A 56,954-nucleotide genomic window follows, 5' to 3' on the forward strand; every position below is an offset into this window, starting at 1 on the left:
CCGCAGCCCCTCCCCGGTGAGGTCCTCGCGGCCTGCGACCCGCTGATCGTGAACGAGCACGAGGCGCGGGTGATCCTCGGCGAGGCGTGCGTGAGCGAGGAACCGGCCGACTGGGCGCGGCTGCTGCTCGCCAAGGGCCCGAGGTCGGTGGTGGTGACGCTGGGCGCGGAGGGTGCGCTGGTGGCCGACGGCGACGGGGTCTCGCACGTCCCCTCCGTGAAGGTGGACGCGGTGGACACGACCGGCGCCGGGGACGCGTTCACGGCGGCGCTCGCGGTACGGCTCGGGGCGGGCGCGTCGCTCGCCGAGGCGGCGGCGTACGCGGCACGGGTCGGGGCGGCGGCGGTGACGAAGCGGGGTGCGCAGGAGTCGTACCCGACGGCGGCGGAGGTCGGGGCGCTGTGAAGAAGGCCGGGATCCTCAATCGTCATCTCTCCCGTGCGCTCGCCGAGTTGGGGCACGGGCACGGGGTGCTGGTGTGCGACGCCGGGATGCCGATCCCGAAGGGGCCGCGGGTCGTGGACCTCGCCTTCCGGGCCGGGGTGCCGTCCTTCGCGGAGGTGCTGGAGGGGCTGCTGGCCGAGCTGGTCGTGGAGGGCGCGACGGCGGCGACGGAGATGCACGGGGCCAACCCGGCCGCCGCCGCACTCCTCGACGGCCACTTCCCCGACCTGGCCCTCGTCCCGCACGAGCGGCTGAAGGACCTGTCGGCGGACGCGCACCTGGTCGTACGCACCGGCGAGGCCCGGCCGTACGCGAACGTGCTGCTGCGGTGCGGGGTGTTCTTCTAGCGCGGCTACGGCTCCGGGCACACCAGCGGCACGCCGTACCGCTTCTCCTCGGCCGGAACCCCGTGTCCGGCACGCACCCGGACATGCTTCGAGGGGGCCCGGTCCGTCGACCGAACCCCCTCGGCTTTCCCCTCCGTATCAGAACCCCCGCGATCCCCCCGGATCCCCCTCCGAAAGCCCTGACGCCAAGTAGACCGGCGGGGTGGGGGGAGGGTTGTACGCCGGTTGAAGATTTTTTCGCGGCCGTCGTACCCAGGGGCATGCCCCCGGGAGCATGCGAGGAGGTGCGGGTGCGGGCGTCGGCGAGCAGGTGGTCGTGGTGGACATCTTCCGGGTCCGGGACGGCAAGGTCGTCGAGCACTGGGACGTCATCCAGCCGGTCCCGGAGACGTCGGCCAACGACAACACCGTGCTCTACGTTCTAGGCGAATTAACGACAATCTAAGAGAACCGCCAGGACAGGCCACCCATAGGATCCATAGGATTCGGCGAACGCGCAGGCGTCCCGACGACACCTGCCCCACCCCGGATCGGACGGGGTGGGGCAGGCTCTCGGGGAAGCCGGTCAGGGGAAACCGACTATTCAGCCGCGGCGCGCCGCGGGCGGATTCAGCGGACCGTGACGGACACGTTCTTGGAGACGGCGCTGCCGTCCTTGACGCGCAGGACCTCGACGCCCTTCTTGTCGAACTTGTCGGTCAGCTTGTAGGCCGCCTTGGAGACCTTCGCGGTCGCGGGCAGCGACACCCACTTCTTGCCGTCCTTGACCTGGAGGGTCACCTTGCTGCCCTCCTTGACGCCGTCGACCTTGCCGGTGAAGGTGACGACATCGCCCAGGCGGACGGTGCCGGCGCTCGCCTTGAGGGTGATGGAGGGAGCCGGGGCCGGGGCGGCGACAGCGGCGGTGGCACCGGCGGCGACGAGGGCGGCGGAGGCCACGGCGACGGTGGCGATACGCATGTTCACAGAGAACTCCTTGGTTATCAATTGCCTTTTCCAACCGCAATCCCGGGCCATTTGCTCGCCCTTGCGGCTGACTCGAATCCTATAGACACGAGCAGGCAGGGCGCGGTTCCAACCGAATGGAAAAAACCTGAACTGACAGGTGAAACACAGCAAATTGAAAAAGGCCGTAACCCGTGAACAGGGAATATAAAAAAGACCTGTGTGAAGAAGTCCTCACACAGGTGCCGTCAGCCCTCCAGCCGGACCGGCATCAGAAGCGAGAAGGCGCTCTCGTCGTCGGGTCGGCGGATCGTGATCGGCGCGGTGGGCGCGCCGAACTCCAGAACCAGTCGGTCGCGGGCCCCGGAGGCCAGCGCGGCAAGCGCGGCCAGCAGGAACTCGCGGTTGACGGCGACGCGGTTCGGGTCTTCACCGGCATCGGCCCCGTCGGCATCGGCGCAGAGGGTCACCGCGCCGTCGTCCGCCACCCCGAGCACGCTGAGATCGGGCGCCCCGGCCTCCCCGGAGCGGACGGGCCCCGTCTCCAGGGCCCGCCGGAAGGCCGCCACCTCGACGACCGCACGGCGGCCACCGGCCCGGGGCAGGAGACGGTGGTAGTCGGGGAACTCGTGGGCGAGACACCGGCCGGCCGTCTGCCGGTCCCCGGCCTCCAACGTCACACGGTCACCGTCGAGCGAGAGTCGCACCGGCCCCTCGCCGTCCGACAGTGCTCGCATCGCGTCGGCGAGCGGGCCGGGTACGACGACCTGCACCCGGCCCCCGTCATGCCCGGCGACGCCGACCCGTGCGAACGCCATTCGGTACCGGTCGGTGGCCACGACACGCAGGCTCTCGCCCTCGACGTCGAACAGCACACCGCCGAGCATCGGCAGTGCGGGGTCGGTGCTCACCGCGAAACGGACCGCGTCCAGCGCGGCTGCCAGTTCCGGCGCGGCGACGGACAGCCGGACGGCGGGGATACGGAGCGAGGTCATGACGTTCTCCCGGTGATCGAGTAGTGCGCGGAGCGCGGAGAACTCGCTGCGGGCGTCGGACAGCCCCAGTTCGAGACGGCGCAGGTGCGCCTTGAACAGTTCCCGGACCAGATCGGTGTCCGCACCGGACCAACTGGCCAGCACCAGCCGGATGTCCGCCAGCGGCATCCCGGCCCGGCGCAGACGGGCCAGCAGCCGGGCCTCCTCCAACTGCTCCGGCTCGTACCAGCGATAACCGCTCACCGGATCCACCCAGGTCGGGACCAGCACACCGGCCCGGTCGTAGAACCGCAGGGCACTCACGCCCAGGCCGCTGTCGCGGGCCAGCTCCCCGATGCTGCGCATGTCGTTCTCCACACCCGGCACTCTGGGCCCTGCACAAGGTCGAGGGTCAACCACGCGGCAGCCGCGCGCCCCTGCTCTCGGCGACACGCTTGACGTCCCGCAGCGATTCGCTCAGCCGCCGGGCCAGGTAACGGAGTTCCTCGGCGGTCAGCCGCTGCTCGGCGAGGAGTTCGGCCGCGTGGTCGAGCAGGTCGTCCGCCATAGCGAGGTGCACACTCTCGATCCGGTCGGCGAGCCGGGAGACGTATCCCGTCCCGTCGCCCACGAGATACCCCGGTTTGCCGTCCGCGCCGGTCCACGGAAGCAGACGCCCGTTCACGCGTAGATCTCCACGTGGTCGAGATAAGGCCGGACGAGCGGGCTGTCCTCGCCGCGCAAGGGGGCTTCACGGCCGACGTACGGGCACGAGTACGGGTATGTGTACGCGAGCGGCACGACCGCCCTGCGGCGCCGTCGCCCGCGAGCGGGCAGGAGGAACCGGAGCAACGGCTCGACCAGCCGGGCCAGGAGATGCGTCATGCCGACCTGCTTTCTCACCTGCGGTGACTTCACTGTGTGGCGATTCCCTCACAGAGTGGGGTCGGGAGTGGCTACGCTTCCAGGGGCGGGGACTTGACAGAGCCTTTGTCAGGAACGGGAGTTGGCCGCATGAGCGAGCGCCAGAAGCCTCGGACGCAACGGGAGAAGTACGGGGAGGAGCTGAGGCTGCGGCGGACGACCGCCGGTCTCACCCAGGAGGAACTGGGCGAGCTGGTCGTGTGCTCGCCCACGCTGATCAGCCACTTCGAGGCGGGAAGGCGGCTGCCGAAGCCGGATGACGCGCGCCGGATCGACCGGGCCATCAAGACGGACGGGTTCTTCGAACGGTGGCTGCAGGACCTGGACTCGAAGTACAACGACTATTTCGCGGCCGTGGCCGAGCTGGAGCAACAGGCGACGGTGATCCAGCAGTTCGCGCTGTCGTTGGTTCCCGGCGTGTTCCAGACCGAGGACTACGCAAGTGCACTCTTCCGCGCGTACCGGCCGACCTATGTGGCTGAGGAACTTGACGGGTTCCTCGTCAACCGAACAAAACGCCGCCGAATCCTCGACGGCCCCGACCAGCCGGTCATCTGGACGCTACTCGACGAGTCGGTGTTGCGGCGCCACGTCGGCGGCGCCCAGGTCATGGCCGTACAGTTGCACAAGATCGCGGACATGGCCGAGGCGGGGCGACTACGGCTTCATGTGCTTCCGTACGGTGTCGGAGCACACGCTCTCCTGCAGAGCTACCTCACGCTCATGAGCTTTGAGGACTCCGCCCCTGTGGCCTACGTCGAAGGCTTTCTCACCGGCAACTTGATGGACGATCCGGCGCTGGTGAGTGCCAGCCAGACGGCCTACGCTCTGGCCTTGAGCGACGCGTTGTCGCACCAGCAGTCACTTGCCGTCGTCAGAGCGGCAGCGGAGGAACACGCACATGGCCAGCAGTGAGCCCATCGCCACCGGGTGGTACAAGTCCAGCTACAGCGGTGGCACCAACGACGACTGCCTGGAGATCGCCCGCGGTCACGTCACCGTCCCCGTGCGCGACAGCAAGGCCGGTTCCACCGGCCCCGCGCTGGTGTTCTCGGCGGGCGGCTGGGCCGCGTTCGTAGGGGCCGTGCGGGACGGGCATCTCAGTAGCTGACGCCCCGGAAGTGCAGGAAAGCGGTGCGCAGTTCGGGGTCGCGGAGGAGGGCGAGGGTCTCCGCCTCCGCCACGAACAGGGCATCGGCCGCCGGGTGGCCGGACTGGTGGAACATGGCGACGAGCACATCGATGAGGGGGCGGTTCCAGGCGACCCGGACGATCTCCGTCGCCTTGTCGCGTTGCCCCTTGTCCATGGCTATGCGCCACAGCTCGATGGAGTGCCTGGCCGTGGCGTAGGCATCCACGCGCCCCTTGACCAGGACGGCTCGCGCGTTGAGGCCGAACACCTCGATGCAGGCCCGTCCCCGGTCGGTCAGGCCCCGGTACGTGCCGAGCGGGAGCACCAGCCGTAGATGGTCCAAGGGGTCCTCGGCTGTCGGGTCGACGAGCAGGGGGCTGCCGTCGGCCCCGGTGGGGAAGAGGTTCCGCTTCTGGTTGCTGTTGCAGAACGAACAGGCGAGCAGGTGGTTGAGCCAGTCGAAGGTACGCAGCGGGGCGAGGCTCTTCGGCTCGAAGTGGTCGATGTCGGTGCCCTGGCCGTCACCGCAGTACATGCAGCGTTCGTGGCCGGGTGCCATCTCCGCGAGCCCCATGAGAAGTGCGGGACGGACCCGCCGACGGCTCTCCCAGAGTTCCTTCGCCCTGTCCTTGCGTTCCTTCTCCGTGGCCTGCTGCCGGATGTCGTCGGTGTAGTCCCTGAGCCGTTCCGTCGTGGCCGCCGGCAGAACGGCACGCCGAAGCCGGATCACTCCGCTTCGTCCTTGATCTCCTCCGCGATCCGTTGGAGGTGCGCGCTCACCTCGTCCACCCGGGCCGACGGCGAGCTGGCGAGCCGTTCCTTGAGCTCCCGGTAGCGGGCGAGCGCCTCCGCCGACGGGACCCCGTCGTAGATCTCCGCCTCCAGCTCCACGAACTCGGCCCTCGCCTGCTCGGCCCGCTCGGAGTAGGGCGTGTCGAGACCGAAGAGGTCGGAGAGGACGGCGTCGTCGCCGCTGCCGTACACCACCCGGTCGTACAGCTCCTGGTCGATGACCTCGGGCGGGCGGGCCTCGTCCACGCCGGGCAGCCGGATCAGGCCGCCGGGGTCGGCCGCCTGGCAGATGTAGGGGCTGTGCGTGGTGACGATGAACTGGATACGCGGGAAGTGGGCGGTCAGCCAGGGGCCGATCCGGCGCTGCCAGGACACGTGCAGATGGGCGTCGATCTCGTCGATGATGACGACGCCGGGGGCCGTCACCGTAGCCGACCCGAATCCGCCCTCCCGGAAGTCGGGCTCCCACATGTGCTCACCGAACACGTCGTGCAGTTGCTTGAGGATGTCGACGACAAGCGCCGCCACCGTACGGAACCCGTCGCTCATCTCCCGCAGCGGGAAGCGGCTGTCCCGCCGCTCCACCCACAGCCCCTCCGAGTCGACGTCGTTGATCCGGTACCCGTCCGGCAGCAGCCCGTCTCCGAGCAGCAGCAGAGCGAACGCCTTCAGCTCCCGCGCACCCCATCTGCCCTCCAGCCCGCGCAGATGCTGCTCGATCAGCCAGGTGACCCCCTCGGCGAGTGAGGCGTCCTCATGGAAGAGGCTCGTGTGCCGGGCCACGGGCCCCGACGCCAGCATCAGCCGCTGTACCTCGCCCGAGCCGCCGGCCATCCGCCGGAACGGCCCGTAGGCCGCGGAGAACCAGCCCGCGGGATTGTCCGCCCACGGACCACGGCGGGCGATGCTCGTCTGCCCTCTGGTGTACTTGATCTCGTCGAGTCCGGGCAGGGGGGTACCCCGGCGGACCGGAACCCTGCCCGCGAAGCCGTCGCGGGGCGTTTTCCAACGCAACCCGGCCCGGAAGGGACCGGCGGGCGGGCGGCCCTGCGAGAAGCGGTCGTGCCCCGTGTCCCGGCTGATCTCGACCTCGACCTCACCCGCCGTGCTCTGCTCACTCACCCAGTTCTCGAACACCGGCACCAGACTGCGGGCCACCCCCGGCCCGCTGAGCGCCAGCGCCATCGCCCGCAGCAGCGTCGTCTTGCCCGAGCCGTTGCGCCCCGCGAGCACCGTCCATCCAGCGTGACTTCCGTCGGGGCGGGTCAGCGTGAGGTCGACTTCGCGGGGGCCGTGGAAGGACTTGATGTCCTTCACGATGATCCGGCTGACGTACATGGTCGTCGGCGTCCGTTCGCTCGGGTGTCACACCCGATCCTAGGGCCGTGGCCTGCCCGGCAGTGCGGGAAACGGGCAGGCCACCGACCCGTCAGTCCACCGTGTGCGCCTCGAATCGCTTCGCGGTCTCGGCGAGCACCTCCCGTCCGTCGCGCGCCCACAGGCCGTCGTTGAAGAGTTCGACCTCGATGGGGCCGGTGTAGCCGGCGGCCTCCACGTAGCCCTGCCATTCGCGCATGTCGATCGCGCCGTCGCCGATCTGGCCGCGGCCGTTGAGGACGCCCTCCGGCAGCGGGGTGGTCCAGTCGGCGAGCTGGAAGGTGTGGATGCGACCGCCCGCGCCGGCCCGGGCGATCTGTGCGGGTGCCTGGTCGTCCCACCAGATGTGGTACGTGTCGACGGTGACGCCGACCTGGTGGGCCGGAAAGCGTTCCGCGAGGTCCAGGGCCTGGGCGAGGGTGGAGACCACGCAGCGGTCCGAGGCGAACATGGGGTGCAGGGGCTCGATGGCGAGGCGGACGCCGTGCTGTTCGGCGTAGGGGCCGAGTTCGGCGAGGGCGTCGGCGATGCGTTCCCGGGCGCCGTGCAGGTCCTTCGAGCCCGCCGGCAGGCCGCCGGAGACCAGGACGAGGGTGTCCGTGCCGAGGGTCGCGGCCTCCTCGATCGCCCGCCGGTTGTCGGCGAGCGCGGCGGCCCGCTCGTCCGGGTCGATCGCCGTGAAGAAGCCGCCGCGGCACAGGGTGGTGACGGTCAGGCCCGCCTCGCGCAGCAGTTTGGCGGTCGCGTCGAGGCCGTAGGCCCGGACCGGCTCGCGCCACAGGCCGACGCCCGGCACGCCCAGGTCCAGGCAGGCGTCGGCCAGTTCGGGCAGCGAGAGCTGCTTGACGGTCATCTGGTTGATCGAGAAGCGGTCCAGGGACGTCATCGAGCGGCTCCGTACAGGGCGAGGAGGGTCTTCATCCGTTCCTCGGCCAGCTTGGGGTCCGGGAACAGGCCCAGGCCGTCGGCGAGTTCGTAGGCGCGCGCGAAGTGCGGCAGCGAGCGGGCCGACTGGAGGCCGCCGACCATCGTGAAGTGGGTCTGGTGGCCGGCCAGCCAGGCCAGGAGGACCACGCCCGTCTTGTAGAAGCGGGTGGGGGTCTGGAAGAGGTGCCGGGAGAGTTCGACGGTGGGGTCCAGGAGGGCACGGAAGCCCGCCGTGTCGCCCGTGTCCAGGATCCGGACCGCCTCGGCCGCCAGCGGCCCCAGCGGGTCGAAGATGCCGAGCAGGGCGTGGCTGAAGCCCTGCTCGTCGCCCGCGATCAGCTCGGGGTAGTTGAAGTCGTCGCCGGTGTAGCAGCGGACGCCCTGCGGCAGGCGGCGGCGGATGTCGATCTCGCGGCCGGCCTCCAGCAGCGACACCTTGATGCCGTCGACCTTGTCGGGGTGGGCGGCGATGACCTCCAGGAAGGTGTCGGTGGCCGTGTCGAGGTCGGCGGAGCCCCAGTAGCCGTCCAGCGCCGGGTCGAACATCGGGCCGAGCCAGTGCAGGACCACCGGCTCGGCGGCCTGGCGCAGCAGGTGGCCGTAGACGTCGAGGTAGTCCTCGGGGCCGGTGGCCGCCGCCGCGAGCGCCCGGGAGGCCATCAGGATGGCCTGGGCGCCCGTCTCCTCGACGAGGGCGAGCTGCTCCTCGTAGGCGGCGCGGACCTCGGCGAGGGTCGCCGGGCCGGTGAGCTGGTCGGTGCCGACGCCGCAGGCGATCCGGCCGCCGACGGCACGGGCCTCGGCGGCGCTGCGGCGGATCAGCTCGGCCGCGCCCGCCCAGTCCAGGCCCATGCCGCGCTGGGCGGTGTCCATCGCCTCGGCGACGCCCAGGCCGTGCGACCACAGGTGGCGGCGGAAGGCGAGGGTGGCGTCCCAGTCGACGGCGGCGGGCGCGTCGGGGTTGGTGTCGGCGAACGGGTCGGCGACGACGTGCGCCGCCGAGAAGACCGTACGGGAGGTGAGGGGGGTGCCGGGGGTGACGGCGAGCGGCTCGGTGCGCGGCTCGTAGACCCGGAACGACCCGTCGGGGGCGGGGAGGTGGATGGTCACAGCTCGATCTCCGGTACGTCGATGCGGCGGCCCTCCGCCGACGACCTCAGGCCCAGCTCGGCGAGCTGCACGCCGCGGGCGCCGGCCAGCAGGTCCCAGTGGTAGGGGGCGTCGGCGTAGACGTGCTTGAGGAACAGCTCCCACTGGGCCTTGAAGCCGTTGTCGAACTCGGTGTTGTCGGGGATCTCCTGCCACTGCTCGCGGAAGGCGTAGGTGGCGGGGATGTCCGGGTTCCAGACCGGCTTGGGGGTCGCGCTGCGGTGCTGGGCACGGCAGTTGCGCAGGCCGGCGACCGCTGAGCCTTCGGTGCCGTCCACCTGGAACTCGACCAGCTCGTCGCGGTTGACGCGGACCGCCCAGGAGGAGTTGATCTGGGCGACGGCGCCGCCGTCGAGCTCGAAGATGCCGTACGCGGCGTCGTCGGCCGTCGCGTCGTAGGGCTTGCCGTTCTCGTCCCAGCGCTGCGGGACGTGGGTGGCGGTGAGGGCCTGGACGGACTTCACCCGGCCGAACAGCTCGTGCAGCACGTACTCCCAGTGCGGGAACATGTCGACGACGATGCCGCCGCCGTCCTCCGCGCGGTAGTTCCAGGACGGGCGCTGGGCCTCCTGCCAGTCGCCCTCGAAGACCCAGTAGCCGAACTCGCCGCGGACCGAGAGGATCCGGCCGAAGAAGCCGCCGTCGATGAGCCGCTTCAGCTTCAGCAGGCCGGGCAGGAAGATCTTGTCCTGGACGACGCCGGACTTGACGCCCTTGGCGTGGGCGAGGCGGGCCAGCTCCAGGGCGCCCTCCAGGCCGGTGGCCGTGGGCTTCTCGGTGTAGATGTGCTTTCCGGCGGCGATGGCCTGCTGGAGGGCCTCCTCGCGGGCGGAGGTGACCTGCGCGTCGAAGTAGATGTCGATGGTGGGGTCGGCCAGGACGGCCGACAGGTCCGTGGAGATGTGCTCGTCCGACAGGCCGTGGCGGTCGGCGATCTCGCGGAGCGCGTGCTCGCGGCGGCCGACGAGGACCGGTTCGGGCCAGAGCACCGTGCCGTCGCCGAGGTCGAGTCCGCCCTGCTCACGCAGGGCGAGGATCGAGCGGACGAGGTGCTGGCGGTAGCCCATGCGCCCGGTGACGCCGTTCATGGCGATACGCACCGTCTTGCGGTTCACGTGTTTCCCTTCGTCCGCGTGCGTCCCAGTGACGCAGCAAGCGCTTTCTATATGGTCTGAAGCTAGCCTTTGACCCCTGGTCTGTACAAGAGCGTGATGGGGTCGAGTTGTTCGAGGGGGCGAACAACAGGAGTGAATGGCCTTATGGTCTGCACGGCAAGGGGGCTTCCTATGAACAAGCTGTCGATCGGGCCGCTGATCAGGTTGATCAGCCGGAGTACGACGACGTACGACGAGATGCGTGACCGGAGGACGACGAGATGACGGTGACCCTGGCGGACGTGGCGGCCCGCGCCCAGGTCTCGCCCGCGACGGTGTCGCGCGTACTGAACGGCAACTACCCCGTGGCGGCGTCCACGCGGGAGCGGGTGCTGCGGGCGGTGGACGAGCTGGACTACGTCCTCAACGGGCCGGCGAGCGCGCTCGCGGCGGCCACCTCCGACCTGGTCGGCATCCTGGTCAACGACATCGCGGACCCGTTCTTCGGGATCATGGCGAGCGCGATCCAGACCGAGATCGGCGGTCCCGGCGGGCGGGCGGGCGGCGAACGGCTGGCGGTGACCTGCAACACCGGGGGGTCGCCGGAGCGGGAGCTGACCTACCTGACCCTGCTGCAACGGCAGCGGGCGGCGGCGGTGATCCTGACCGGCGGTGCCGTGGAGAACGCGCCGCACGCGGCGGCGGTGGCGGCGAAGCTGCGCAAGCTGGCGGACGCCGGGACCCGGGTGGTGCTGTGCGGCCGGCCGCCGGCGCCGGACACCGACGCGGTGGCGCTGACCTTCGACAACCGCGGCGGCGGCAAGCAGCTGACCGAGCACCTCATCGGGCTCGGCCACCGGCGCCTCGGCTACATCGCGGGCCCCGAGGAGCGGACGACCACCCGGCACCGCCTGGAGGGCCACCGGGCCGCGCTGGCCGAGGCCGGCATCGAGGAGGATCCGCGCTGGACCGTGCACGGGCGGTACGACCGGAGGGCGGGGTACGAGGCGACGCTGGAGCTGCTGCGCCGGGACCCCTCGCTCACGGCGGTGGTGGCGGCGAACGACTCGGTCGCGCTGGGCGCGTGCGCCGCGCTGCGGGAGTCGGGGCTGCGGATCCCGGCGGACGTGTCCGTGGCCGGCTTCGACGACCTGCCGTTCAGCATCGACGCGGTGCCGTCGCTGACGACGGTGCGGTTGCCGCTGGCGGAGGCGGGGGCGCGGGCCGGCCGCATCGCCATGGGGCGCGAGGAGCCGCCGCCGGGCGGGATCGCGACGGTGCGGGGGGAGCTGATGGTGCGGGGGTCGTCGGGGGTGCCTCGCACGTGACGGGCGTTCCGCCCAAGCGCTCCGCTCAGGCGCTCCGCAGGGAGTAGCGATCCTGTCGGCCGCGGCGCCGTCGTGGCTGGTCGCGCAGTTCCCCGCGCCCCTTTCGGGGCGCTGACTCACCGGGGGCACGGCTCAGATGCCCCGGACGCCCCTTGGGGGCAAGAAGTTCCACGCACGGATCCGGGTGCCCGAAGGTCGGGCACCCGGATCCGTCCTTTTATGTCAGTGCGACGTCAGTCTCCCCAGCCGCCGTAGCCGCCGCCGTGACCGCCGTGGCCGCCCCAGCCGTAGTCGTCGTCCCAGCCGCCCCAGCCGCCATAGCCGCCGTGACCGCCGCGGTCGCCGTAGCCGTAGCCGCCGCCACCGTAGCCACCGTGACCGCCGCCGTAGCCGCCGCCACCGTAGCCTCCGCCACCGTGACCGCCGCCGCCGTAGCCTCCGCCGCCATGGCCGCCGCCACCGCCGCCGCCGTGGCCACCGCCACCGCCGCCGCCATGGCCGCCGCCGCCACCGCCACCGCCGTTGTCCTGGTAGGAGACGACGTGGTCGGGCGCCGCGTGGGTGGCCGCGCTGGCGATTCCGGCTCCGGCGCCGAGCGCCAGGATGGGTGCCGAAATCGCAGCGATGGCGACCCTCTTCATACGTGTGGTGTGCGCGCGCATGGTTTCGCCCCTCTCCGAGGGTGTGGTTGTGTGACGACGGCCGCCGTGTGTCGCAAGGGCCGGCCGCCCTGCGTGCACTCCAGAGCCTGCGCGCAGCCCTGAGCGCGTCCGCCGCCCGCGATGCCGGTTCTCCGCACCCTGTCCGGGCTCTCCGGCGGACCACGTCACGTCCTCGTTGAAACGGACATAAGTGACGTTCGTGTATAAACCTACGGCGCGGGCGCGACGAAGTCAAAAGCAGGACCAGGACCAAGCAAAAAAGAACAAGTAAAGCCTGCGGAGCCGCCGTTCGGGCTGACGCCTTCCGGCCGGGCGGGGTGGCGGGATAGCCTCGGAGACGCGATATCTCTGACTCAGTCAACGATCGGGATCCCGCCATGACCGTCCAGGACATCCGTGCCTTCAACCGCTTCTACACCAACCTCATCGGCGCCCTCGACTACGGCCGCCACCTCTACGCCCCGTACACCCTCACCGAGGCCCGGGTGCTCTACGAGCTCGCGCACGCCGCCGACACGGACGCGGCCGACCTGCGGTCCGATCTCGCGCTCGACGCCGGGTACTTGAGCCGGATCCTCAACAAGTTCGAGGAGGCCGGGCTGGTCGAGCGGGCTCCCTCGGAGAAGGACCCGCGGCGGCGGCGCGTCTCCCTCACGGCGGGCGGCCGGTCCGCCGCCGAGCTGCTGGACGAGCGGGCCCGCGCATCGGTCGGCTCGCTCCTGGGCGCCGTCGACCGGGGCGAGCGGGCCCGCCTCGCCGAGGCGATGCGCACCATCCGCACGATCCTCGGCGACGGGCACGCCCCCGAAGGCTCCGGCGAGGTCGTGCTGCGCGAGCCGCACCCCGGCGACCTGGGCTGGATCGTGCAGCGCAACGCCGCCGTGTACGCGGCCGAGTACGGCTTCAACGCCGACTACGAGGGGCTCGTCGCCCGGATCGTCGCCGACTACGCCGAGGACCACGACCCGCACCTGGAGCGGACCTGGATCGCCGAGTGGGCCGGGCGGCCGGTGGGCTGCGTGATGTGCGTACGGGACGACGCCCCGGGCACCGCGCGGCTGCGGCTGCTGCTCGTCGAGCCGGAGGCGCGCGGGCTCGGCGTCGGCGACCGGCTGGTCACCGCCGTGACCGACTTCGCGCGCGGGGTCGGCTACCGGGAGCTGGTCCTGTGGACCAACGACGTGCTGTCCGCCGCCCGCCGCATCTACCAGCGGCACGGCTTCGTCCTCACCGCCGAGAAGCCGCACCGCTCCTTCGGCAAGGACCTGGTCGGCCAGGACTGGCGACTGGACCTGCACGCGACCGGCGAGTGAGAAGTAGGTTGGTGGACATGAAGTTCGCCTTCTCCACCCTCGGGGTCCCCGGTCTGCCCGTGCCGGACGTGCTGGCCCTCGCCACGGCCCACGGCTACCACGGCGTCGAGCTGCGCGCCCACCCGGAGGAGCCGGTCAATCCCGGGCTCGGCCCGGCCGCGCGCTCCGACGTGGCCGCCGAGTTCAAGGCGACCGGGGTGGAGGTCCTGGGCGTCGCCGGGTACGCGCGCCTCGCGGCGCCCGGCGAGGACGCACCGGTCCTCGACGAGACGCGCCAACTCCTCCAGCTCGCCCACGACCTGGGCGCCTCCTACGTCCGCGTCTTCCCGGGCGCCGACCCGGCGCTGCCGGCCGCCGAGTCCGACGCGATCGCCGCCCGGCGGCTCGGCACGGTCGCCGAGGACGCCGCCGCGCTCGGCGTGCGGGTCCTGCTGGAGACCCACGACTCGCACCGCACCGGCGCCGCGGCGATCAGGATCCTCGGCCCGGTCGGCCACCGCATGGTCGGCTCGCTCTGGGACGTCATGCACACCTGGCTGGGCGGCGAGCAGCCCGCCGAGAGCTTCGCGGCGCTCGCCCCGCACCTCGGCTACGTCCAGGTCAAGGACATCGCCTCGGCCGACGACACCACCCCGCTGCCGCTCGGCGCCGGGGTGCTGCCCCTGTCCGAGTGCGTCGAGGTGCTCTCCCGGCACGGCTGGGACGGCTGGCTGTGCTGGGAGTACGAGAAGCGCTGGTACGAGGCCGCGGCCCCGCTGCCCGGCCTGCTGGCGGCGGGCCGCGACCACCTGGCCCGCCTGCTCAACGAATCGGCCTGACCCCCACGATCACGAGCCGCCCGCCGCGGTCACGAGCTGGCCCGCGGGCGCGCGCCGACCCCGCGGGCACGGGCTGACCCGCGGACACGAGCCGACCGCCGCGGTCACAGGCTGACCCGCGCTCACCCGCCGACTCCCACGGTCACGCGCTGCCCCGCGCGCTCACGCGCCGGCCGCCGGGATGCCCCACCCCGCGGCCAGTTCTCCGAACGCCTCGTGGAAGCCCGGGAAGGTCTTCTTCACGCACCCCGGGTCGTCGAAGGAGATCCCGGGCGTGCGGAGCCCGGTCACCGCGAAGGACATCACGACGCGGTGGTCGCCGTAGGTCTTGATCTCGGCCGGGGAGGGCGTGCCGGGCCGGATCTCGATCCAGTCCTCGCCCGTGGCGACCTCGATGCCCAGCCGGCGCAGGTTCTCCGCGCAGGCGTCGAGCCGGTCGCACTCCTTGACCCGGGTGTTGGCCACGTCCTCGATGCGGACCGGGCCGTCCGCGAAGGGGGCGATCGCCGCGAGCGTGGGCATGGTGTCGGAGATGTCCCGCATGGCGACGGTGAGGCCGCGGAGGGTGCCGGTGCCCCGCACGGTCGTGCCGCCCTCGGCGATCTCGACGTCCGCGCCCATCCGCCGCAGGACGTCCACGAACCCCAGGTCGCCCTGGAGCGCGCCCCGCCCGAGCCCCGGGACGGTGACCTCACGGCCCGTCACGGCCGCCGCGGCGAAGAAGTAACCGGCGGTGGAGGCGTCGGGCTCGACGGCGTAGGTGGTGGCCCGGTAGCCGCCGGCCGGAACGGCGTAGACCTCGCCCTCCCGGGCCACCTCCACGCCGAACGACCGCATCATCGCGATCGTGATCTCCACGTACGGCGCGGACACCAGGTCCGTCACCCGGATCCGCAGGCCCCTGCGGGTGAGCGGGCCGAGCAGCAGCAGGGCGCTGAGGTACTGCGAGGACTGCCCGGCGTCCAGCGTCACCTCGCCGCCCTCGACCCCGGCCGCCTCGATGCGCAGCGGGTGGTGGCCCTCGGCCGCCTCGTGGCGCAGGTCGACACCGAGGTCGCGCAGGGCGCGGGTGAGCGGGGCGAGGGGGCGGCGGCGCATCTGCGCGGAGGCGTCGAAGCGGTAGCTGCCGTGGCCGGCCGCGGCGAGGGTGGGCAGGAAGCGGGCGGTGGTGGCGCCGTCCCGGCAGTAGACCTCGGCCTCGGGCAGCGCGGGGCCCTGCGGGCGGCCGTCCACCTGCCAGGTGTCGCGGGTACGGCCGACGCGGTAGCCGAGCCGGGTCAGGCCCTCGGCGAAGCCTTCGGTGTCGTCGGAGCGGAGGGGGCGGACGAGGGTGGTGACTCCGTCGGCGGCGGCGGCGAGAAAGAGGGCGCGGGCGGTGACGGACTTGGAGCCGGGGATCGCGACGAGGGGCATGCCGCCCATGATCGCCGCTCGGGGGTTTCAGGTGCGGGGGGTTTCCACAAGGTGGAACGGGTCGTGCGTCGGGTGCGGGCCGGTGGGGGTTGTTCGCGCAGTTCCCCGCGCCCCTGACGGGGCGCTCCTGGCGGGCGGTGTCACATGCGTCCCGTCAGTCCTCCTGCTCCCGACTTCCGGGAATTCCCGGCCGTCCGGGAACCCGCCCCCCGCGCCGTCCGTCCAAAGCGCAGGCTGTCGGAAGAGTCTTCGTGGTGCGGTGTCGGCACTCGCTGCTGGCTGCGATCGCCGACCTACCCTCTCCGCCGCACCACGGCCGCCGGCCCGCCGCCATCGACGTGCCCCCCTCCAATGCGCCGATGGCGGCCCCTTTCTGGTTACTGTGCATGTCCCCACCGTAAGGAGTGCACGTGCCCTCCAGACGCACCGTTCTCGCCGCCACCGCGGGCGTCACCGCGGGACTGGCCGTCGGCACCCGTGCGAACGCCCTCGACTCCGACGACAAGAGGCTCCGCGCGCTGATCTCCCGGATGACGATCGAGGAGAAGGTCGGCCAGCTGTTCGTGATGCGGGTCTACGGGCATTCGGCCACCGACCCCGACCAGGCCGACATCGACGCCAACCTCCAGGAGATCGGCGTCCGCACCGCCGCCGAGCTGATCGGGAAGTACCGGGTCGGCGGGATCATCTACTTCACCTGGACGCACAACACCCGGAACCCGCGGCAGATCGCGGAGCTGTCGAACGGCATCCAGCGCGCCTCGCTGGAGCAGCCGCGCGGCCTGCCCGTGCTCATCGCCACCGACCAGGAGCACGGCGCCGTCTGCCGGATCGGGAAGCCCGCCACCCTCTTCCCGGGCGCCATGGCCCTGGGGGCGGGCGGCTCCACGGCCGACGCCCGCACCGTCGGCCGTGTCTCGGGGGCGGAGCTGCGGGCGATGGGTGTCCGGCAGGACTACTCCCCCGACGCCGACGTGAACGTGAACCCGGCCAACCCGATCATCGGCGTACGGTCCTTCGGGGCCGGCCCGGACGCGGTCGGGGCGCTGGTGGCCGCCGAGGCGCAGGGGTACCAGGACGCGGGCGTGGCGGCCACCGCCAAGCACTTCCCGGGGCACGGCGACACCGCCGTCGACAGCCACACCGGCTTCCCGGTGATCACGCACAGCCGGGAGCTGTGGGAGAAGCTGGACGCGGTCCCGTTCCGGGCGGCGATCGAGGCCGGCATCGACTCGGTCATGACCGCGCACATCCAGTTCCCGGCCCTGGACGGCTCCGGCGACCCGGCGACCCTCTCGCACCCCGTCCTCACCGGCATCCTGCGCGACGAACTCGGCTACGACGGGGTCGTGGTCACCGACTCCCTGGGCATGGAGGGGGTCCGCACCAAGTACGGCGACGACCGGGTGCCCGTCCTCGCCCTCAAGGCCGGCGTCGACCAGCTCCTGAACCCGCCCGCCCTGGACGTCGCCTGGAACGCCGTTCTGAAGGCCGTCGGGGACGGGGAGCTGACCGAGGCCCGGCTGGACGAGTCGGTCCTGCGGATCCTGCGGCTGAAGTCCCGGCTGGGGCTGCTCGACCGGCCGTACGTGAACGCGAAGGACGTCGGCCGGGTGGTCGGGGCGGCGAAGCACCTCGCCGCCGCCGACCGGATCGCCGAACGCACCACCACGCTGCTGGTCAACGAGGGCGGACTGCTCCCGCTCTCCCCCCGCACGCACGGCACGGTGCTGGTCGTCGGCGCCGACCCGGACGCACCGTCCGGTACGACGGGCCCGCCGACCGGGGTGCTCGCCGCCGCCCTCACCGAACTGGGCTTCACGGCAAGCGCGTTGTCCACGGGTACGGCGCCTTCCCCCGCGACCGTCGACCAGGCCGTCGCGGCGGCGCGGGCGGCGGACGCGGTGGTGGTCGGGACGTACAACGTGACGGCGGGCGGCGGACAGCAGCAGCTGGTGGAACGGCTGGTCGCGACCGGCGTCCCGGTGGTGGCGGTGGCGGTGCGCAATCCGTACGATGTCGCCCAACTCCCCTCCGTACGGGCCTGCTTGGCGGCCTACTCCTGGACCGACGTCGAACTGCGGGCCGCGGCACGGGTGATCGCGGGCCGGGTGGCACCGCGCGGCAGGCTGCCGGTGCCGGTGCAGCGGGCGGACGATCCGGCGCAGGTGCTGTACCCGATCGGTCACGGGCTGACGTATTAGACGTACGCTACAGAACCGGGCGTAACGCCCCCAACGGGCGGAAAGCCTCCCGTACAGCTGACGCGGACCGAGCCCGCGGGCCACGCTGGCAGGGGGTCGGTATGCGGAGCAGACGTTGTGCGGGGCTTCTGATGGCGCTGGCCGTCGTGCTGCTGCCGGCCGGCTGCCGGACGCCGTCGTCCGGGACGTCGTCGTCCGGGGCGCCGGCGGGCAGCGCACGGTCGACGGCGAGCCCGGCCCTGCCCGGGTACGGCGCGCGGTTCCTCGCGGTGGACGAGTGCAGCTCGTTCGGCACCGCCAGCTTCACCGAGGTGCCCTGCTCCGGTGAACGCGCGGCGGCCCGGGTGATCGCCCGCTACGACGGCACCGTCGCCGGCGGTCCGCCGTGCCCGGCCACCACCGACTTCGTGCTGCACATCGGCGCCCAGCGCACGGGCGGCGGCGAGGACGGCGACGGAACGATCCCGCAGGGCTACGCCTGCATGCGCAACCTGGAGCCGCCGCACCCCGGTGACCCGGGCGGGGGCGGCGGGCCGCGCACGATCGTCGGCGACTGCGTCTACGGCTCGGGCCGCGGCGAGGTCCGGGAGACCACCTGCGACGGCTCGGGCAAGCGCAAGCCGCAGTACCGGGTGGTGCGGGCGGTCGCCTCACGGGCCGACTGCCCACCGTCCACCGCCCTCTACGTCCAGCTGGGCGGAGAGCATCCGGTGGGCTGCGCCCGCCGGCTGTGAACGCTCCGTGCCGGCCTCGACGAGGGCCCGCCCGGGCACCCCTGACGCCGAGTCGGTTGCGCGCCGGTCAGACCGGGAAGGCCGCCTGGAAGGCCAGGCGGGGGGCGGCGGTCGCGCCGATCCGGGTGAGGAGGTCGTCGAGCGCGAGGTACTCCTCCCAGGGCTCCCGGCGCGTCGCGTCCGCCAGTGCCCTGACGAGCCTGTCCTCAAGACCGGGGACGCGCTTGTCCTTCCACACCTTGTCGGCCGTGCTGACCAGGAGGTCCTCCAGCGTCACCGCGGGGTCGTCCCAGTCGGCGTGGGTGGCGGCGAACCGGGCCAGTGCGGGCGGGAAGCCGCGGTCCAGCAACAGGTCGCGTCCGGCGGTCTCGTGGGCCGAGCCGGGCCCGGTGAGTTCCCCGGGACGGCAGACCTTGCCCACGTCGTGGGTGGCCGCGCCGAAGAGGACGGCGTCGCGGTCCACGGCCAGGTCCGGGTAGCGCTCCCGCACCCAGTCGACCAGGTCGACCGCGACGTCGTGCACCGCGCGCAGGTGGGCCGCCAGCCGGGGCGGGGCGTCCAGCGAACGCAGCAGCTCCGCCACCACCGGTGGCAACGGCCGCAGCGGGGGCTCGCCGGGTGCGTCCAGGGCACGGGCCAGGAGGTCCGTGGGCGTCGCGGTCATCGTGCGGACACCGCTCCCCTCACCATGACTCGGCCTGCCGGAACAGCGCGACCGCCTCGGCGAGGAACCAGAGGCAGAAGAGCAGACAGGCGGCCCACAGGGCCCACAGGACCCACCGGATCTCACGTCGTACGCGCACGCGCGGTTCGTCCTCCCTCAGCAGAGGATCCAGCCCGAGCTCACCGAACTCCGGCCCACCGTGCCGCGCACCCACACGCAGCGGTGTCCCGCGTGGACCGTGACCGGGCCCGCGCGGTGGTTGTACTCGCCCTTGTCGACGACCGGTCGGTTGCCGCGGGCCTGGACGCTGACGGACATGGTCCGCCTGCCGCCGGACTTCTTGGGGAGGGTGATCGCGCAGACGTAGCCGCCCTGCCGGTAGACGTGCACGGTGCCGGTGGCGAAGGACAGGGTCCGCACCTCGCGTCCGGCGCAGTTCGCGGCCGTCACCGCCTGCGCCTCGGCCGGTGCCACGAGCGCGAACACCCCGGAGGCGGCCAGCACGGCCACGCCGAGCGCCAGCCGCCGGCGTATCGCACCACTGTCCACAGTCGTCCCCTCCCGTACCGCAGCTGTGCACCAACCATGACCGTACTGATGTACGGACGCCCGACGTATGTCGGATGGTTGCACGGCGGTCGGGAAGCAGGGGTCAGCGGGTCGCGCCCACCGGCTCCTCCGGTTCCTCGGGCTGGCCGATGAAGGTGCGCCACAGCTCGGCGTACCGGCCGTCGAGGGCCAGCAGTTCGTCGTGGGTACCGTCCTCGGCGACCCGGCCGTGGTCCATGACCACCACCCGGTCGGCACGGGCCGCGGTGGTCAGCCGGTGGGCGACGACCAGGGTGGTACGACGGCCCGTCAGACGGTCGGTGGCCAGGTTGACCTGCGCCTCGGTCGCCAGGTCCAGGGCCGCCGTCGCCTCGTCGAGGAGCAGCACGTCGGGGTCGACCAGCTCGGCGCGGGCGAGGGCGATGAGCTGGCGCTGGCCCGCGGAGAGGTTCCGGCCGCGCTCGGCCACCTCGTGGAGGTAGCCGCCGTCGAGGGTGGCGATCATCTCGTGGGCGCCGACCGCGCGGGCCGCCGCCTCCACCTGGGCGTCGGTCGCGTCCGGGCGGCCGTAGGCGATGGCGTCCCGGACGGTCCCGGGGAAGAGGTACGCCTCCTGCGGGACCACCCCGAGGCGATGGCGGTACGCGGTGAGGTCGAGGTCGCGCAGGTCCGTGCCGTCGACCGTCACCCGGCCGCTGGTCGGGTCGTAGAACCGCGCGACCAGCTTGACCAGGGTCGACTTGCCGGCGCCGGTCTCGCCGACGAAGGCGACGGTCTGCCCGGCGGGGACGGTCAGGTCGATCCCGGTCAGGGCCGCGTCGCCCTCGTCGGCGGCGCCGTAAGCGAAGTGCACGTTCTCGAAGGCGATGTCGCCGTGCAGGGAACCGACTTCGCGCGGCCTGTCCGCCGCCTGCGTGGACGTCGGCTCGCGCAGGAGCTCCTGGATGCGGCCGAGGGAGACGGTCGCCTGCTGGTAGCCGTCGAAGACCTGCGAGAGCTGCTGGACGGGGGCGAAGAACAGGTCGATGTAGAGCAGGTAGGCGACCAGGGCGCCGGTGGTGAGGGTCGCCGCCTCCACCCGGTGGGCGCCCGCCATCAGCACGCTCGCCGCGGCCACCGACGACAGCAGCTGGACGAACGGGAAGTAGACCGATATCAGCAACTGGCCCCGGATACGGGCCTTGCGGTAGCTCTCGCTGCGTTCGGTGAAGCGCCGGCCGCTGTCCCCCTCGCGCCGGAAGGCCTGCACGATCCGCAGCCCCGACACCGTCTCCTGGAGGTCGGCGTTGACCACCGACACCCGCTCCCGGGCGAGTTCGTACGCCTTAACGCTCGCCCGGCGGAAGAAGAAGGTCGCGACGACCAGCGGGGGCAGGGTGATGAAGACGACGAGCGCGAGCTGTACGTCGATCACCAGCAGGACGACCATGATGCCGAAGAAGGTGACGACGGAGACGAACGCGGTGACCAGGCCCGTCTGAAGGAAGGTGGAGAGGGCGTCGACGTCGGTCGTCATCCTCGTCATGATCCGGCCGGTCAGCTCCCGCTCGTAGTAGTCGAGTCCGAGCCGCTGGAGCTGGGCGAAGATCTTCAGGCGCAGGGAGTAGAGGACCCGTTCGCCGGTGCGCCCGGTCATCCGCGTCTCGCCGATCTGGGCCGCCCACTGCGCGAGCACCGCGAACAGGCCGAGCAGCGCCGCCGCCCAGACCGCGCCGAGCGCCATCCTGCTGACGCCCTGGTCGATGCCGTGCCGGATCAGGACCGGGAGCAGCAGGCCCATGCCGGCGTCCACGGCGACGAGCCCGAGGCTGACCAGCAGGGGCGCGCCGAAGCCGCGCAGCAGGCGGCGCAGGCCGTAGGAGTCCTCGGGGCGTACGGCGCCGGCCTCGTCGACGTCGGGGACGTCGGTGGCCGGGGGCAGCGCCTCGACCTGGGCGAGGAGTTCGGGGGTGGCCGGGGTGCCGGCGAGGGCGAGGTCGCGGGGCGTGCGGTCGCCGGTCCACAGGCGCGGGGTCACGCCCCGCTCGGCGTCGAACTCGGCGTCCAGCTCGTCCCGTACGGACGTGTCCTCGCGCGGTTCGAGGGGCAGCGCGTGCCCCGGGGAGACCCCGCCCAGCTCGTCGGGGTCGGTGAGGAGCCTGCGGTACAGGGCGGAGCGCTGCTGGAGCTCCTCGTCGGTGCCGATGTCGGCGAGCCGGCCGCCGTCGAGGACGGCGATGCGGTCGGCGAGGTTCAGGGTGGAGCGGCGGTGCGCGATGAGGAGGGTGGTGCGGCCCCGCATGACGTGGGCGAGGGCCTCGTGGATCTCGTGCTCCACGCGCGCGTCGACGGCCGACGTCGCGTCGTCGAGGACGAGGAGGCGGGGGTCGGTGAGCAGGGCGCGGGCGAGGGCGACGCGCTGGCGCTGGCCGCCGGAGAGGGTGAGGCCCTGCTCGCCGACCTTGGTGTCGTAGCCGTCGGGCAGCCCGGCGATGAAACGGTCGGCCTGGGCGGCGCGGGCGGCGGCACGGATCTCGTCCTCGGTGGCGTCGGGACGGCCGTAGGCGATGTTGTTGCGGACCGTGTCGGAGAACAGGAACGAGTCCTCCGGGACCAGGCCGATCGCGGCCCTGAGCGAGTCGTGGGTCAGCTCGCGGACGTCGTGGCCGCCGATGAGGACGGCGCCGTGGGTGACGTCGTAGAAGCGCGGCAGGAGGAGGGAGACGGTGGACTTGCCGGAGCCGGAGGAGCCGACGACGGCGAGGGTCTCGCCCGGCCGGATCTCGAAGCTGAGTCCCCTCAGGACCGGGTGCTCGTGCTCGTACCCGAACGACACGTCGTCGAACTCGACGGTCGCGGGCGCGTCGGCGGGGAGGGTCTTGGTGCCCTCCTTCATGGTGGGCCGGGTGTCGATCAGCTCCAGGACCCGCTCGGTGCCGGCGCGGGCCTGCTGGCCGACGGTGAGGACCACGGCGAGCATCCGGACCGGCCCGACCAGCTGGGCGAGGTAGGAGGAGAAGGCGACGAAGGTGCCCAGCGTGATGTGACCGCGGACGGCGAGCCAGCCGCCGAGCGCCAGCATGGCGACCTGGCCCAGGGCCGGGACGGCCTGCAGGGCCGGGGTGAACCTGCTGTTCAGCCGGATCGTGCGCAGCCGCCCCGCGAAGAGCTTCCGCCCGACCTCCTTGAGCTTGCCGGTCTCCTGCTCCTCCTGCCCGAACCCCTTCACCACGCGCACACCGCTGACCGCGCCGTCGACCACGCCGGCCACGGCGGCGGCCTGGGCCTGGGCGTACCAGGTGGCCGGGTGCAGCTTGCTGCGGCTGCGCTTGGCGATCCAGTACAGGGCCGGGGCGACGGCGAGGGCGACCAGGGTGAGCGGCGGCGACAGCCACGCCATGATCGCGAGGGAGATCAGGAAGAGCAGGACGTTGCCGATGGTCATCGGCAGCATGAAGAGGAGGCCCTGGATCAGCTGGAGGTCGCTGGTGGCCCTGCCCACCACCTGGCCCGTGGACAGCTCGTCCTGCCGCCGTCCGTCGAGCCGGGTGAGGGTGCCGTACATCTCGGTGCGCAGGTCGTGCTGGACGTCGAGGGCGAGCCGGCCGCCGTAGTAGCGGCGGACGAAGGTGGCCGCGTAGACGAGGACGGCGGCACCGATCAGGGCACCGGCCCAGGGGCCCATGGACCGGCTGTGACCGCCGATCACGTCGTCGATGATCACCTTGGTGATCAGGGGTACGACGGCCAGCACCGCCATACCGGCCAGCGAGGACCCGAGCGCGAGCACGACGTCCCGGGGATGCCGCCAGGCGTACCCCGCCAGCCTGCGCGCCCAGCCGTCCTGCTGCCGCTCCCCCTGTTGCGCTGCCACGCGGGTGCCCTCCGTTCGACCTGTTCTTCCGCAGGCCACAACACGGAACGAAGCGGATTTCATCCCTCCGCAACAAAACGGGAGGGGGCGCGGGGCGGGCGGGGCGGGGGAGCCGAAGGGGGCCTGCCGCGGGCGGCTACTCGTGGGCGCTGATCACGCCGCCGGCGCTGAGCACGATGTACACGCCGTTGGCGTCGAGGCCGACGTCGTGCTGGTTCGCCTCCAGCGTGGCGTCGACCGAGCCGTCGTTGCCGAGGATCTGCGCGCGGTACCGGAGCTCGCCGACCTTGGTGACCTTGGCCGTCCAGCCGCCGGCGAGCTTGAAGGTGCCCGGTCCGGTGTGGCCGCCGCCCGTCCAGGAGTGGATGTCGCCACCCAGCGTGAGCACGACGAACATGTCGTTGGCGTCGAGCCCGGCGTCCGACCGACCCGTCTCGATCGTGGCCAGGACCGCGCCACGGCTGACGATCTTCGCCCGGTAGTGCTCGGCACCGAGCCGGTAGATCTCGGCCGTGCTGCCGTCCGCCAGGGTCCGGGTACGGACCGGGGACGCCGTCCTGGCGGCCGGGGCGGCAGGCGTGGCAGGCGTGGCAGGCGTGGCGGTGCGGGACGGGGCGAGCGTCTCGGTCCGCACGTCGGCGGTGGTCTTGCCGGTGCCGGTGCCGGTGCCGGTCGCTGTGGTGCCGCTCGGGGCGGCGGACGCCGACACCTGCTGCTCCGGACGGGCGGCGCCGTCCTTGCTCCCTCCGCTCCCTCCGCTCTGGCAGGCGGTCAGCGAGAGCGCCGCGGCGGCGGCGACGGCCACCAGGGCGGCGGAGCGGACGGTACGGCGGGCACGGCGCGTGGTCGTCATCGAAATCCCCCATGAGTCATCAGGACGCTCTGTCCTGTGCACGGTGAGATGGCGATCGGGTGGGGGGTTGTTCATCGCTTTCCGTCCGCGTTCGGTAACAGGGCGACTCGGCGTCAGGGGAACTCGGCGCCGGGGAGAAGTCCCGCTCCGTTCGCGGTATCCCGGCGGAGGCAGCAGGATGCGTGCTCAGGGGATCGTGGTGGGGCCGGCCACCGCAGGAGGTCCGCATGGCGAGGTTGCTGTCCGTCAACGTCGGACTGCCCGAGGACGTCTCCTGGCAGGGCAGGACCGTCCGCACCGGGGCGTGGAAGTCCCCCGTGCCCGGCAGCCGCATGGTGCGGCGGCTGAACGTCGACGGGGACGGCCAGGGCGACCTGGCCGGGCACGGCGGCGAGATCCGGGCCGTCCTCGTCTACCAGCTGGACTCCTACCGCTACTGGCGGAAGGAGCTCGGCCGCGACGACCTGGACTTCGGGATGTTCGGGGAGAACTTCACCGTCGACGGGCTGCCCGACGACGAGGTGTGCATCGGCGACCGGTACCGCATCGGGGAGGCCGAGTTCGAGGTGACCCAGCCCCGGGTCACCTGCTACCGCGTCGGCATGCGCCTGGGCGAACCCGCGATGGCCTCGCTCCTGGTCGCCCACCACCGCCCGGGCTTCTACCTGCGGGTGATCACCGAGGGCCGGGTCCGGGCCGGTGACGGGATCACCCGCACCCGCAGGGGCCCGGGAGAGCTCAGCGTCGCCGACACCGACGCGCTGCTCTACCTGCCCGGCCGCGACCCTGCGAAGCTGCGCACGGCCCTGCGCATCCCCGCCCTGAGCCCCGGCTGGCAGCAGTCCTTCCGGGAGCTCGCCGCCGGGCAGACCGGTCCCGAGCCGGGGCCGCCGGGTTTCCGGCCCCTGCGGGTGACTCGCATCGTCCCCGAGACCGCCGACGTGACCTCCGTCCACCTCGGCACCACCGACGGCACCCCGCCGGCCGAGGCCCGCCCCGGCCAGTACCTCTCCCTCCGCCTGGCCGTCGACGGCACCGACCGCGCCGTACGCAGCTACTCCCTGTCCGCGACGCCCACGGACGGCACCTACCGCATCAGCGTCAAGCACGAGCCGCACGGGAAGGTCAGCGGCTACATCCACGCCCGGCTCCGCAGCGGGGACCTCGTGGAGGTGGCCGGTCCGCGCGGGGCGTTCGTGCTCGAAGAGGGCGCCGGTCCGGTCGTCCTGCTGTCGGCGGGCATCGGGGTCACGCCCGTGCTCGCCATGCTCCACCGGCTGGCGGCCGTACGGGACCCGCGCCCGGTCTGGTGGATCCACACCGCCCACGACCGCGCCCACCACGTCTTCGCGGACGAGGCCCACGCCCTGCTGGCGCGGCTCCCCCGCGCCCACGAGCACATCCACTACACCTCGGAGACACCGCCGCCCGGCGACGCACGCGTCACCCGGGGCCGTCCGACCGCCGCCTCGCTCACCGCCCTGGGCGTCCCCGCCGACGCCGACGCCTACCTCTGCGGACCGACCGCCTTCATGGACGACCTCTCCGGGCACCTGCGCGAACTCGGCCTAAGCCCCGAGCGGATCCGCACGGAGCGGTTCGGCGCCCTCTCCGCCGTCAACCCGGGCGTCACCGCCACCGACCCGGTACGCCCGCACCAGCCGGCCGGCCCGCCGGGCACCGGCCCCCTGGTCACCTTCACCCGCACCGGCATCACCACCCCGTGGTCCCCCGCCCGCGGCTCGCTCCTCGAACTCGCCGAAGCCTGCTCCATCCCCACCCGCTGGTCCTGCCGCACCGGCGTCTGCCACACCTGCGTGACGCCCGTGGTGACCGGCGACGTCACCTACACCACCCCGCCCCTCGAACTCCCCGAGCCCGGCACGGCCTTGATCTGCTGCTCGACGCCGACCACCGAGGTCGTCCTCGACCTCTGAGCCCGGCGCCAGGACTCCGGCCGACCGGTCACGTCCTCGTGCCCGACGGTGATCGCCCACCGCACGCCCGCCGACGCCGTCACCTGCACCGTGCCCGGGGTGTGGGGGCGCACCCCGCCGCCGTTCATGTTCGTCTCGTTGTCGATGGTGCTGACCCGGCCGTCGACGCAGTCGAACGGGAAGTTGAAGCCGAGCGGTTCGACGGTGACGGTCAGTCTGCCCTTGCCCTCACAGTTCACCAGGACGGCCAGGATGCCGCTGCCGACGCCGCCCTCGATGTCCATCTCCCGGCCTCCGGTGGCGTTCGCCGCCTGGGCGACGACCTCGCCGTCGGGGAACCCCGGTGCCTTGGTGACGGTGTCGTCCCACGGCATGGTGACGGGGGTGGGCCTTCCCGTCGCGGGCACGGAGGTCGCGGCGGCGGGCGCGGCGTGGTCGGAGCCGCCGCCGCAGCCTGCGGCGGCGAACAGCACGACCGTGGCCGCGGACAGCGCCGCGGCCTGCCGTCTCGGGTTTCTCATGGGCCCCATCCTGTGGCACGGCTGAGGCAGCGCACAGCGCGCCCCAGGTGACGGTTGTTTAAAGCCCTGACCGCTCGTACAACCATTCGTGCGAATCCGTGTGTCAACGGGGGTATGACTCACAGACGAAGGAGAGGGCTGGTCGCCACCGCGCTCGGCACCGGGTTTCTCATAGCCGGCGTGGCCGTCGCAGCGCCCGCCTCGGCCGCCGCGCCCGCCGTCAGCTGTACGTCGACCAAGGCGGCGCTCGCCACGAAGCTGAAGAAGGACATCACCACGGCCATCGCGAACCGCAAGGGGACGATCGCCGTCGGCCTGTACGACCGTTCGACGAAGACGACCTGCACCCTGCGCTCCACCACGCACTACGACTCGGCCAGCACGGTCAAGGTGACCGTCCTTGCCACGCTGCTGTGGGACGCGAAGAAGCACAACCGGTATCTGACCACCACCGAGCAGACGCTCGCCAAGGCCATGATCACCAAGTCGGACAACGACGCGACGACCAAGCTCTGGAAGCAGCTCGGCCTGACGAAGATCAAGGGCTTCCTGAGCGCCGCCGGGATGACGCAGACCACCCCGGGTGCCAACGGCTACTGGGGCCTGACCCAGATCGACGTCCACGACGAGCAGCGGCTGCTCGCCCTCGTCACCGCCAAGAACACGGTGCTCAGCGACAGTTCACGGGCCTACATCCTGAAGCTGATGGGGCAGGTCATCTCGTCCCAGCGGTGGGGCACGCCGTACGGCGCCCCGTCCGGTGTCGCCGTGCACGTCAAGAACGGCTGGTTGCAGCGCGCCACGCACGGCTGGCGGGTGCACAGCCTCGGCACGTTCACCGGCGGCGGTCACGACTACCAGATGACCGTGCTGACCCAGGACAACAGCACCATGAGCTACGGCATCAACACCATCCAGGCCGTCGCGAAGGTCGTCCACAAGGACCTCGCGGCCTCCTGAGGCGCGGCGGCGGTTCGCCTACCGAAGTACGGTCCCGGCGGCCGGAGATCGACCCTTTCCTTCACGGGGCGGTCTCCACCCCGTCACCGGTTCCCCCTACGGTGACCGCCATGCGCCTGCGAACCGTACTCGCCACCGTCACCGCCGGCCTGGCGGCGGCCACCTGTCTGTCCGCCGCCGGGCCCGCCAACGCCGGCACGACCGGCACCGACGCGACCAACACCGCCTCAGCTCACGCGTGTTCGTCCTCGGTCTCCCTCGACAGCTTCTCCGACGCCCTCGACAAGACCACCTTCGGCGGCTATTTCGTCGGCAACCTCTCCGCGCTCGCCGTGGACAAGGACGGCTCCCTGGCCGCCCTCGCCGACCGGTCCTACCTCTTCGACCTGGACGCGAAGACGCTCGCGCCGAAGAAGGTCGTCGGGCTCGCCGACGAGAACGGCGCCGCGCTCGACTCCGAGGGCCTGGTCGTGGACCGGGACGGCACCCGCCTGATCACCTCCGAGACCGAGCCGTCCGTCCGCCGCTACTCGGTGGACGGCACGATCCTGGACCGCCTGCCCGTACCGTCCTCGCTCCTCGTCTCCCCGGCCGGGCGGGCCACCTCCAACCAGACCTTCGAGGGCCTGACCCTGCTCGACGGGGGCCGCACCCTGCTGGCTTCCATGGAGTACGCCATCTCCGGCGACACCGCCGGGATCGTCCGCTTCCAGACCTGGCAGCGCACCAAGGGCGACCACTTCAGGCTGTCGGCCCAGTACGCCTACCGCACCGACGACCCGATCCTCGGCGTCCCCGAGGTGCAGGCGCTGCCCGACGGCCGGCTCCTCGTCCTGGAGCGCGGCTTCACCGCCGGCGTCGGCAACACCGTCCGCCTCTTCCTGGCCGACCCGCGGCACGCCACGGACACCAGCGGCATCGAGAACCTCACCGGCCAGGCCGGCGTCCGCCTGGTCAAGAAGACGCTGCTGACGGACATCGCGAGCTGCCCGACGCTGGGCGCCACGGCCAAGCAGCCGCAGCCCAACCCGCTCCTCGACAACATCGAGGGCATGGTCGTCACCGGCCGCTCGAAGGGCGCGTACAAGGTCCTCCTGGTCAGCGACGACAACCAGAACGCGGCCCAGACGACCCGGTTCTACTCCCTGCGAGTGCGTGTCTGACAGATGCTGTCGGGCACGTGACACGGCGCGGGTCCGCCGGTGTACGGACCCGCGCCGACGCGGTCGTCAGCCCCGTGCGGTCGCGGTGAGGTTGCGCATCAGGATGCCCTTCACCAGGCGGAGTTTCGCGAGCTGAGCGTGACGCACGCCCTTTTCCAGGCTCAGCATGGCGACGCGTTCGGTGAACTCCTTCCGGGCCGCCTGGGCGGGTACGGGCACTTCCACGTCGAGCAGCCTTGCCGGACTCACGAGGCGCAGGTCGCCGTCGGAACGTGCCACCGAGTACACGCTTGCCTGGGCTTCGGGCAGCATCAGCCACGCGACCAGGTAATCCGCGGACAGACGGCCGGCGTCCGGCCTGATGCACAGGACGGCAGGGCTGTACGTCGCCTGCCCGGCTCCGCCTCGCCACTCAGCGGCACGGAAAGTCCGTCCAGTCGCATCCGCAGGAGCGAACAGGACGTCTCCTGGCCGCAGTATCACCGGCTGCCTCGGCTGACGTGGTGACAGTCCCGTTTCCGCGGTCTGCCGGACGGGCGGCGCGAGGACGCGCTCGATCAGGTCCGCCGGGCGGAGAACCGGTATCCCGAGGCCGTCCCTCGCGCTGGTGGCGACGACGGGCCGTACCAGTTCGGCCACCTCACGCAGCGGCACGAGTCGCGCCCCGCCCGCCTCGCCGGAGTCGGTCGCGGCAAGCAGCGCGAGCAGTTCCTCGACATCCAGTTTGGCGAGCTCCCCCTCGACGTCCTTCTCCGCCTCGATCAGGTCGTGCACCACATCGGCGACCACGGTCCGGTCGGCGAGGAGGTGCGCGCCGCCGGCCATGACCTCCCATGCGCTCTGTCGAGACCAGGGGTAGGTCGACGCCGGACCGGTGCCCGTCGTCTCCTTCAACTGCTGCTCGATCTCCCGGAAGGACAGCCCGTACTTCTCCCACCAGTTCTCATAGGAACGGACCAGTTCCCGACGCCGGTTCCGCAGCAGGTCGTCGAGCCTGCGCCGCAGCCCCTGGCGAAGGATGTCGAGTACCGTCCCACGCTCCCCACGACCGGCGGCCAGGGCGGCTCGGGCGCCGGTGAGTCGCTCCTGCACGCCGTCTTCGAGGCTGCGGACCACGGCGGAGGCCCGCACACGCTCACGCCTCAACCGAGCGAGTACCGCCTGCTGCTCCAGGGCCACCGCAGTCGTCTCCTGGGCCGAGGACTCGCCGCCGCTCCCGTCGTTCTCCCGGTCGCCTTCCTCCGGCCGTGCTCTGAGCTCCTCCCAGCGCTCGTCGAGTTCGGCCTTCCGCGCGTCCGCCGCCGCCAGCTCCGCCAGAAAGTCCGGGACGACGGCGGCCACCAGCCGGTGCCGGTACGCTGCACGCCGCTCCCCCGCTGTCGGCCGACGCAACGCACCGGTTTTCGGGTCGGATTCCGGCGCGAGCTGTGTCTCGACATCCGCCATCCAGCCGTCGAGTACCCCCGCGAACCCTCTCTCGGCGAGCGCCAGCAGGTCGTACCTGGCCTCGCGCCACCAGTCGGTCACCGCGCCCGTGAGGGCGGGCCGGTCGACGAGGGCGGCTTCACCGAGGTGGGTCACAAAGGACGCGACCAACGACTCCCGCGCGGCCCACAACGCCGCTCGGCGCCGAGCCGTCAGCGGACCCGTCGGCCGCTCGGCGACTGTGGCCAGTGCCTCCAGATGCCCGGCTTCCGCTTCCCACCACTCGTTGAAGGCAGCGCCGAGCCGCTCCTCCCGGGGGCGGGCCAGCTCGGCGAACCAGTCGGTGTCCGGTCGCTGCCCTTTCGGCAGGAAGTCGACGTACTCCGGGTCGGCGGGAAGGCGCTCCTCGAAGAGGTCGGTCAGTGCTATCCCGTAGGCGCCGAGCAGGTCCTGCTTCGCCTCGATCTCCGCGCGAGGCACACCGCCCACCAGATGCGCCCGCACGTCCTGTGGCTCCGGAGGCGGCGTGCTGTCCACATAGCGGCGGACGGTGAGGTTGTCGTCGTTCACCCGCAGTTCCTCGCGGCCGACCAGACGCGAGAATCCGGGCACTTCCGCGAACTCGTGGAAGACGGACGTGATCTTCTCGGACTGCTCGGCAAGCAGCACGTTCTGCGCGCGCTCCGCACGGAATTCACGGTCCGCGTTGATGAACAGAACCTTGCCCGCCCGCGCCGGGTCTTTCTTCCCCGGCGGGCGCAGTACCAGGACGCAGGCCGGCATGCCGGTGCCGTGGAAGAGGTTCGGAGCGAGGCCGATCACCGCCTCGACCGTGTCGTCGTCCAACAGCTTCGTGCGGACTGCCTGTTCCCCACCGCCCCGGAACAGCACACCGTGCGGCACAACCGTGACGACCATGCCGCCCCGGCCCTCCCGCCGGGTCTCCCAGAGCATGTGCTGGACGAACATCAGGTCGGCCTTGCCACGCTCGCCCGTCACCCCGTACGCCGCACGCTGCTCCGGGTACGCCAGATCGCTCAGCGTGTAGTCCATGGAGAACGGCGGATTGCTGAGCACTCCGTCGAACCGGTCGACGTCGGACGTCGGCACATGAGCCGGTGCGGTGAGCGTGTCCCCGGTGCGGAGGTCGAACCGGCGCGCCCCGTGGAGGACCAGGTTCACCGTCGCAGTCGCCCAGGACCCGCTGTTGGCGTCCTGACCGGCGAAGAACATGTCCGAGGCGTCGCCGCCGTGCTCCTCCACGTACTCCTTGGCGGCGACGAGCATGCCGCCCGAGCCCACACAGGGGTCGTAGATCCGCATTCCCGGCTCGGGTGCCAGCAGGTCCACCATCATCCGGACCACCGGGCGCGGTGTGTAGAACTCACCGCCGACCCGGCCTCCCGAGTCCGCGAACGCCTTGATGAGGTACTCGTACGCGGCACCCATGACGTCCGGGGACTCCACGTCACGTGTGCTCAGCCGGACGCGGTCGAAGTGCCCGATGAGCAACTTCAGCCGCTGGTCGGCACGCGCGGCCGAAGACCCGCCGGAACCGCCGATCCGGCCGAAGTCAAGGTGGCTGAAGAGCCCCTGGAGCGTGGCGTCCTGTCCTTCCAGCGCCTGCAGCGCCGGATGCAGCCGGCCCTCGGCGATGTCGTGCGTGGCAGAGGATATTTCCGCCCAGCGGGCGATCCTCGGTACGAAGAGCACACCGCGTTCGCGGTACGCCGACTCGTCTTCGAGGAGATCTGTCAACGCCTCGCCGATGAGACCGAGTTCTGCGACCGCGTACTCCTCGATCGCCTCACGCGCCACGTCGAACTCGTCGTTGGCCCCCTTCAGGAACAACAGGCCGACGATGTAGTCCTTGTACTCGGAGGCGTCCATCGACCCGCGGACGATGTCGGCGGCGGCGAAGAGGTGCCGCTCCAACTGGGTGAGCGTGAGCTTGGCCACGAACGGCTCCCTACGGCCTGATGTGGTGGCAGATGGTGTCAGTACGAGACGATGCCGAGCCCGTGTTCCACGAATTCGTGGACATTGGTGTACGGGTCCCGCTTGACGAGCGCCACATGGTCACCGTGCTCCGCGTTCATCTGAAGGGCGCGCTTCTTCGCCTCCCGAAAGCGTCCGGTGACCTGGTGCGGCAGCACCACCTTGATGTTGGCCGCGTCCTTCGGATCCCTGGCGAAGGGCAGTCTCGTGGTCACCTGCCCGCAGACGCCGCCGAACGTGCCGGTGACCGGCTTGTGGTGCAGCAGACGCCAGACCTCGAAGCACGGATGGGAGAAGGCGACTTTCACGTTCCCCTCGCGGGCCTGCTTGAGCGCCGTCTCGATGCCTTCGTGCTCGTCCCGGTCGAACAGGACCCAGACCTGCGGCCAGTACTCCTTCGCCAGTCCGTTCTTCCTCGCCGCCCACTGCTCGTCGCTCATCAGGCCGACCGCCGCCTCGACAAGCTTGAGCGGCTTGCGCTGGGACCCCGGAGCGGAGGCATTCGCGATCCGCACCTCGACGGTCACCACCGGGTCGGCCGGTTCACCGCACGCCCTGATGATGTCGATGTAGGAGGGCTCCGTGACCAGCCCCTCGGTGAAGACATGGACGACCCGCTTGCGCCGCCCACGCCGCTGGGCGGGGCCCAGCGACTCCTTCCCTTGTTTCGCCTTCCCCATCAGCCCCGCCCCGCCTCGTGCGCGTCCTGCTCCCGGTCGGCAAGCAGACGGCGGGCGATCTGGCCCTCGTGCAGGGACGGCACCGCGCCGAAGACCCCCGCCAGGTACGACTTCATCAGATCCTCCTCCCCCGCCGGGGACGCCGCCGTCAGCGGATACAGCTCGGTCGCCCCGTCCGCGTCCTTCTCCGTCAGCCATACCTGGCCGGGGTCGAGCAGCCGGCCGCCGCTTGGGGTGGTGAGGACCGTCGGGTCGTGTGACGTGAAGACCAGCTGGGCGCCGTCGGGATTGGCGTACGGGTCGTTGAACAGCCGGACGACCTCGGCGGCGAACCGCGGATGCAGGCTGGCGTCCAGTTCGTCGACGAGCAGTACCGCCCCCTCGTCGAGCGCCAGGAGCAGCGGGCCCAGAAGGGCGAACCAGGACCGGGTACCGAGGGACTCGGCCTGCCAGTCGAGGACAGCCTCCCCGGCGGCCGAGCGGTGGACGAGCCTGACGGTCGACCGGCCTCTGCCGTCGTCCACCACTTCCGTCCCCGTGATGCCGAGGTCGGCGACGCGCAGGAGGTCCTCGATGCGGCGGGCGCGGGCTCCGGAGAGTTCCTCGCGGGTGAACGCCTCGCGCTGGTCCCGCTCGACCTCCGGATCGATCAGCCACAGGTTGCGGCGGAACCAGTGGAAGAGGGGCGAGAGCTGCGGGTGGTTGTCGGTGCCCGCGGTGGAGAGCAACAGGGCGTTGGGGCGAGTGCGCCGGGCGAGCTGCGCACGGTCCTTGACCCGGTTTCCCGGCCATTCGTATGCCTCGGCGCGGGAGGCGTCCCGGTCCAGCCAGACCTGCCGGTGTCCGCGCGGGTAGCTGTGCAGCCATTCGGCTTCCACGCGGCTGCCGCCCAGCTCGAACCCGTACGTCCAGCGGACCCCGTCCAGAAGGAGGTCCACTTCGAAGAAGCTGGGTTCCTCGTTCCCTTTGGGGTCGAGCGCGAAGACCGAGCGTGGAACGCCGTCATAGGAGGCCCAGCGGGCATAGGAGTCGAGCACCGCGCTCCGCATGTCTACGAGTGCCGCGAGCACGTTCGACTTGCCGGAGGCGTTGGCGCCGAAGATTCCGATCAGCGGGAAGACCCCGACCGACCGGCTGCCTGCCAGGCTCACAGGACGGGCCGGAAGCAGCTCCTCGTCCTCGGGCGTCACGAAGGACAGCTCCTGCTCGTCGCGCAGGGATCGTACGTTCGCGACGCGGAACCTCAACAGCACGCTGTCCTCCTCTCCTGTCTCAGCGTAGTCGCCCGGCCGGACAGACTGCCCCCGTCGGCCTGCCTGGCCTCGGGGAACATACCCGGTGCGGCCGGTGCCGCGTGGCCGAACGAGTGATCGCGGTGCACAGGAGCAACCGTTCGCGGCCGGGGACCGGTCACCGCCCGTACCGGCCGCCCTCTTACCGACATCTCACCCACCCACAGCCTGCGCCCAGGATCGGCACAGCCCCCGCCCATCGGCGGCGCCCATGGTGGAGTGGTGACATCTGCCACCGATCCCACCCCCCACCCGCCCGTGTCCCCCGACTGGGGCCCGCCGACGGCGACCCCCGCGGCGACTTCCGCGGCTCCCCTGCCGGCCAAGGCACCGCGCTGGTCGCTCCCCGCGTTGCTCGCGATCCTGGTCCTGGCGGCGGTGCTCTACTCCTGGAACCTCTCCGGTTCCAACATGAACACCTTCTACAGCGGCGCGATCTGGGCCGGTACGAAGAGCTGGAAGGCCTGGTTCTTCGGTTCGCTGGACCCCGGCAACTTCCTGACCGTCGACAAGCCGCCGCTCGCCACCATGGTCATGAGCCTGTCGAGCCGGATCTTCGGCTTCGGCACGTGGCAGATGATGGCGCCGATGATCGTGCTGGCGCTCGCCACGATCTACATCCTGCACTCCACCGTGAAGCGGGTGTGGGGCCACGGCGCGGCGACGGTCGCCGCGCTGGTACTGGCGCTCACCCCGATCACCGTCGCGATCAACCGCGACAACAACCCCGACACGCTCCTCGTCTTCCTCATGGTGTCGGGCGCGGCGCTCGCGTTCCGCGCCACCCGTGACGAGAAGCTGCTCCCGCTGCTCGGCTCGGCGGCCTGCTTCGGTCTCGCCTTCAACACCAAGCTGCTCGCCGGCTGGATCGCGCTCCCCGCCGTCTTCGCGCTCTACCTCTACGCGTCGAAGGCCTCCTGGGCGAAGCGGGCCGTCAACCTGGCGCTCGCCGCGGTCGTGCTGGCCGTCTCCAGCTTCTGGTGGGCGATCGCCGTCTCCCTGGTCCCGGCCTCCGACCGCCCGTACATCGGCGGCTCCACGGACGGCTCCGCCTGGGACCTGATCATGGGGTACGACGGTCTCGGCCGCGTCTTCGGCGGCGAGGGCAACGGCGGGGGCGGCGGTGGAGGCGGCGGCTTCTCCGGCTCCTCGGGCCTCGGCCGGATGTTCAACGACATCCTCGGCGGCCAGATCTCCTGGCTGCTCCCCTTCGCGGGCATCGCGCTCGTCGGCGGCCTGGTGCTGTGCGGCCGTGCCCCGCGGACGGACCTGAGGCGGATGGCGCTGGTCCTGTGGGGCGGCTGGACCCTGCTGCACTACGTGATCTTCGCGACCGCGCAGGGCACCATGCACCCGTACTACACGACCGCGCTCGCCCCCGGCATCGCGGTGCTGTGCGGCGGCGGTGGCGCGATGCTGCTGGAGGCGTTCCGCACCGACAAGCGGTGGGTCTGGGTCCTCCCGGCCGCCTTCGGCGTCACCGGCATCTGGGCGATCGTGCTGCTGCGCCGGGCCTCCGGCTGGAACACCTGGCTGTGGCCGACGATCGGCGTGCTGACCGTGGCCGGCATCGTGGGCCTGGTCCTCTTCCGGTCCGGCAACAGGGCCCGGCTGCTGACGGCCTCCCTGGCGGCGGCCGTGATCGCGGCGCTCGCGGGTCCGACGGCGTACGCCGCCTCGCCCGCCTTCGGTTCCTCCAGCGGCATGATGGGCGGCACCAATCCGACGGCCGGCCCCTCCACGGGCAGCGGCATGGGCGGCGGCCCCGGCGGGGGCGGCGGCAACCGCAGCAGCGGCTTCCCGGGCGGCGGCGAGATGCCGGGCGGCACGCAGCAGGGCGGCGGCCAGAACAGCCAGGCCGGCGGCGAGATGGGCGGCGGCTTCCCGGGCGGCGCGAACGGCGAGGCCCCGGGCGGCAGTTCGAACGGCTTCCCCGGCGGCGGCAACGGTCAGGCGACGCCCGGCGGCGGCACCGGCGAGCTCCCGAGCGGCGGCACCAGAAACGGCGAACTGCCCGGCGGCACCGGCGAACTGCCCGGCGGCACCGGCGAGATGCCCGGCGGCGGCAGCGGTACCGGCACCGGCGGCACGCGCGGCGGCTTCGGCGGTGGCGGTGGCATGGGCGGCGGTGGCGGCATGGGCGGCAGCGTCAGCAGCGACCTGATCGCCTACCTGAAGAAGCACATGGACGGCGCCACCTGGCTGCTGGCCGTGTCCAACTCCCAGTCCGCGGCCCAGATCGAGCTCAGCACCCGGGAGCCCGTGATCTCCATGTGGGGCTTCACCGGGTCCGACAACGCGATGACCGTCGCCAAGCTGAAGGAACTGGTGAAGGCGGGCAAGCTGCACTACATCCAGATCGGCGGCAGCGGGATGGGCGGCGGCATGGGCGGCGGCAACTCCGTCAGCTCCGCCGTGAACACCTGGGTGCAGAAGCACGGCACCGCGGTCAAGGAGAGCGCGTACAGCAAGAGCGCCACGTCGAGTTCGAGTTCGGGTTCGAAGTCGTCGACGTCGACGTCCTCGTCCACGTCCACTTCCTCCTCCTCGTCCGCCGCCTCGCAGAGCAGCACCTCGACGCTCTACCGGCTGGACCCGTCGGACGTCAGCTGACACACCGGCACATCCGAGACCCCCGACCAGACGGTCGGGGGTCTCTTTTTACGTCCCGTTTACCTGCGCGTCCTCATGTTCATGTCACCCTCCTCTTGCCGCCTCGTCAACCCGCGTAGATGGGAAACTCTTTATGCTGGCGACTCACATCCGGCGCTGGAAGTCGGTGGCCCTGGCGACCGCCGCCGTCCTGGTGGGCCTCACCGCCCCGGCGCTGACGGCGACCCCGGCCGCCGCCACGACCACCGCGTACGACTCGACGTACTACAAGAACGCGGTCGGCAAGACGGGGACGAGCCTCAAGTCGTCCCTGCACACGATCATCAGCGCGAACGTCACGAAGCTGTCGTACTCGGCGCTGTGGGACGCCCTGAAGAAGACCGACCAGGACCCGAACAACAGCAGCAACGTGATCCTGCTGTACTCGGGTATCTCCCGCAGCAAGTCCCTCAACGGCGGGGACAGCGGCGACTGGAACCGCGAGCACGTCTGGGCGATCTCGCACGGCGACCTCACCACCTCCACCGGCCCCGGCACGGACCTGCACCACATCCGGCCCGAGGACGTGGCGGTCAACGGCAAGCGCGGCAACCTCGACTTCGACGAGGGCGGCTCCACCTTCACCAACAGCGGCGGCAGCAAGGTCGACTCGGACTCCTTCGAGCCGCGCGACGCCGTCAAGGGCGACGTGGCCCGCATGATCCTCTACATGGCCGTCCGCTACGAGGGCGACGACGGCTTCGCCAACCTGGAGCCCGACGACAAGGTCAACAACGGCTCCACCCCGTACATCGGCAAGCTGTCGGTGCTGAAGCAGTGGAACGACGAGGACCCGCCGGACTCCTTCGAGGAGAACCGCAACGACGTCATCTACAGCACCTACCAGCACAACCGGAACCCGTTCATCGACCACCCGGAGTGGGTCGACGCGATCTGGTAGGCGCCGTCGGGCCGGTCCTACTACTTCCCTCACACAGGTGAAGTCGATCTTGGGCCCGGGCGTGTCCGCGTGACCGCCCAGCAGCATGGGGACGCCCCGGCAGTTCCGCCGGGGCGTCCCCGACTCCTTTTCCGGAGAGTCCCGTGAAGCTGCGCACCTGGTCCCTCGCCGCCGCCCTCGCCCTGACCGCGCTCGTCGTCCCCGCCCAGAGCGCCTCCGCACACGCGGTCGCCGCCCCGTCCTGTCCCGACGGCTCGGTCTGCTTCTGGAGCGGCGAGGGCTTCGGCGGCGACTACTGGGAGTGGACGGCCCGCAGCGGGTACCGCGACATGCCGCCCAACCTCCACGACAACGTAGGCTCCTTCGTCGCCTCCACCCGCGCCTGCTTCGTCAACTGGTCCCCGACCGAGAAGCGCGACGTCTTCAACGGCGACTGGCGCTCCCAGTACCGCGGCGACTTCGGGGGGCGGATCGACGGGGTGGGGGCGGGGGCCTGCTAGTCCTCCTGGTCCTGCTGGTCCTGCTGGTCCTCCTGGTCCTGCTGGTCCTGCTGGTCCTCCTGGTCCTGCTGGTCCCCCTGGTCCGGCAGGTGCGTCGGGGCGAACATCCGTAGCAGGGCGGGGAGTACGACGACCGAGGGGCCGGGTTCGGCGAGGGCCTTCGCGAGGTCCGTCTCCAGGGTCTCCGGGGTCGTGCGGATCCCCGGGACGCCGAAGGACCCGGCGAGGGCCACGTAGTCGGGGCGGGTCAGTTCGGTCGCCGTGGCCTCGCCGAAGGCGCCGGTCATGTACTCGCGGAGGATGCCGTAGCCGCCGTCGTCGACGATCAGCCAGGTGACCGGGAGGTCGTGCTGCCGGGCGGTCGCCAGTTCCGCGATGGAGTAGAGGGCGCCGCCGTCGCCGGAGACCGCGAGCACCGGGCGGGACGGGTCGGCGGCGGCTGCGCCGAGGGCCGCCGGGAAGCCGTAGCCGAGGCCGCCGGCGCCCTGGGCGGAGTGCATGAGGTTCGGGGCCTGGGCGTCCAGCGCCGACCAGGCCCAGTACGCCAGGATCGTCATGTCCCAGAAGGAGGGGGAGCCGGTGGGCAGGGCGCGGCGGACCGAGGCCAGCACGTCCTGTTCCAGGGTGAGTTCCTGGGCGGCGATGCGGTCGGAGACCTTCGCGAGCACGGTTCGCACGCGCTCCGGGGCCGTCGGGTCATCGCGTTCGGAGACCGTCTCCAGCAGGGCCTGGAGCGCGAGCCGGGCGTCCGCGTGGATGCCGAGGGCCGGGTGGTTGGACTCCAGTTTGCCGAGGTCGGCCTCGATCTGGATCACCCGGCCGCGCGGCTTGAACGTGTGGTAGTTGGAGGAGAGTTCGCCGAGGCCCGAGCCGACGACGAGCAGGACGTCGGCGTCCTCCAGGAAGTCCGTGGTGTGGCGGTCCTCCAGCCAGGACTGGAGGGACAGCGGGTGGTGCCAGGGGAAGGCGCCCTTGCCGCCGAAGGTGGTGACGACCGGGGCGTTCACCTTCTCGGCCAGCTGCCTCAGCTTGCCGGCGGCGTCCGCCCGTACCACCCCGCCGCCCGCGATGACCGCCGGCCGGGCCGCGCGCGACAGCAGGTCGGCCGCCACCGCGGTCAGTTCGGGGCGCGGGGGGAGTTCGTCCGGGGTCGCGTCCACCGCCGTCACCACGGGCAGCGTGGTCTCCGCGAGGAGCACGTCCTGCGGGATCTCCACCCACACCGGGCCGTGCGGGACGGAGAGGGCCGACTTCCAGGCCGCCGCGAGCGCGGACGGGATCTGCGACGGGGTGCGGACGGTGTGGACCGACTTCACCACGCCCCGGAAGGAGGCCGCCTGGTCCGGGAGTTCGTGCAGGTAGCCGTGACGGCCGCCGCCCAGGCCCGCGGTGGGGATCTGGCTGCTGATCGCGAGGACGGGCGCGGAGGCGGAGGCCGCCTCGTGCAGCGCGGCGAGCGAGGTCAGCGCGCCGGGGCCGGTGGAGAGGAGCAGCGGGGCCGCCTCGCCGGTGATCCTGCCGTACGCGTCCGCCGCGAAGCCCGCGTTGTTCTCCACCCGCAGGCCGACGTAGCGCAGCGCGGAGCGCCGCAGGGCGTCGAACATGCCGAGGGCGTGCTGGCCGGGCAGGCCGAAGACGGTGGTCGCGCCGAGCCCGGCCAGGGTCTCCACGACCAGGTCTCCGCCGTTGCGGCCGGGGGGAGGGTTGAGCGCGGCCTCCGTCTGGGCGGGCGTCGGCCGGAGTACGAGGTCGTGGTCGTGGGTCACTTGGCGCGCGCCTCGGCAATCTGTCGGGTCATGATCGTGGTCAGTTCGTACGCCGTGTGCGAGGCCGCCACCGAGGTGATCTCGGCGTGGTCGTACGCGGGGGCCACCTCGACGACGTCCGCCGAGACGAGGTGGCAGGAGGAGAGTCCGCGCAGGATCTCCAGCAACTCCCTGGACGTCATACCACCCGCCTCGGGCGTGCCGGTGCCCGGAGCGTGTGCGGGGTCCAGACAGTCGATGTCGATCGAGATGTAGAGGGGCCGGTCGCCTATCCGCCGGCGCAGCTGGTCGGCCACCTCGTCGGCGCCCCGGCGGTAGACGTCCGCCGAGGTCACGATGCCGAAGCCCATCTTCTGGTCGTCGGTCAGGTCCTGCTTGCCGTAGAGCGGGCCGCGGGTGCCGACGTGCGAGAGGGCCGAGGTGTCGAGGATGCCCTCCTCGACGGCCCGCCGGAACGGGGTGCCGTGCGTGTACTCGGCGCCGAAGTAGGTGTCCCAGGTGTCGAGGTGGGCGTCGAAGTGGAGCAGCGCGACCGGGCCGTGCCGCTTCGCGACCGAGCGCAGCAGGGGCAGCGCGATGGTGTGGTCGCCGCCCAGGGTCATCAGACGGGCGCCGGTGCCGAGGAGGTCGTCGGCGGCGGCCTCGATCGTCTCGACCGCCTCGTTGATGTTGAAGGGGTTCACGGCGATGTCCCCGCCGTCCGCCACCTGCGCCAGCGCGAACGGGGACGCGTCCTGCGCCGGGTTGTAGGGGCGCAGCAGCCGGGACGCCTCACGGATCGCGTTGCCGCCGAAGCGGGCGCCCGGCCGGTACGAGACGCCCGAGTCGAACGGCACGCCCACCACGGCGACATCGGCGGTGCCGACCTCGTCGAGGCGGGGCAGCCGGGCGAAGGTCGCGGGACCGGCGTACCGCGGGACGCGGGAGGAGTCGACGGGGCCGCGGGGCGTCTCGTTGCTGCTCATGGACTGCTGCCTTCTTTCCTGCGCTTCGTCGCTTATGTACCGCTATGCACTGCTTCCGGCTACGACTCTACTGGTGGGCCGGGACCGGTTCGGACACGAGTTCGGGAGCACCGCGGCCCGCGAGCCGCTCCCGCCAGTTGGCCAGCACGGCCGCGTCGGTCGGCCTGGTCGCCAGGGAGACGGCGACGTAGGCGACGAGGGAGGAGAGGAGGCCGTAGTAGACGGGTTCGTTGGCGAGGATGCCGTAGCCCGCCATCAGGCCGATCACCGCGAGGCCGCCGACGACGACGGCGGCGAGGGCGCCCTGCACGGTGCCGCGCTTCCACAGCAGCCCGCCGAGGATCGGCACCAGCAGGCCGCCGACGAGCAGGTTGTAGGCGACGGTCAGAGCCTCCACCACGTCGTTGAGCGCGATGGCCGTGCCGATCACCCCGAGCCCCATGACCAGGATGAAGACCCGGTTGCCCCGCACCTCGTCGTGGTCGGCGTTCCTCGCCCGCCCCCGCACCCGGGACCAGATGTCGTTGTTGGCGACGGTCGCGCAGGCGATCAGCGCGCCGGAGGAGGTCGACATCACGGCGGCGAGCGCGGCGGCCAGCACCAGCCCCCGGACGCCGACGGGGAGTTCGTCCTTGACGATGGTCGCGAAGGCGTCGTCCGGGCTGCCCAGCTTCGGGTACAGCACCTTGGCCGCCGTCCCGATCACGGCCCCGGCGAGGGCGTAGACCAGGCAGTACGTGCCGGCCACCGTGCCACCCCACTTGGCCGTCCGGTCGCCGCGCGCCGTGAAGACCCGCTGCCAGATGTCCTGCCCGATGAGCATGCCGAAGGTGTAGATCAGCACGTAGGTGAAGATCGTCTCGCCGCCGATGCCCAGCGGGTCGAAGTACGTGGTCGGCAGCTTCGCCTTCATCTCGCTGAAGCCGCCCGCCTTCACGACCGCGATGGGCAGCAGGAGCAGCAGCACGCCGATCGTCTTCACCACGAACTGGACCATGTCCGTCAGGGTGATCGACCACATGCCGCCGAGCGTCGAGTAGGCGACGACGATCGAGCCGCCGATGACGATCGCGACGGTTCTGTTCATGTCGAAGAGGACGTCGAAGATCGTGGCGTACGCGATGGTCGAGGTGACGGCGAGCATGAGCGTGTACGCCCACATCACGACCCCCGAGATCACGCCCGCCCGGCCGCCGTACCGCAGGTCCAGCATCTCGGAGACGGTGTAGACCTTGAGGCGGGCGATCCGGGCCGAGAAGAAGACCGACAGGGCGAGCAGGCCCAGCCCGATCGTGAAGACCATCCAGGCGCCGGACAGGCCGTACTGGTAGCCCAGTCCCACGCCGCCGATGGTGGACGCGCCGCCGAGCACGATCGCGGCCATGGTGCCGGAGTACATGACGGGCCCGAGCCGGCGCCCGGCGACGAGGAAGTCGCTCTTCGACCTGGCCCGGCGCATGCCCCACCAGCCCATGGCCAGCATGCCGGCGAGGTACAGGACGATCACGGTGTAGTCGACGGCCACAGGGCCCTCCTTCGCTGGGGTTCTCGCCGGGGGGTGACGTGCATCGACACTAGGTGGCCGGAAAGCGGCTGCGAAGTGTACGTTTCATCCATTCGAGCCGTACGGGACGGAGGAATCGCACATGCCTGATCCCACGGTTCCCCCCACGCCCCCTGTCCCCCTCACCGCCCTCCTGGCCCGCGAGGACCTCGCCCTGCGCCGGATCGCCGGGCCGTCCGACCCCTCCCTCGTCATCCACGCGGCGCACACCTCGGAGATGGCCGACCCGTACCCGTACCTGCTGGGCGGCGAGCTGCTGCTGACGGCCGGGGTGCACATCCCGGACGCGGCGGGCTCGGGCACCTACTTCGACGACTACGTCTCCCGGATCGTCGCGGCGGGCGGCGCCGCCCTCGGCTTCGGGCTGGCCCCCGTGCACGACACGGTCCCGCGCGCCCTGATCGAGGCCTGCGACGCCTACGGCCTCCCGCTCCTGGAGGTCCCGCCGCAGACCCCCTTCACCGCCGTCGCGCGCGCGGTCTGGCAGCTGCTGGCCCAGGCCCGGCTGGCCGAACTGCGCCGCGTCACGGAGGCCCAGCAGAGCCTGGCCGCCGCCGCGGCCCGCCCCGACCCGGTGCCGTCGGTCCTGCGGCAGCTGGCCCAGCGGCTCGGCGGCTGGACGGCCCTGTACGGCCCGGAGGGCACCGAGATCGCGTCCGCGGGCCGACGGCCGGAGGCACCGGTGTCCGCCTCGCTGGCCGAGCTCGCGGAGGTCGTACGCCCCTCCGGCCCCGGCACCCCCACCTCCGCCACCCACGCCACCGCCGGCACCCACCTCGCGGCCTACACCCTCAGCACCGGCTTCGTCCTCGGCGTCGCCACCCCGTCCCGCGAACCGGGCGACCACACCATCGCCTCGGTCGCCACGGTCCTCCTCACCCTCCTCACCGGCGAACAGCAGAGCGGCTCGGGCGCGGCCCGCACCTCGGCCCTCGTACGACTCCTGCTGGGCGGCACGGCACAGGAGGTGGCCCCGCTGCTGGGCAAGGACGACCGATGGCTCGTCGTACATGCCTGCCCATACGACCAACGGGACCGTCCCCACCCAGGGGCGCGGGGAACTGCGCGATCAGCCCCCACCGGCCCGCACCCGCCCGATCTCCTGGCCGCCACCGCGCTCGGCGCCTCGCTGGGCTCGCCTCTCATCGACCCCGAAGGGGAAGTCGTCCGAATCCTGCTCCCTGCGGACCGAACACCCGAACCCCACCCCGGCTGGACCCTCGGCGTCAGCGCCCCCGTACCCGCACAACAGCTCCCGGCCGCCGCCGCGCAAGCGGCCCGCGCCAACGCCCGCGCCCGGGCGACCCGCGCCCCCCTGTCGAGGTACGGCACCCACCCCGGCCTGGCCGAACTGGTCCCGAAGGAAGAGGCACAGGCCCACGCCCGCGCCCTCCTCGCCCCCCCTCGCCGAACACCCCGCCCTCACCGAGACCCTGCGCACCTGGCTCTCCCTGCACGGCAGTTGGGACCGTACGGCGGTCGCCCTGGCCGTCCACCGCAACACCGTGCGGCAGCGCATCGCCCGCTCCGCGGAGCTCCTCCGTACCGAACTCGACGACCCTGACGTACGGATGGAGCTCTGGTTCGCCCTCCGCCAGGAGTGAGTGACCCACGTCCCAGCGGGCGATACGCAGGGCGGACGCGCAGCGGCCTGCCTCACAATGGAGACATGCCGATACCCGGGACGCCCAGCCGCGCCGAGCTCGTAGAGCACCTTGTGAAGACCCGTATCGCGGGCGATGTCGCCACCCCCCGCGAGAACAACCTGCTCCACTACCGCAAGCTGGCCAACGGCGAGCGCAACTGGTGGCTGGGACTGGAACTCGGCGACCGCTGGACCGACGAGCAGGACGTGCTGGCCGTGATGGCCGAACGGGTCGGGGTGAACGACGACCCCGAGTACCGGTACGGCCAGGACACCATCGACCCCGAGCTGACCGTGGACGGCCTGAACCGGATGGCGGCGCGGCTGCGCAAGGCGGCCGAGGGGCGGCAGCGGGTGCTGTTCGCGACCGGTCACCCGGGCGGCCTGCTGGACGTGCACCGGGCGACCGCGGCGGCGCTGCGCACCGCGGGCTGCGAGATCGTGGTCATCCCGGACGGGCTCCAGACGGACGAGGGGTACGTCATGCAGTTCGCCGACGTGGCCGTCCTCGAACACGGGGCGACGCTGTGGCACACGCACTCCGGGGAGCCGATGAAGGCGATCCTGGGCGGCCTGGAGCGCGAGGGGCGGCCCCAGCCCGACCTGGTCGTCGCCGACCACGGCTGGGCCGGCTACGCGGCGCAGGTGGGCCTGGACTCCGTCGGGTACGCGGACTGCAACGACCCGGCGCTGTTCCTCGCCGAGTCGGAGGGCACCCTCCAGGTGGCCGTACCGCTGGACGACCATGTGCTCAGCCCGCGGTACTACGACCCGATGACCGCGTACCTGCTGGCCGAGGCGGGGCTGGCCTGACAGACCGATGTGCGGCCCCCCGTAGACGGGAGCCGCACATCGTGGCCTGGTCCTAGACCCTCAATCCCTGGTCTGGTGTCGCTGGTCGCTCAGAACCCGGGTCCGCTCAGAACCCGAGTCCGCCGAAGCCGAGGCCGCCGAAGCCGCCGATCCCGCCGAACCCGGCGACGCCGACGGTGGTGACGGTGGGGACGACCACGACGGGGACGACGGCGACGGTGGCGGGGTAGTACCCGTACCCATAGCCGCCGTAACCGTAGCGGCAGTTGTTGAATCCGCCCCGGTAGCCGTTGCAGCCGCCGAAGCCGCCGCCACCGGTGACGATGGACTGGTGAGTGGAGGCGGGGGCCGCCGAGGCGGTACCCGCGGCGCCGATCGCGGCGCCACCGGCCAGCAGGAGACCGGCGGCGGACATCGCGGCGAGACGCCTCGCGCGCTGTACTCGCATGGGAAATACCTTTCTGCCGGACTTACGTCCGCTACGCGGCACGTCCGCTATGCGGCACATGCACTGTGCGGCATTTCACTCATAGAGCTTAATTCCGGACAAGACGGATGGCACGTCGGGCGGTCACCGCCCGTGATCCTCCGAGCTCACCGGCCCGAAGCCGATCCTGAAGCCGGTCTCGCGGCCGGCCCCGGAGTGGGGTCCAGATACACCCGGCCGATCGCCGGGAACGCGGCCCGCAGCCGTTGCTCGGCACGCTCGCAGGCCCACTCGATCTCGGCCGCCGTCGACACGTCCCGGAAGTCCACCTTGGCCGCGACCAGCGCCTCCTGCGGGCCCTGCACCAGCGTGGTCAGCTCCAGTACGGCCACGATGTGCTCGGACTCCAGCAGCTCCGCCCGGATCCGCTCCCGCACGGGCCCCGGCAACGGCCGCCCGATCAGGAGCTCGGCGTTGGACCGGCCCAGCACCCAGGCGACGTAGAGCAGGAGCAGGCCGATGAGCAGGGAGGCGAGGCCGTCCCAGACGCCGGAGCCGGTGAGCTGGCCGCCGAGCAGGCCGCCGGCCGCGAACACCAGTCCGACGAGCGCGGCCGAGTCCTCCATCACGACGGCCTTCACGGCGGTGTCGGGGGTGTGCCGCAGGTACAGCTTGAACGGCGCCTTGACACGGGCCGCCTCCCCGCGCGCCTGCCGCAGCCCGGTCCGCAGCGAGAGGCCCTCCAGCACGAAGGCGATGGCGAGCACGATGTACGACACCAGCGGGTCGCCCGGCTTCTCGCCCACGGCCAGGGTGTGGATGCCGTCGTACAGGGAGAAGACCGCGCCGCCGACGAAGGTGGCGACGGCGGCGAGCATGGCCCAGATGTACCGCTCGGGGCCGTAGCCCAGCGGGTGCTCCTCGTCGGCCGGCTTCTCGCTGCGCTTGAGGGCGGTGAGCAGCAGCAGCTCGGTGACGGTGTCGGCCACCGAGTGCGCCGCCTCGGAGAGCATCGCGCTGGAACCGCTGAGGACTCCGGCGACCGCCTTGGCGAGCGCGATCCCGAGATTGGCGACGGCGGCGACGATCACCGTGAAGGTGCTCTCGCCGCCGCCGTTCCTGGCCTCCGCTTGCGTCACGCCCGTCAGTCTGCCCGAGGGACGCGGACCACACCCTCCTGGATCACGGAAATGGCGAGGGAACCGTCCCGGGTGTAGATCCGGGCCTGGCCCAGTCCCCGGCCGCCGTGCGCGGACGGCGACTCCTGGTCGTAGAGGAGCCACTCGTCGGCGCGGAACGGCCGGTGGAACCACATGGCGTGGTCGAGGGAGGCGCCCACCACGTCCCCGACCGCCCAGCCGCCGCGGCCGTGCGCGAGCAGGACGGAGTCGAGGAGGGTCATGTCGGAGACGTAGGTCGCGAGGACGACGTGCAGCAGGGGGTCGTCGTCGAGCTTGCCGTTGGTGCGGAACCACACCTGGCTGTGCGGCTCGCGCGGCTCGCCGTACTTGCCGAACGGCGGCTCCTCGACGTACCGCAGGTCGATGGCCTCGCGGGCCTCAAGGAACTTCTCCACGACGGCGGGGTCGAGGTGCTCGTAACCGCGGAAGCGGTCCGCCGAGGTGGGCAGGGTCGCCGGGTCGGGGGCGGCGGGCATCGGGGCCTGGTGGTCGAGGCCCTCCTCGTCCAGCTGGAAGGAGGCCGACAGGGCGAAGATCGGCCGGCCGTGCTGGACGGCGATCGCGCGCCGGGTGGTGAAGGAGCGGCCGTCGCGGATGCGCTCGACGGTGTAGACGATGGGCGCACCCGGGTCGCCGGGGCGCAGGAAGTACGCGTGCAGCGAGTGCGCGTGCCGGTCCGCCGGGACGGTGCGGCCTGCGGCGACCAGCGCCTGGGCCGCGACCTGCCCGCCGAAGACGCGCGGGACGACGGCGGACCGGGACTGGCCGCGGAAGATGTTCTCCTCGATCTGCTCCAGGTCGAGCAGGTCGAGGAGATCACTTAGTGCCTGGTTCATGGCACCTTTTCTACTTGCGGGTTGTTGCGGTGGCCCTACAGGCCCATGTCCTTCGCGATGATCGTCTTCATGATCTCGCTGGTGCCGCCGTAGATGCGGTTGACGCGGTTGTCCGCGTAGAGGCGGGCGATCGGGTACTCGTTCATGAAGCCGTAGCCGCCGTGCAGCTGGAGGCAGCGGTCGATCACGCGGTGCGCGACCTCGGTGGTGAACAGCTTGGCGCTGGCGGCCTCGGCCGGGGTCAGCTCACCGGCGTCGAGGGCCTCCGTGGCGCGGTCGACGACGGCCTCGGCCGCGTCCACCTCGGCCTGGCAGGCGGCCAGCTCGAACTTGGTGTTCTGGAAGGCGGCGACGGGCTGGCCGAAGACGACGCGCTCCTGCACGTACTGCTTGGCGAACCGGACGGCGGCCTTGGCCTGGGCGTAGGCGCCGAAGGCGATGCCCCAGCGCTCGGAGGCGAGGTTGTGGCCGAGGTAGTAGAAGCCCTTGTTCTCCTCGCCGAGCAGGTCCTCGACGGGGACCTTGACGTCGACGAACGCGAGCTCGGCGGTGTCGGAGGTCTTCAGGCCCAGCTTGTCGAGCTTCCGGCCGACCGAGTAGCCCTCGGCCTTCGTGTCCACCACGAACAGGGAGATGCCGTGCCGGCGGTCCTCCTTGGTCGGGGCGGAGGTCCGGGCACAGACGATCATGCGGTCGGCGTGCACGCCGCCCGTGATGAAGGTCTTGGCGCCGTTGAGGACGTAGTGCGTGCCGTCCTCGCTGAGCTTGGCGGTGGTCTTCATGCCCGCGAGGTCGGAGCCGGTGCCCGGCTCGGTCATCGCGATGGCCCACATCTCCTCGCCGGAGACGAACTTCGGCAGGTAGCGCTTCTTCTGCTCGTCGGTGGCGAGCAGCTTTATGTACGGCAGGCCGAGCAGCACGTGCACGCCGGAGCCGCCGAAGGCGACGCCCGCACGGGCGGTCTCCTCGTACAGGACGGCCTCGAACTTGTAGGAGTCGATGCCGGCGCCGCCGTACTCCTCGTCGACGCGGATGCCGAAGACGCCGAGCTCGGCGAGCTTGTAGTAGAAGTCACGGGGGGCCTGGCCAGCGGCGAACCACTCGTCGTACACGGGTACGACCTCGGCCTCGATGAAGGCGCGGATGGTCTCCCGGAACGCCTCGTGATCCTCGTCGAACAACGTACGGCGCACGGCCGCCACCTCCACGGACTTCGGCATGTCTAAGCGCTTGCTCAGACTCCAAGGTACCGGTGGGTAGGCCGACGGGTCCAGGGTGGAAGAGGGAGCGACGGGCGTAACGCTCGTCACGCCGGAGAGCCGCCGCCCTCCCCCGCCGCCGCGCCGAAGGCGCCCCGGGCCATCCGGTGGAGCAGGACCGCCGTGGCGCCGCGGCCCGGGAGGGAACCCGGTCGGCCCAAGTGGGGGGTGGAGTTCAGCAGGCCGAAGACGGAGTGGACGGCGGAGCGGGCCGCGGGCTCGGGGAGCGCGGGGTAGACGCCGCGGACCACCTCCACCCACAGCTCGACGTACTGCCGCTGGAGCTGCCGCACCAGCTTGCGGTCGCTGTCGCGCAAGCGGTCCAGCTCCCGGTCGTGCAGGGTGATCAGTGGACGGTCGTCGAGGGCGAAGTCGATGTGGCCCTCGATGAGGGAGTCCAGGACCACCGCGGGCCTGGTGCCCCCGTCGGCCTCCGCCAGGCGGCGCTTGGCCCCCGTCAGCAGCTGCCCGCTGATCCCCACCAGCAGCTCCGCGAGCATCGCGTCCTTGCCCGCGAAGTGCCGGTAGAGGCCGGGCCCGCTGATGCCGACCGCGGCCCCTATCTCGTCCACGCCGACGCCGTGGAAGCCGCGCTCGGCGAAGAGCCGGGCGGCCTCCTTGAGGATCTGCTCGCGGCGGGTCGGGGCGTCGGTTCTCGTGACCATGAGGCAATTCTAGACAGGGAGGTTAGCGGTCGTTAACCTGAAGGCGATGCGTTAACGCTCATTAACAAGGTGAGGGGATCGCGGCATGGACCAGGCACCGGAGCTGACGAGCGCGGCGGACCCCGCGTCGGAGGCCTTTCGGGCCAACGAGGAGGCGCACCGCGTCCTCGTGGAGGAGCTGCGCGGCAAGCTCGCCGCGGCGGCGCTGGGCGGCGGTGAGAAGGCCAGGGCCCGGCACACCGCGCGCGGGAAGCTGCTGCCCAGGGACCGGGTGGACACCCTGCTCGACCCCGGCTCGCCGTTCCTGGAGCTGGCCCCCCTGGCCGCCGACGGGATGTACGACGGGGCGGCCCCGGCGGCCGGCGTGATCGCCGGCATCGGCCGGGTCAGCGGGCGCGAGTGCGTGATCGTCGCCAACGACGCCACGGTCAAGGGCGGCACCTACTACCCGATGACCGTGAAGAAGCACCTGCGGGCGCAGGAGGTGGCCCTCGACAACCGGCTGCCGTGCGTGTACCTGGTCGATTCCGGCGGCGCCTTCCTGCCGATGCAGGACGAGGTCTTCCCGGACCGCGACCACTTCGGGCGGATCTTCTACAACCAGGCCCGGATGTCGGGGGCGGGCATCCCGCAGGTCGCGGCCGTGCTCGGCTCGTGCACGGCGGGCGGCGCGTACGTCCCCGCGATGAGCGACGAGGCGGTCATCGTCCGGAACCAGGGGACGATCTTCCTCGGCGGGCCCCCGCTGGTGAAGGCCGCCACGGGTGAGGTGGTGACGGCCGAGGAGCTGGGCGGCGGCGAGGTGCACTCCCGGGTCTCCGGGGTCACCGACCACCTGGCCGAGGACGACGCGCACGCGTTGCGGATCGTCCGGAACATCGTCGCCACCCTGCCGGCCCGGCGCTCCCTGCCCTGGGAGGTCACCCCGGCCGTCGAGCCCAAGGCCGACCCGTACGGCCTCTACGGCGCCGTCCCCGTCGACTCCCGCACCCCCTACGACGTCCGCGAGATCATCGCCCGGGTCGTCGACGGCTCCCGGTTCGCCGAGTTCAAGGCCGAGTTCGGGCAGACCCTGGTCACCGGCTTCGCCCGCATCCACGGCCACCCGGTCGGCATCGTCGCCAACAACGGCATCCTGTTCTCCGAGTCCGCCCAGAAGGGCGCCCACTTCATCGAGCTGTGCGACCAGCGCGGCATCCCCCTCGTCTTCCTCCAGAACATCTCCGGCTTCATGGTCGGCAAGGACTACGAGGCCGGCGGCATCGCCAAGCACGGCGCGAAGATGGTCACGGCGGTGGCCTGCACGCGCGTGCCGAAGCTGACGGTGGTGGTCGGCGGGTCGTACGGCGCCGGGAACTACTCGATGTGCGGCCGGGCCTACTCCCCGCGCTTCCTGTGGATGTGGCCCAACGCCAAGATCTCGGTGATGGGCGGCGAGCAGGCCGCGTCCGTGCTGGCGACCGTCAAGCGGGACCAGATCGAGGCCCGCGGCGAGGACTGGCCGGCCGAGGACGAGGAGGCCTTCAAGGCGCCCGTCCGCGCCCAGTACGAGCAGCAGGGCAATGCCTACTACGCGACCGCCCGCCTCTGGGACGACGGGGTCATCGATCCCCTCGACACCCGGCAGGTCCTGGGACTCGCCCTGACGGCCTGTGGCAACGCGCCGCTGGGTGAGCCCCAGTTCGGCGTCTTCCGGATGTGAGGAGGGGACTCGTGTTCGACACCGTACTCGTGGCCAACCGGGGCGAGATCGCCGTCCGGGTCATCCGCACCCTGCGCGCGCTGGGCGTCCGCTCGGTGGCCGTGTACTCCGACGCCGACGCGGACGCCCGGCACGTCCGGGAGGCCGACACGGCGGTCCGGATCGGTCCGGCGCCGGCCGGCGAGAGCTATCTGTCCGCGGCGCGGCTGCTGGAGGCCGCCGCACGGACCGGCGCCCAGGCGGTCCACCCGGGGTACGGCTTCCTCGCCGAGAACGCCGCCTTCGCGCGGGCCTGCGAGGAGGCCGGGCTGGTCTTCATCGGCCCGCCCGCGAACGCGATCGCGCTGATGGGCGACAAGATCCGCGCGAAGGAGACGGTGAGCGCCGCCGGGGTGCCGGTGGTGCCCGGCGGCCGTGATCCCGAACTCGCCGAAGCCGCCCGCGACCTGGGCGCCCCGGTGCTCCTCAAGCCCTCCGCCGGTGGCGGCGGCAAGGGCATGCGGCTGGTGCGCGACCTGACCCTCCTGGACGAGGAGATCGCCGCCGCCCGCCGCGAGGCCCGCGCCTCCTTCGGCGACGACACCCTCCTCGTCGAGCGCTGGGTCGACCGCCCCCGGCACATCGAGATCCAGGTCCTGGCCGACGGCCACGGCAACGTCGTCCACCTCGGCGAGCGCGAGTGCTCGCTCCAGCGCCGGCACCAGAAGGTGATCGAGGAGGCGCCCAGCGTGCTCCTCGACGAGGCGACCCGGGCGGCGATGGGCGAGGCCGCGGTGCAGGCGGCGCGCTCGTGCGGGTACGTCGGCGCGGGCACGGTGGAGTTCATCGTGCCGGGCGGCGACCCTTCGTCGTACTACTTCATGGAGATGAACACCCGCCTCCAGGTGGAACACCCGGTCACCGAACTGGTCACCGGGCTCGACCTGGTGGAGTGGCAGCTGCGGGTGGCGGCCGGCGAGCGGCTGCCGTTCGCGCAGGCCGACGTCACGCTCACCGGGCACGCGGTCGAGGCCCGGGTCTGCGCCGAGGACCCGGCGCGCGGCTTCCTGCCCACCGGCGGCACCGTGCTGCTGCTGCACGAGCCCGCCGGGGACGGCGTCCGTACCGACTCCGGGCTCAGCGAGGGCACCGAGGTCGGCAGCCTGTACGACCCGATGCTGTCCAAGGTGATCGCGTACGGCCCGGACCGGGAGACCGCGCTCCGGAAGCTGCGCGCGGCCCTCGCGGCGACGGTCACCCTCGGCGTGCAGACCAACGCGGGTTTTCTGCGCCGGCTGCTCGCCCATCCGGCGGTGGTGGCGGGCGAGTTGGACACGGGGCTGGTCGAGCGGGTGGTGGACGGCCTGGTCGCCACGGACGTACCGGACGAGGTGTACGAGGCGGCGGCGGCCGTCCGGCTGGAGGCGCTGAAACCGGTCGCGGCGGACGGGCGCTGGACGGACCCCTTCTCGGTGCCCAGCGGCTGGCGCCTCGGCGGCACTCCCCGCCCGGTCGGCTTCCACCTGCGGGTGCAGGACCCGGTGGAGTACGTCCCGCGCGGCACGCACACCGTCGCCGCCGACCGCGTGTCGGTCACCCTGGACGGCGTCCGCCACACCTTCGACCGCGCCGCCGACTGGATCGGCCGGGACGGCGACGCCTGGCAGGTCCGCGACCACGACCCGGTCGCCGCCTCGCTGAGCCGCACCGCGCACGCCGGCGCCGACTCGCTCACCGCGCCCATGCCCGGCACGGTGACCGTCGTGAAGGTCGCCGTCGGGGACGAGGTCGCCGCGGGGCAGAGCCTGCTGGTGGTGGAGGCGATGAAGATGGAGCACGTCATCTCCGCCCCGCACGCCGGCACGGTCGCCGAGCTCGACGTGAAGCCCGGTGCCACGGTCGCCATGGACCAGGTACTGGCCGTGATCGCCCCGCACGAGGAGGAGACGGCATGACCACCCCGGAGAGCGCCCTCCCCATGGTCGTACCGGCCACCGATCTGCCCGCCCGGGTCCGGATCCACGAGGTCGGCGCCCGCGACGGCCTGCAGAACGAGAAGACGGCCGTACCGACGTCGGTGAAGGCCGAGTTCGTCCACCGGCTGGCCGACGCGGGTCTGCGGACGATCGAGGCGACCAGCTTCGTGCACCCGAAGTGGGTGCCCCAACTGGCGGACGCGGAGGACCTGTTCCCGCAGCTCGCCGATCTCCCGGGGGTCGCCCTCCCCGTCCTCGTCCCCAACCGGCACGGCCTGGACCGGGCGCTGGCCCTCGGCGCCCGCCGGGTCGCCGTCTTCGCGAGCGCCACCGAGTCCTTCGCGAAGGCCAACCTCAACCGCTCCCTCGACGAGTCCCTGGCCGTCTTCGACCCGGTCGTCCGGCAGGCCAAGGACGCGGACGTGCACGTCCGCGGCTACGTCTCGATGTGCTTCGGCGACCCCTGGGAGGGCGCCGTCCCGTTCCACCAGGTCGTCCGGGTCTGCAAGGCCCTGCGCGACATGGGCTGCGACGAGCTGAGTCTGGGCGACACGATCGGCGTCGCGACCCCCGGCCACGTCCTCGAACTCCTCTCCCTGCTCAACGAGGAAGGCGTGCCGACGAACGTCATCGGCGTGCACTTCCACGACACCTACGGCCAGGCGCTCGCCAACACCTACGCGGCCCTGGAACACGGCGTGACGACGATCGACGCGTCCGCCGGCGGGCTCGGCGGCTGCCCGTACGCCAAGTCCGCCACCGGCAACCTCGCCACCGAGGACCTGGTCTGGATGCTCCAGGGCCTCGGCATCGAGACCGGAGTAGACCTCGGCAGACTCACCGCCACCAGCGTGTGGATGGCCGAACAACTGGGCCGACCCAGCCCGTCCCGCACCGTCCGCGCCCTCTCCCACCAGGAGTGACGACCATGGACCACCGCCTCTCCCCCGAACTGGAAGAACTCCGCCGCACGGTGGAGGAGTTCGCGCACGACGTCGTGGCGCCGAAGATCGGCGACTTCTACGAGCGGCACGAGTTCCCCTACGAGATCGTCCGCGAGATGGGCCGCATGGGCCTGTTCGGGCTGCCGTTCCCCGAGGAGTACGGCGGCATGGGCGGCGACTACCTGGCCCTCGGCATCGCCCTGGAGGAGCTGGCCCGCGTCGACTCGTCGGTGGCGATCACCCTGGAGGCAGGGGTCTCCCTCGGGGCCATGCCGATCCACCTCTTCGGCACCGAGGAGCAGAAGCAGGAGTGGCTGCCGAGGCTCTGCGCCGGGGAGCTGCTGGGCGCCTTCGGCCTCACCGAGCCCGACGGCGGCAGCGACGCGGGCGCCACCCGCACCACGGCCCGCCTCGACCCGGCCACCGGCGAGTGGGTGATCAACGGCAGCAAGTGCTTCATCACCAACTCGGGCACGGACATCACGGGGTTGGTGACGGTCACCGCGGTCACCGGCCGCAAGCCCGACGGCAAGCCGCTGATCTCCTCGATCATCGTGCCCTCCGGCACCCCCGGCTTCACGGTCGCCGCCCCCTACTCCAAGGTCGGCTGGAACGCCTCCGACACCCGCGAGCTGTCCTTCGCGGACGTCCGGGTCCCGGCGGCGAACCTGCTCGGCGAGGAGGGCCGCGGCTACGCCCAGTTCCTCCGCATCCTGGACGAGGGCCGCATCGCCATCGCGGCCCTCGCCACCGGCCTCGCCCAGGGCTGCGTCGACGAGTCGGTGAAGTACGCGAAGGAGCGGCACGCCTTCGGCAGGCCCATCGGCGCCAACCAGGCCATCCAGTTCAAGATCGCCGACATGGAGATGAAGGCCCACACGGCCCGCCTGGCCTGGCGCGACGCGGCGAGCCGCCTGGTCGCGGGCGAACCGTTCAAGAAGGAGGCGGCCCTCGCCAAGCTCTACTCCTCCACCGTCGCCGTCGACAACGCCCGCGACGCCACCCAGGTACACGGCGGCTACGGCTTCATGAACGAGTACCCGGTGGCCCGGATGTGGCGCGACTCCAAGATCCTGGAGATCGGCGAGGGCACCAGCGAGGTCCAGCGGATGCTGATCGCACGGGAGTTGGGGCTGGCGGGCTGAGCCGGCGGCTCCGGCCGGCCGGGTCCTGGTCACACCTCACACCGAGCCGGTCGCAGCCGTCGGGCGCCACGCCATCACCGCGGGGCGCTCTCAACCTCCTCCCGGGCCGGTGCTCGTGGATGCCGTGGTCAGCTCTCCTCCGCGGCGCGCCGGGCGAGCCGCCGGCGGGCCCAGGCGACGAACGGCGGGAAGACCGCGGCGGCCTCGGCTTCGTCCACCAGCCCCGCGACCATCTCGACCGGGTCGTCGTCGATCCGGAGCAGGATCTCCGTCATGGGCCGGCCCCGTAGCCGCACCGGTTCGCCGTTCGGATTGACTCGCGTCTCCTCCAGCAGGGTGCTGCGGTCGAGGAGGCGCACCGTGTACGGGACGGCGTCCGAGGCGAGGATCCGGGCCAGTTCCCGCCCGCACACGTCACGCGTGTCCGGCTCCGTGAAGGCCCATCTGCCGCGGAAGTACCCCTCCTCCTCGGGCTGGTGCGCGGCCACGTCGGGCGAGATCACCGTGTAGGTCGCAAGCGCGCCACTGGCGTCGGGAGTGCCCGGCTCGGCAGTGGCACCATCCAGAAGCTCGCTTCGAAGACGACTTGCAGGGGATCGACCGGGTGCGCGTCGATCTGCAGGAAGGCGTGATCGCCGTTCGGTGCGTCGAGCCGGAACCGCCCGCCCTTCCTGGCGAATCCGGCCGCCTTCACGACGGGAGTCACGTACTGCTTGACGAGGGTGTCCAGAGGGTTCACGGGTGCGTCTCAGTGGCCGCTCGCGTCCTCGAAGACGACCCGTAGGTTCGGGCGTGCGGGGTCGTCCCCCGGGATGCCGGGGGGCAGCACGGGGGCCAGCACGCGGAACACCTCGCGCATGGCCCGGTCGTCGTACCCGGCGAGGGTCTCGGTGGCCTGGAGGAGCAGGCCACCACCGCGCAGTTCCCGTACGGCGTGGAAGGCACCGGTGGCCGCGAGGCGCTGCGCGCCGCCGAGTCGGGTGGCCAGTTCGGAGGGGACACCGGTGACCCAGGAGTAGCCGCGGAGGTGGGCGCGGGACTCGCGCAGGTACCTGCGGTGGGTGCGCCCCAGAGCCGCCTCCAGGTCGGGGGCGTCGTGGAAGTTCAGGTAGTCGACGCGAGCGAAGACCGGGTTGGCGCCGTCGAGGGCAGCGGCCAGGAAGCCGACCAAGCCTGTGCAGAAGGCCGGGTCGGCGATCCGGTCGCCGGCCAGGAGAGCCGCCGTCAGACCGGTATGGCTCCCGCCCCGGCCCTCGTGCTGGCTGCCGACGCGCCCGAAATCGTCGACCCATTCGTCCTCGTCCGCCGACGGCTCGTGGAAGCCGACGTTGGCGTAGAAGGGGTGCGGACGCAGGGCGTCGGCGAGCACGGGCCAGTTCTGCCGGACATCCTTGAGCCGGGTCATCTGGCCGTCGCTGAGCGTCTGGGTGACCACCGCGTAAGAGTCGCTGGTCTCCTTCGTGTCACCCGAGAAAAAGGAGTCGATCGCGGTACGGAACCAGTGGACGACGAGGTCCCCGCGCGGTCCGGCCGACTGTTCGTCGAGCGTGGCCCAGATGGTG

Annotated in this window: 49 protein-coding genes and 2 pseudogenes (2 of these 51 cut by a window edge); 21 read left to right on the forward strand and 30 right to left on the reverse strand. The window is 71.8% G+C overall.

All coding sequences use genetic code 11. The features are described from left to right. Positions 1-405, forward strand: the end of a protein-coding gene (locus AB0D74_RS10415) for a ribokinase (protein ID WP_362582804.1). Its footprint begins 498 nt before the window's first position; the window shows 405 of its 903 coding nt (coding positions 499-903); its start codon lies beyond the left edge, outside the window; the stop codon is at positions 403-405. Then, positions 402-791 (forward strand): D-ribose pyranase, encoded by a 390-nt coding sequence (rbsD, locus tag AB0D74_RS10420; protein ID WP_362582806.1) that lies wholly within the window; start codon positions 402-404, stop codon positions 789-791. Before AB0D74_RS10415 ends, rbsD begins: the two co-directional genes overlap by 4 nt. Positions 792-1,400: 609 nt before the next feature. On the opposite strand, the gene AB0D74_RS10425 is transcribed toward rbsD, so the two are convergent. The 4 genes from AB0D74_RS10425 to AB0D74_RS10440 form a co-directional block, all read right to left on the reverse strand. Beyond that, positions 1,401-1,751, reverse strand: coding sequence for a hypothetical protein (locus AB0D74_RS10425; RefSeq protein ID WP_362582808.1), 351 nt, complete (start codon positions 1,749-1,751; stop codon positions 1,401-1,403). 233 nt (positions 1,752-1,984) lie between these two features. After that, positions 1,985-3,076 carry a MerR family transcriptional regulator gene (locus AB0D74_RS10430; protein ID WP_362582813.1) on the reverse strand — a complete coding sequence of 364 codons (1,092 nt, stop codon included), beginning with the start codon at positions 3,074-3,076 and terminating at the stop codon, positions 1,985-1,987. Positions 3,077-3,122: 46 nt separating this feature from the next. Next, positions 3,123-3,395 (reverse strand): hypothetical protein, encoded by a 273-nt coding sequence (locus AB0D74_RS10435; protein WP_362582816.1) that lies wholly within the window; start codon positions 3,393-3,395, stop codon positions 3,123-3,125. Next, positions 3,392-3,595, reverse strand: a complete 204-nt coding sequence (locus AB0D74_RS10440; protein ID WP_362582819.1) for a hypothetical protein — start codon at positions 3,593-3,595, stop codon at positions 3,392-3,394. The genes AB0D74_RS10435 and AB0D74_RS10440 overlap by 4 nt, the downstream gene beginning before the upstream one ends. A 129-nt stretch (positions 3,596-3,724) precedes the next feature. Between AB0D74_RS10440 and AB0D74_RS10445 the strand changes: the two genes are divergently transcribed. Then, positions 3,725-4,549, forward strand: coding sequence for a helix-turn-helix transcriptional regulator (locus AB0D74_RS10445; protein ID WP_362582822.1), 825 nt, complete (start codon positions 3,725-3,727; stop codon positions 4,547-4,549). Next, positions 4,536-4,745, forward strand: coding sequence for a DUF397 domain-containing protein (locus AB0D74_RS10450; RefSeq protein ID WP_362582826.1), 210 nt, complete (start codon positions 4,536-4,538; stop codon positions 4,743-4,745). Before AB0D74_RS10445 ends, AB0D74_RS10450 begins: the two co-directional genes overlap by 14 nt. Here AB0D74_RS10450 and AB0D74_RS10455 read toward each other — a convergent pair. From AB0D74_RS10455 to AB0D74_RS10475, 5 genes are all read right to left on the reverse strand, one after another. Then, positions 4,735-5,496 carry an HNH endonuclease gene (locus tag AB0D74_RS10455; protein WP_362582829.1) on the reverse strand — a complete coding sequence of 254 codons (762 nt, stop codon included), beginning with the start codon at positions 5,494-5,496 and terminating at the stop codon, positions 4,735-4,737. The genes AB0D74_RS10450 and AB0D74_RS10455 overlap by 11 nt on opposite strands. Further along, positions 5,493-6,896, reverse strand: coding sequence for an AAA family ATPase (locus AB0D74_RS10460; RefSeq protein ID WP_362582832.1), 1,404 nt, complete (start codon positions 6,894-6,896; stop codon positions 5,493-5,495). The genes AB0D74_RS10455 and AB0D74_RS10460 overlap by 4 nt, the downstream gene beginning before the upstream one ends. A 91-nt stretch (positions 6,897-6,987) precedes the next feature. Further along, positions 6,988-7,821 carry a sugar phosphate isomerase/epimerase family protein gene (locus AB0D74_RS10465; RefSeq protein ID WP_362582835.1) on the reverse strand — a complete coding sequence of 278 codons (834 nt, stop codon included), beginning with the start codon at positions 7,819-7,821 and terminating at the stop codon, positions 6,988-6,990. After that, positions 7,818-8,972, reverse strand: a complete 1,155-nt coding sequence (locus AB0D74_RS10470; protein ID WP_362582838.1) for a dihydrodipicolinate synthase family protein — start codon at positions 8,970-8,972, stop codon at positions 7,818-7,820. Before AB0D74_RS10470 ends, AB0D74_RS10465 begins: the two co-directional genes overlap by 4 nt. Further along, complete coding sequence (locus AB0D74_RS10475) at positions 8,969-10,126, reverse strand: Gfo/Idh/MocA family oxidoreductase (RefSeq protein WP_362582841.1); 1,158 nt, start codon at positions 10,124-10,126, stop codon at positions 8,969-8,971. Before AB0D74_RS10475 ends, AB0D74_RS10470 begins: the two co-directional genes overlap by 4 nt. A 260-nt stretch (positions 10,127-10,386) precedes the next feature. Here AB0D74_RS10475 and AB0D74_RS10480 point away from each other — a divergent pair, with 260 nt between their 5' ends. After that, a complete protein-coding gene (locus AB0D74_RS10480) occupies positions 10,387-11,433 on the forward strand; it encodes a LacI family DNA-binding transcriptional regulator (protein ID WP_362582846.1) in 1,047 nt (348 codons plus the stop codon). 233 nt (positions 11,434-11,666) lie between these two features. Here AB0D74_RS10480 and AB0D74_RS10485 read toward each other — a convergent pair whose 3' ends face one another. Continuing rightward, positions 11,667-12,074: a hypothetical protein gene (locus AB0D74_RS10485; RefSeq protein WP_362582849.1), complete on the reverse strand. Its 408-nt coding sequence runs from the start codon at positions 12,072-12,074 to the stop codon at positions 11,667-11,669. A gap of 398 nt (positions 12,075-12,472) precedes the next feature. On the opposite strand from AB0D74_RS10485, the gene AB0D74_RS10490 reads away from it, so the two are divergent. Continuing rightward, the gene (locus AB0D74_RS10490; RefSeq protein WP_362582852.1) at positions 12,473-13,408 is read left to right on the forward strand and encodes a helix-turn-helix domain-containing GNAT family N-acetyltransferase; all 936 of its coding nucleotides are present in this window, start codon (positions 12,473-12,475) and stop codon (positions 13,406-13,408) included. Positions 13,409-13,425: 17 nt separating this feature from the next. After that, positions 13,426-14,226 carry a sugar phosphate isomerase/epimerase family protein gene (locus AB0D74_RS10495; RefSeq protein WP_362582855.1) on the forward strand — a complete coding sequence of 267 codons (801 nt, stop codon included), beginning with the start codon at positions 13,426-13,428 and terminating at the stop codon, positions 14,224-14,226. Between the two features lie 162 nt (positions 14,227-14,388). Here the strand turns inward: AB0D74_RS10495 and aroA are convergent, their stop codons facing one another. Next, positions 14,389-15,639 (reverse strand): 3-phosphoshikimate 1-carboxyvinyltransferase, encoded by a 1,251-nt coding sequence (aroA, locus tag AB0D74_RS10500; protein ID WP_362582858.1) that lies wholly within the window; start codon positions 15,637-15,639, stop codon positions 14,389-14,391. A gap of 410 nt (positions 15,640-16,049) precedes the next feature. On the opposite strand from aroA, the gene AB0D74_RS10505 reads away from it, so the two are divergent. After that, positions 16,050-17,843 (forward strand): glycoside hydrolase family 3 protein, encoded by a 1,794-nt coding sequence (locus tag AB0D74_RS10505; protein ID WP_362582861.1) that lies wholly within the window; start codon positions 16,050-16,052, stop codon positions 17,841-17,843. A 101-nt stretch (positions 17,844-17,944) separates the two neighbouring features. Further along, positions 17,945-18,577, forward strand: coding sequence for a hypothetical protein (locus tag AB0D74_RS10510; protein ID WP_362582864.1), 633 nt, complete (start codon positions 17,945-17,947; stop codon positions 18,575-18,577). A 67-nt stretch (positions 18,578-18,644) separates the two neighbouring features. On the opposite strand, the gene AB0D74_RS10515 is transcribed toward AB0D74_RS10510, so the two are convergent. From AB0D74_RS10515 to AB0D74_RS10530, 4 genes are all read right to left on the reverse strand, one after another. After that, positions 18,645-19,241: an HD domain-containing protein gene (locus tag AB0D74_RS10515; RefSeq protein ID WP_362582867.1), complete on the reverse strand. Its 597-nt coding sequence runs from the start codon at positions 19,239-19,241 to the stop codon at positions 18,645-18,647. A gap of 156 nt (positions 19,242-19,397) precedes the next feature. Further along, a complete protein-coding gene (locus AB0D74_RS10520; protein ID WP_362582869.1) occupies positions 19,398-19,790 on the reverse strand; it encodes a hypothetical protein in 393 nt (130 codons plus the stop codon). Positions 19,791-19,893: 103 nt separating this feature from the next. Further along, complete coding sequence (locus AB0D74_RS10525) at positions 19,894-23,643, reverse strand: ABC transporter ATP-binding protein (protein ID WP_362582871.1); 3,750 nt, start codon at positions 23,641-23,643, stop codon at positions 19,894-19,896. A 136-nt stretch (positions 23,644-23,779) separates the two neighbouring features. After that, positions 23,780-24,496: a hypothetical protein gene (locus AB0D74_RS10530; protein ID WP_362582874.1), complete on the reverse strand. Its 717-nt coding sequence runs from the start codon at positions 24,494-24,496 to the stop codon at positions 23,780-23,782. 227 nt (positions 24,497-24,723) lie between these two features. Between AB0D74_RS10530 and AB0D74_RS10535 the strand changes: the two genes are divergently transcribed. Further along, the gene (locus AB0D74_RS10535) at positions 24,724-26,433 is read left to right on the forward strand and encodes an MOSC and FAD-binding oxidoreductase domain-containing protein (RefSeq protein WP_362582877.1); all 1,710 of its coding nucleotides are present in this window, start codon (positions 24,724-24,726) and stop codon (positions 26,431-26,433) included. Here AB0D74_RS10535 and AB0D74_RS10540 read toward each other — a convergent pair. Beyond that, positions 26,343-26,954, reverse strand: a complete 612-nt coding sequence (locus tag AB0D74_RS10540) for a hypothetical protein (RefSeq protein ID WP_362582880.1) — start codon at positions 26,952-26,954, stop codon at positions 26,343-26,345. The genes AB0D74_RS10535 and AB0D74_RS10540 overlap by 91 nt on opposite strands. A 114-nt stretch (positions 26,955-27,068) precedes the next feature. Between AB0D74_RS10540 and AB0D74_RS10545 the strand changes: the two genes are divergently transcribed. Both AB0D74_RS10545 and AB0D74_RS10550 read left to right on the forward strand, forming a co-directional pair. Further along, positions 27,069-27,914, forward strand: coding sequence for a serine hydrolase (locus AB0D74_RS10545; RefSeq protein WP_362582883.1), 846 nt, complete (start codon positions 27,069-27,071; stop codon positions 27,912-27,914). 110 nt (positions 27,915-28,024) lie between these two features. After that, positions 28,025-29,077, forward strand: a complete 1,053-nt coding sequence (locus AB0D74_RS10550; protein WP_362582886.1) for an esterase-like activity of phytase family protein — start codon at positions 28,025-28,027, stop codon at positions 29,075-29,077. Between the two features lie 66 nt (positions 29,078-29,143). Here AB0D74_RS10550 and AB0D74_RS10555 read toward each other — a convergent pair whose 3' ends face one another. The 3 genes from AB0D74_RS10555 to AB0D74_RS10565 are packed head-to-tail and all read right to left on the reverse strand — an operon-like array spanning position 29,144 to position 34,433. Further along, positions 29,144-32,461, reverse strand: a complete 3,318-nt coding sequence (locus AB0D74_RS10555) for an N-6 DNA methylase (protein WP_362582889.1) — start codon at positions 32,459-32,461, stop codon at positions 29,144-29,146. A gap of 38 nt (positions 32,462-32,499) precedes the next feature. After that, positions 32,500-33,180: an RloB family protein gene (locus AB0D74_RS10560; RefSeq protein ID WP_362582894.1), complete on the reverse strand. Its 681-nt coding sequence runs from the start codon at positions 33,178-33,180 to the stop codon at positions 32,500-32,502. Further along, positions 33,180-34,433: an AAA family ATPase gene (locus tag AB0D74_RS10565; protein ID WP_362582897.1), complete on the reverse strand. Its 1,254-nt coding sequence runs from the start codon at positions 34,431-34,433 to the stop codon at positions 33,180-33,182. Before AB0D74_RS10565 ends, AB0D74_RS10560 begins: the two co-directional genes overlap by 1 nt. A 261-nt stretch (positions 34,434-34,694) precedes the next feature. Here AB0D74_RS10565 and AB0D74_RS10570 point away from each other — a divergent pair, with 261 nt between their 5' ends. The 3 genes from AB0D74_RS10570 (at position 34,695) to AB0D74_RS10580 (ending at position 38,525) form a co-directional block, all read left to right on the forward strand. Beyond that, complete coding sequence (locus AB0D74_RS10570; RefSeq protein ID WP_362582900.1) at positions 34,695-37,085, forward strand: glycosyltransferase family 39 protein; 2,391 nt, start codon at positions 34,695-34,697, stop codon at positions 37,083-37,085. Positions 37,086-37,218: 133 nt separating this feature from the next. Further along, complete coding sequence (locus AB0D74_RS10575; RefSeq protein ID WP_362582903.1) at positions 37,219-38,025, forward strand: endonuclease; 807 nt, start codon at positions 37,219-37,221, stop codon at positions 38,023-38,025. Positions 38,026-38,168: 143 nt separating this feature from the next. Next, the gene (locus AB0D74_RS10580; RefSeq protein WP_362582907.1) at positions 38,169-38,525 is read left to right on the forward strand and encodes a peptidase inhibitor family I36 protein; all 357 of its coding nucleotides are present in this window, start codon (positions 38,169-38,171) and stop codon (positions 38,523-38,525) included. A gap of 86 nt (positions 38,526-38,611) precedes the next feature. On the opposite strand, the pseudogene AB0D74_RS10585 reads toward AB0D74_RS10580, so the two are convergent. The 3 genes and pseudogenes from AB0D74_RS10585 to AB0D74_RS10595 form a co-directional block, all read right to left on the reverse strand. Further along, positions 38,612-40,291 (reverse strand): annotated as a pseudogene (locus AB0D74_RS10585) (thiamine pyrophosphate-binding protein); the annotation flags it as partial. Continuing rightward, the gene (gene speB / locus AB0D74_RS10590) at positions 40,288-41,256 is read right to left on the reverse strand and encodes an agmatinase (RefSeq protein WP_362582910.1); all 969 of its coding nucleotides are present in this window, start codon (positions 41,254-41,256) and stop codon (positions 40,288-40,290) included. The pseudogene AB0D74_RS10585 and the gene speB, both read right to left, overlap by 4 nt. 67 nt (positions 41,257-41,323) lie before the next feature. Next, complete coding sequence (locus tag AB0D74_RS10595; RefSeq protein WP_362582913.1) at positions 41,324-42,781, reverse strand: sodium:solute symporter; 1,458 nt, start codon at positions 42,779-42,781, stop codon at positions 41,324-41,326. A gap of 121 nt (positions 42,782-42,902) precedes the next feature. Here AB0D74_RS10595 and AB0D74_RS10600 point away from each other — a divergent pair. Together AB0D74_RS10600 and AB0D74_RS10605 are read left to right on the forward strand one after the other, a co-directional pair. Continuing rightward, a pseudogene (locus tag AB0D74_RS10600) lies at positions 42,903-44,424 on the forward strand (PucR family transcriptional regulator ligand-binding domain-containing protein). A gap of 65 nt (positions 44,425-44,489) precedes the next feature. Then, entirely contained in the window at positions 44,490-45,278 is a 789-nt protein-coding gene (locus AB0D74_RS10605) for a phosphatase (protein WP_362582916.1), read from the forward strand. 106 nt (positions 45,279-45,384) lie between these two features. Here AB0D74_RS10605 and AB0D74_RS10610 read toward each other — a convergent pair whose 3' ends face one another. The 5 genes from AB0D74_RS10610 to AB0D74_RS10630 form a co-directional block, all read right to left on the reverse strand. Then, on the reverse strand, positions 45,385-45,726 hold the full coding sequence (locus AB0D74_RS10610; RefSeq protein WP_362582919.1) for a hypothetical protein: 342 nt from the start codon (positions 45,724-45,726) through the stop codon (positions 45,385-45,387). 146 nt (positions 45,727-45,872) lie between these two features. Further along, on the reverse strand, positions 45,873-46,844 hold the full coding sequence (locus tag AB0D74_RS10615; protein ID WP_362582922.1) for a cation diffusion facilitator family transporter: 972 nt from the start codon (positions 46,842-46,844) through the stop codon (positions 45,873-45,875). 5 nt (positions 46,845-46,849) lie between these two features. After that, positions 46,850-47,722, reverse strand: a complete 873-nt coding sequence (locus tag AB0D74_RS10620) for an acyl-CoA thioesterase II (RefSeq protein WP_362582925.1) — start codon at positions 47,720-47,722, stop codon at positions 46,850-46,852. A gap of 35 nt (positions 47,723-47,757) precedes the next feature. Next, on the reverse strand, positions 47,758-48,915 hold the full coding sequence (locus AB0D74_RS10625; protein WP_294005894.1) for an acyl-CoA dehydrogenase family protein: 1,158 nt from the start codon (positions 48,913-48,915) through the stop codon (positions 47,758-47,760). Positions 48,916-49,028: 113 nt separating this feature from the next. Further along, the gene (locus AB0D74_RS10630) at positions 49,029-49,646 is read right to left on the reverse strand and encodes a TetR/AcrR family transcriptional regulator (RefSeq protein WP_362582928.1); all 618 of its coding nucleotides are present in this window, start codon (positions 49,644-49,646) and stop codon (positions 49,029-49,031) included. 85 nt (positions 49,647-49,731) lie between these two features. Between AB0D74_RS10630 and AB0D74_RS10635 the strand changes: the two genes are divergently transcribed. The 4 genes from AB0D74_RS10635 to AB0D74_RS10650 are packed head-to-tail and all read left to right on the forward strand — an operon-like array spanning position 49,732 to position 55,392. Continuing rightward, complete coding sequence (locus tag AB0D74_RS10635; protein WP_362582931.1) at positions 49,732-51,348, forward strand: carboxyl transferase domain-containing protein; 1,617 nt, start codon at positions 49,732-49,734, stop codon at positions 51,346-51,348. An 11-nt stretch (positions 51,349-51,359) separates the two neighbouring features. Further along, complete coding sequence (locus tag AB0D74_RS10640) at positions 51,360-53,282, forward strand: biotin carboxylase N-terminal domain-containing protein (protein ID WP_362582935.1); 1,923 nt, start codon at positions 51,360-51,362, stop codon at positions 53,280-53,282. Next, the gene (locus AB0D74_RS10645) at positions 53,279-54,226 is read left to right on the forward strand and encodes a hydroxymethylglutaryl-CoA lyase (protein WP_362582938.1); all 948 of its coding nucleotides are present in this window, start codon (positions 53,279-53,281) and stop codon (positions 54,224-54,226) included. The genes AB0D74_RS10640 and AB0D74_RS10645 overlap by 4 nt, the downstream gene beginning before the upstream one ends. Before the next feature lie 5 nt (positions 54,227-54,231). Further along, positions 54,232-55,392, forward strand: a complete 1,161-nt coding sequence (locus AB0D74_RS10650; protein WP_362582941.1) for an acyl-CoA dehydrogenase family protein — start codon at positions 54,232-54,234, stop codon at positions 55,390-55,392. Between the two features lie 128 nt (positions 55,393-55,520). Here the strand turns inward: AB0D74_RS10650 and AB0D74_RS10655 are convergent, their stop codons facing one another. The 3 genes in view from AB0D74_RS10655 to AB0D74_RS10665 are tightly spaced (at most 9 nt apart) and all read right to left on the reverse strand, a layout consistent with a single transcriptional unit that may run on beyond the window. Next, positions 55,521-55,895 carry a hypothetical protein gene (locus AB0D74_RS10655; RefSeq protein WP_362582944.1) on the reverse strand — a complete coding sequence of 125 codons (375 nt, stop codon included), beginning with the start codon at positions 55,893-55,895 and terminating at the stop codon, positions 55,521-55,523. Then, positions 55,892-56,131 carry a hypothetical protein gene (locus AB0D74_RS10660; RefSeq protein WP_362582947.1) on the reverse strand — a complete coding sequence of 80 codons (240 nt, stop codon included), beginning with the start codon at positions 56,129-56,131 and terminating at the stop codon, positions 55,892-55,894. Before AB0D74_RS10660 ends, AB0D74_RS10655 begins: the two co-directional genes overlap by 4 nt. 9 nt (positions 56,132-56,140) lie before the next feature. Further along, a protein-coding gene (locus tag AB0D74_RS10665) for a hypothetical protein (protein WP_362582950.1) crosses the window boundary here: on the reverse strand, positions 56,141-56,954 show its 3' portion. Its footprint extends 29 nt past the window's final position; only the last 814 of its 843 coding nucleotides appear in the window; its start codon lies beyond the right edge, outside the window — the gene reads right to left on this strand; it ends in the stop codon at positions 56,141-56,143.

Source organism: Streptomyces sp. NPDC048278 (assembly GCF_040652195.1).
Classification (GTDB): domain Bacteria; phylum Actinomycetota; class Actinomycetes; order Streptomycetales; family Streptomycetaceae; genus Streptomyces.

What these genes read in the sequence shown, in the direction of transcription:
- AB0D74_RS10425 (WP_362582808.1), bottom strand. Translation starts at nt 1,751, where the DNA reads ATGCGTATCGCCACCGTCGCCGTGGCCTCCGCCGCCCTCGTCGCCGCC.
- AB0D74_RS10430 (WP_362582813.1), bottom strand. Translation starts at nt 3,076, where the DNA reads ATGCGCAGCATCGGGGAGCTGGCCCGCGACAGCGGCCTGGGCGTGAGT.
- AB0D74_RS10440 (WP_362582819.1), bottom strand. Translation starts at nt 3,595, where the DNA reads ATGACGCATCTCCTGGCCCGGCTGGTCGAGCCGTTGCTCCGGTTCCTC.
- AB0D74_RS10445 (WP_362582822.1), top strand. Translation starts at nt 3,725, where the DNA reads ATGAGCGAGCGCCAGAAGCCTCGGACGCAACGGGAGAAGTACGGGGAG.
- AB0D74_RS10450 (WP_362582826.1), top strand. Translation starts at nt 4,536, where the DNA reads ATGGCCAGCAGTGAGCCCATCGCCACCGGGTGGTACAAGTCCAGCTAC.
- AB0D74_RS10460 (WP_362582832.1), bottom strand. Translation starts at nt 6,896, where the DNA reads ATGTACGTCAGCCGGATCATCGTGAAGGACATCAAGTCCTTCCACGGC.
- AB0D74_RS10465 (WP_362582835.1), bottom strand. Translation starts at nt 7,821, where the DNA reads ATGACGTCCCTGGACCGCTTCTCGATCAACCAGATGACCGTCAAGCAG.
- AB0D74_RS10480 (WP_362582846.1), top strand. Translation starts at nt 10,387, where the DNA reads ATGACGGTGACCCTGGCGGACGTGGCGGCCCGCGCCCAGGTCTCGCCC.
- AB0D74_RS10485 (WP_362582849.1), bottom strand. Translation starts at nt 12,074, where the DNA reads ATGAAGAGGGTCGCCATCGCTGCGATTTCGGCACCCATCCTGGCGCTC.
- AB0D74_RS10490 (WP_362582852.1), top strand. Translation starts at nt 12,473, where the DNA reads ATGACCGTCCAGGACATCCGTGCCTTCAACCGCTTCTACACCAACCTC.
- AB0D74_RS10495 (WP_362582855.1), top strand. Translation starts at nt 13,426, where the DNA reads ATGAAGTTCGCCTTCTCCACCCTCGGGGTCCCCGGTCTGCCCGTGCCG.
- aroA (WP_362582858.1), bottom strand. Translation starts at nt 15,639, where the DNA reads ATGCCCCTCGTCGCGATCCCCGGCTCCAAGTCCGTCACCGCCCGCGCC.
- AB0D74_RS10510 (WP_362582864.1), top strand. Translation starts at nt 17,945, where the DNA reads ATGCGGAGCAGACGTTGTGCGGGGCTTCTGATGGCGCTGGCCGTCGTG.
- AB0D74_RS10515 (WP_362582867.1), bottom strand. Translation starts at nt 19,241, where the DNA reads ATGACCGCGACGCCCACGGACCTCCTGGCCCGTGCCCTGGACGCACCC.
- AB0D74_RS10530 (WP_362582874.1), bottom strand. Translation starts at nt 24,496, where the DNA reads ATGACGACCACGCGCCGTGCCCGCCGTACCGTCCGCTCCGCCGCCCTG.
- AB0D74_RS10535 (WP_362582877.1), top strand. Translation starts at nt 24,724, where the DNA reads ATGGCGAGGTTGCTGTCCGTCAACGTCGGACTGCCCGAGGACGTCTCC.
- AB0D74_RS10540 (WP_362582880.1), bottom strand. Translation starts at nt 26,954, where the DNA reads ATGAGAAACCCGAGACGGCAGGCCGCGGCGCTGTCCGCGGCCACGGTC.
- AB0D74_RS10545 (WP_362582883.1), top strand. Translation starts at nt 27,069, where the DNA reads ATGACTCACAGACGAAGGAGAGGGCTGGTCGCCACCGCGCTCGGCACC.
- AB0D74_RS10550 (WP_362582886.1), top strand. Translation starts at nt 28,025, where the DNA reads ATGCGCCTGCGAACCGTACTCGCCACCGTCACCGCCGGCCTGGCGGCG.
- AB0D74_RS10560 (WP_362582894.1), bottom strand. Translation starts at nt 33,180, where the DNA reads ATGGGGAAGGCGAAACAAGGGAAGGAGTCGCTGGGCCCCGCCCAGCGG.
- AB0D74_RS10575 (WP_362582903.1), top strand. Translation starts at nt 37,219, where the DNA reads ATGCTGGCGACTCACATCCGGCGCTGGAAGTCGGTGGCCCTGGCGACC.
- speB (WP_362582910.1), bottom strand. Translation starts at nt 41,256, where the DNA reads ATGAGCAGCAACGAGACGCCCCGCGGCCCCGTCGACTCCTCCCGCGTC.
- AB0D74_RS10605 (WP_362582916.1), top strand. Translation starts at nt 44,490, where the DNA reads ATGCCGATACCCGGGACGCCCAGCCGCGCCGAGCTCGTAGAGCACCTT.
- AB0D74_RS10610 (WP_362582919.1), bottom strand. Translation starts at nt 45,726, where the DNA reads ATGCGAGTACAGCGCGCGAGGCGTCTCGCCGCGATGTCCGCCGCCGGT.
- AB0D74_RS10620 (WP_362582925.1), bottom strand. Translation starts at nt 47,722, where the DNA reads ATGAACCAGGCACTAAGTGATCTCCTCGACCTGCTCGACCTGGAGCAG.
- AB0D74_RS10630 (WP_362582928.1), bottom strand. Translation starts at nt 49,646, where the DNA reads ATGGTCACGAGAACCGACGCCCCGACCCGCCGCGAGCAGATCCTCAAG.
- AB0D74_RS10635 (WP_362582931.1), top strand. Translation starts at nt 49,732, where the DNA reads ATGGACCAGGCACCGGAGCTGACGAGCGCGGCGGACCCCGCGTCGGAG.
- AB0D74_RS10645 (WP_362582938.1), top strand. Translation starts at nt 53,279, where the DNA reads ATGACCACCCCGGAGAGCGCCCTCCCCATGGTCGTACCGGCCACCGAT.
- AB0D74_RS10650 (WP_362582941.1), top strand. Translation starts at nt 54,232, where the DNA reads ATGGACCACCGCCTCTCCCCCGAACTGGAAGAACTCCGCCGCACGGTG.